General features: G+C 59.8%; 49 protein-coding genes, 3 tRNA genes and 1 pseudogene (1 of these 53 running past the window's edge). 1 reads left to right on the top strand and 52 read right to left on the bottom strand.

Features of this window, described 5'->3' with window-relative positions; translation table 11 throughout:
• The 50 genes and pseudogenes from HMPREF1249_RS06365 to ppsA form a co-directional block, all read right to left on the bottom strand.
• Positions 1 to 36 carry the beginning of a type III pantothenate kinase gene (locus tag HMPREF1249_RS06365; protein ID WP_008521166.1) on the bottom strand. The gene continues 726 nt to the left of window position 1, outside the view, so the window shows 36 of its 762 coding nt (coding positions 1–36); it begins with the start codon at positions 34 to 36; its stop codon lies beyond the left edge, outside the window.
• 30 nt (positions 37 to 66) lie between these two features.
• Positions 67 to 1,383 (bottom strand): ComEC/Rec2 family competence protein, encoded by a 1,317-nt coding sequence (locus HMPREF1249_RS06360; protein ID WP_231366885.1) that lies wholly within the window; start codon positions 1,381 to 1,383, stop codon positions 67 to 69.
• Between the two features lie 88 nt (positions 1,384 to 1,471).
• Positions 1,472 to 2,125: a ComEA family DNA-binding protein gene (locus tag HMPREF1249_RS06355; RefSeq protein WP_231366884.1), complete on the bottom strand. Its 654-nt coding sequence runs from the start codon at positions 2,123 to 2,125 to the stop codon at positions 1,472 to 1,474.
• Entirely contained in the window at positions 2,098 to 3,411 is a 1,314-nt protein-coding gene (miaB, locus tag HMPREF1249_RS06350) for a tRNA (N6-isopentenyl adenosine(37)-C2)-methylthiotransferase MiaB (RefSeq protein WP_008522876.1), read from the bottom strand. The genes HMPREF1249_RS06355 and miaB overlap by 28 nt, the downstream gene beginning before the upstream one ends.
• 145 nt (positions 3,412 to 3,556) lie before the next feature.
• Entirely contained in the window at positions 3,557 to 3,973 is a 417-nt protein-coding gene (locus HMPREF1249_RS06345; protein ID WP_008521170.1) for an OsmC family protein, read from the bottom strand.
• A 31-nt stretch (positions 3,974 to 4,004) separates the two neighbouring features.
• The gene (locus HMPREF1249_RS06340; protein ID WP_008521171.1) at positions 4,005 to 4,709 is read right to left on the bottom strand and encodes an endonuclease III domain-containing protein; all 705 of its coding nucleotides are present in this window, start codon (positions 4,707 to 4,709) and stop codon (positions 4,005 to 4,007) included.
• Entirely contained in the window at positions 4,706 to 6,139 is a 1,434-nt protein-coding gene (locus HMPREF1249_RS08175) for a Lon protease family protein (protein WP_255348313.1), read from the bottom strand. Before HMPREF1249_RS08175 ends, HMPREF1249_RS06340 begins: the two co-directional genes overlap by 4 nt.
• A 712-nt stretch (positions 6,140 to 6,851) precedes the next feature.
• Positions 6,852 to 6,914: pseudogene (locus HMPREF1249_RS08210) on the bottom strand (Lon-like protease helical domain-containing protein); the annotation flags it as partial.
• A gap of 272 nt (positions 6,915 to 7,186) precedes the next feature.
• Complete coding sequence (gene mnmA / locus HMPREF1249_RS06330) at positions 7,187 to 8,221, bottom strand: tRNA 2-thiouridine(34) synthase MnmA (RefSeq protein ID WP_008522879.1); 1,035 nt, start codon at positions 8,219 to 8,221, stop codon at positions 7,187 to 7,189.
• On the bottom strand, positions 8,214 to 9,092 hold the full coding sequence (locus HMPREF1249_RS06325; RefSeq protein ID WP_008521174.1) for a glutamate cyclase domain-containing protein: 879 nt from the start codon (positions 9,090 to 9,092) through the stop codon (positions 8,214 to 8,216). Before HMPREF1249_RS06325 ends, mnmA begins: the two co-directional genes overlap by 8 nt.
• Positions 9,070 to 10,029, bottom strand: coding sequence for a 6-phosphofructokinase (gene pfkA, locus HMPREF1249_RS06320; RefSeq protein WP_008522880.1), 960 nt, complete (start codon positions 10,027 to 10,029; stop codon positions 9,070 to 9,072). Before pfkA ends, HMPREF1249_RS06325 begins: the two co-directional genes overlap by 23 nt.
• Before the next feature lie 131 nt (positions 10,030 to 10,160).
• Positions 10,161 to 10,895: a hypothetical protein gene (locus HMPREF1249_RS06315; protein WP_008522881.1), complete on the bottom strand. Its 735-nt coding sequence runs from the start codon at positions 10,893 to 10,895 to the stop codon at positions 10,161 to 10,163.
• A 67-nt stretch (positions 10,896 to 10,962) separates the two neighbouring features.
• Positions 10,963 to 11,736: a glycosyltransferase family 2 protein gene (locus HMPREF1249_RS06310; protein WP_008522882.1), complete on the bottom strand. Its 774-nt coding sequence runs from the start codon at positions 11,734 to 11,736 to the stop codon at positions 10,963 to 10,965.
• Entirely contained in the window at positions 11,726 to 12,283 is a 558-nt protein-coding gene (locus HMPREF1249_RS06305) for a sugar isomerase (protein ID WP_008521181.1), read from the bottom strand. The genes HMPREF1249_RS06310 and HMPREF1249_RS06305 overlap by 11 nt, the downstream gene beginning before the upstream one ends.
• A gap of 40 nt (positions 12,284 to 12,323) precedes the next feature.
• Positions 12,324 to 13,343: a glycosyltransferase gene (locus HMPREF1249_RS06300; protein WP_008521183.1), complete on the bottom strand. Its 1,020-nt coding sequence runs from the start codon at positions 13,341 to 13,343 to the stop codon at positions 12,324 to 12,326.
• On the bottom strand, positions 13,325 to 14,482 hold the full coding sequence (locus tag HMPREF1249_RS06295; protein WP_008521184.1) for a mitochondrial fission ELM1 family protein: 1,158 nt from the start codon (positions 14,480 to 14,482) through the stop codon (positions 13,325 to 13,327). Before HMPREF1249_RS06295 ends, HMPREF1249_RS06300 begins: the two co-directional genes overlap by 19 nt.
• Positions 14,479 to 15,852, bottom strand: coding sequence for a LarC family nickel insertion protein (locus HMPREF1249_RS06290; protein ID WP_231366886.1), 1,374 nt, complete (start codon positions 15,850 to 15,852; stop codon positions 14,479 to 14,481). Before HMPREF1249_RS06290 ends, HMPREF1249_RS06295 begins: the two co-directional genes overlap by 4 nt.
• A gap of 84 nt (positions 15,853 to 15,936) precedes the next feature.
• Entirely contained in the window at positions 15,937 to 16,662 is a 726-nt protein-coding gene (gene kdsB, locus HMPREF1249_RS06285; protein WP_008521187.1) for a 3-deoxy-manno-octulosonate cytidylyltransferase, read from the bottom strand.
• Complete coding sequence (locus HMPREF1249_RS06280; RefSeq protein WP_008522886.1) at positions 16,659 to 17,858, bottom strand: hypothetical protein; 1,200 nt, start codon at positions 17,856 to 17,858, stop codon at positions 16,659 to 16,661. Before HMPREF1249_RS06280 ends, kdsB begins: the two co-directional genes overlap by 4 nt.
• A 4-nt stretch (positions 17,859 to 17,862) precedes the next feature.
• Complete coding sequence (locus HMPREF1249_RS06275) at positions 17,863 to 19,098, bottom strand: 3-deoxy-D-manno-octulosonic acid transferase (protein WP_008522889.1); 1,236 nt, start codon at positions 19,096 to 19,098, stop codon at positions 17,863 to 17,865.
• 1 nt (position 19,099) lies between these two features.
• Positions 19,100 to 20,113, bottom strand: coding sequence for a KpsF/GutQ family sugar-phosphate isomerase (locus tag HMPREF1249_RS06270; RefSeq protein WP_008521190.1), 1,014 nt, complete (start codon positions 20,111 to 20,113; stop codon positions 19,100 to 19,102).
• Positions 20,110 to 20,961, bottom strand: coding sequence for a 3-deoxy-8-phosphooctulonate synthase (gene kdsA / locus HMPREF1249_RS06265; RefSeq protein ID WP_008522890.1), 852 nt, complete (start codon positions 20,959 to 20,961; stop codon positions 20,110 to 20,112). The genes HMPREF1249_RS06270 and kdsA overlap by 4 nt, the downstream gene beginning before the upstream one ends.
• Complete coding sequence (lpxK, locus tag HMPREF1249_RS06260) at positions 20,942 to 23,212, bottom strand: tetraacyldisaccharide 4'-kinase (protein WP_021775991.1); 2,271 nt, start codon at positions 23,210 to 23,212, stop codon at positions 20,942 to 20,944. Before lpxK ends, kdsA begins: the two co-directional genes overlap by 20 nt.
• The gene (locus HMPREF1249_RS06255) at positions 23,209 to 24,945 is read right to left on the bottom strand and encodes an ABC transporter ATP-binding protein (RefSeq protein WP_021776020.1); all 1,737 of its coding nucleotides are present in this window, start codon (positions 24,943 to 24,945) and stop codon (positions 23,209 to 23,211) included. The genes lpxK and HMPREF1249_RS06255 overlap by 4 nt, the downstream gene beginning before the upstream one ends.
• Complete coding sequence (locus tag HMPREF1249_RS06250) at positions 24,935 to 26,020, bottom strand: hypothetical protein (RefSeq protein ID WP_039873402.1); 1,086 nt, start codon at positions 26,018 to 26,020, stop codon at positions 24,935 to 24,937. The genes HMPREF1249_RS06255 and HMPREF1249_RS06250 overlap by 11 nt, the downstream gene beginning before the upstream one ends.
• Positions 26,017 to 27,123, bottom strand: a complete 1,107-nt coding sequence (locus HMPREF1249_RS06245; protein WP_021776000.1) for a lipid-A-disaccharide synthase — start codon at positions 27,121 to 27,123, stop codon at positions 26,017 to 26,019. Before HMPREF1249_RS06245 ends, HMPREF1249_RS06250 begins: the two co-directional genes overlap by 4 nt.
• Positions 27,108 to 27,926, bottom strand: coding sequence for an LpxI family protein (locus HMPREF1249_RS06240; RefSeq protein WP_008521198.1), 819 nt, complete (start codon positions 27,924 to 27,926; stop codon positions 27,108 to 27,110). Before HMPREF1249_RS06240 ends, HMPREF1249_RS06245 begins: the two co-directional genes overlap by 16 nt.
• A complete protein-coding gene (gene lptG, locus HMPREF1249_RS06235; protein ID WP_021776013.1) occupies positions 27,923 to 29,011 on the bottom strand; it encodes an LPS export ABC transporter permease LptG in 1,089 nt (362 codons plus the stop codon). The genes HMPREF1249_RS06240 and lptG overlap by 4 nt, the downstream gene beginning before the upstream one ends.
• Complete coding sequence (locus HMPREF1249_RS06230) at positions 28,989 to 29,486, bottom strand: KdsC family phosphatase (RefSeq protein ID WP_008521202.1); 498 nt, start codon at positions 29,484 to 29,486, stop codon at positions 28,989 to 28,991. Before HMPREF1249_RS06230 ends, lptG begins: the two co-directional genes overlap by 23 nt.
• 4 nt (positions 29,487 to 29,490) lie before the next feature.
• Positions 29,491 to 30,303: an acyl-ACP--UDP-N-acetylglucosamine O-acyltransferase gene (gene lpxA, locus HMPREF1249_RS06225; RefSeq protein WP_008521204.1), complete on the bottom strand. Its 813-nt coding sequence runs from the start codon at positions 30,301 to 30,303 to the stop codon at positions 29,491 to 29,493.
• On the bottom strand, positions 30,300 to 30,764 hold the full coding sequence (gene fabZ / locus HMPREF1249_RS06220) for a 3-hydroxyacyl-ACP dehydratase FabZ (RefSeq protein ID WP_008521207.1): 465 nt from the start codon (positions 30,762 to 30,764) through the stop codon (positions 30,300 to 30,302). Before fabZ ends, lpxA begins: the two co-directional genes overlap by 4 nt.
• A 24-nt stretch (positions 30,765 to 30,788) precedes the next feature.
• On the bottom strand, positions 30,789 to 31,616 hold the full coding sequence (lpxC, locus tag HMPREF1249_RS06215; RefSeq protein WP_021775999.1) for a UDP-3-O-acyl-N-acetylglucosamine deacetylase: 828 nt from the start codon (positions 31,614 to 31,616) through the stop codon (positions 30,789 to 30,791).
• Complete coding sequence (gene lpxD, locus HMPREF1249_RS06210; RefSeq protein WP_008521209.1) at positions 31,616 to 32,638, bottom strand: UDP-3-O-(3-hydroxymyristoyl)glucosamine N-acyltransferase; 1,023 nt, start codon at positions 32,636 to 32,638, stop codon at positions 31,616 to 31,618. Before lpxD ends, lpxC begins: the two co-directional genes overlap by 1 nt.
• A gap of 31 nt (positions 32,639 to 32,669) precedes the next feature.
• Positions 32,670 to 34,481, bottom strand: coding sequence for a BamA/OMP85 family outer membrane protein (locus tag HMPREF1249_RS06205; RefSeq protein ID WP_021776008.1), 1,812 nt, complete (start codon positions 34,479 to 34,481; stop codon positions 32,670 to 32,672).
• 82 nt (positions 34,482 to 34,563) lie between these two features.
• Positions 34,564 to 35,259, bottom strand: coding sequence for a histidine phosphatase family protein (locus HMPREF1249_RS06200; protein ID WP_008521211.1), 696 nt, complete (start codon positions 35,257 to 35,259; stop codon positions 34,564 to 34,566).
• Between the two features lie 187 nt (positions 35,260 to 35,446).
• Positions 35,447 to 35,522: transfer RNA gene (locus tag HMPREF1249_RS06195), tRNA-Thr, on the bottom strand.
• A 4-nt stretch (positions 35,523 to 35,526) separates the two neighbouring features.
• Positions 35,527 to 35,602 (bottom strand) — tRNA-Glu (locus HMPREF1249_RS06190).
• A 2-nt stretch (positions 35,603 to 35,604) separates the two neighbouring features.
• A tRNA-Lys gene (locus HMPREF1249_RS06185) sits at positions 35,605 to 35,680 on the bottom strand.
• 71 nt (positions 35,681 to 35,751) lie between these two features.
• Positions 35,752 to 36,261 carry a DUF501 domain-containing protein gene (locus HMPREF1249_RS06180; protein WP_008521212.1) on the bottom strand — a complete coding sequence of 170 codons (510 nt, stop codon included), beginning with the start codon at positions 36,259 to 36,261 and terminating at the stop codon, positions 35,752 to 35,754.
• Positions 36,262 to 36,329: 68 nt separating this feature from the next.
• A complete protein-coding gene (locus HMPREF1249_RS06175) occupies positions 36,330 to 36,764 on the bottom strand; it encodes a S1 RNA-binding domain-containing protein (RefSeq protein ID WP_008521213.1) in 435 nt (144 codons plus the stop codon).
• A gap of 59 nt (positions 36,765 to 36,823) precedes the next feature.
• Complete coding sequence (locus HMPREF1249_RS06170; protein ID WP_008521214.1) at positions 36,824 to 37,129, bottom strand: hypothetical protein; 306 nt, start codon at positions 37,127 to 37,129, stop codon at positions 36,824 to 36,826.
• Positions 37,130 to 37,245: 116 nt separating this feature from the next.
• Positions 37,246 to 37,953, bottom strand: a complete 708-nt coding sequence (locus HMPREF1249_RS06165; RefSeq protein ID WP_021776006.1) for a transglycosylase SLT domain-containing protein — start codon at positions 37,951 to 37,953, stop codon at positions 37,246 to 37,248.
• Entirely contained in the window at positions 37,943 to 38,770 is an 828-nt protein-coding gene (gene codY / locus HMPREF1249_RS06160) for a GTP-sensing pleiotropic transcriptional regulator CodY (protein ID WP_021776002.1), read from the bottom strand. Before codY ends, HMPREF1249_RS06165 begins: the two co-directional genes overlap by 11 nt.
• A gap of 18 nt (positions 38,771 to 38,788) precedes the next feature.
• Positions 38,789 to 40,177, bottom strand: a complete 1,389-nt coding sequence (hslU, locus tag HMPREF1249_RS06155) for an ATP-dependent protease ATPase subunit HslU (protein WP_008521218.1) — start codon at positions 40,175 to 40,177, stop codon at positions 38,789 to 38,791.
• Positions 40,177 to 40,743, bottom strand: coding sequence for an ATP-dependent protease subunit HslV (gene hslV, locus HMPREF1249_RS06150; RefSeq protein ID WP_008522901.1), 567 nt, complete (start codon positions 40,741 to 40,743; stop codon positions 40,177 to 40,179). Before hslV ends, hslU begins: the two co-directional genes overlap by 1 nt.
• Positions 40,706 to 41,605 (bottom strand): tyrosine-type recombinase/integrase, encoded by a 900-nt coding sequence (locus tag HMPREF1249_RS06145; protein ID WP_008522903.1) that lies wholly within the window; start codon positions 41,603 to 41,605, stop codon positions 40,706 to 40,708. Before HMPREF1249_RS06145 ends, hslV begins: the two co-directional genes overlap by 38 nt.
• 180 nt (positions 41,606 to 41,785) lie before the next feature.
• Entirely contained in the window at positions 41,786 to 43,120 is a 1,335-nt protein-coding gene (gene trmFO, locus HMPREF1249_RS06140; protein ID WP_008522906.1) for a methylenetetrahydrofolate--tRNA-(uracil(54)-C(5))-methyltransferase (FADH(2)-oxidizing) TrmFO, read from the bottom strand.
• Positions 43,117 to 45,558 carry a type I DNA topoisomerase gene (topA, locus tag HMPREF1249_RS06135; RefSeq protein ID WP_021775997.1) on the bottom strand — a complete coding sequence of 814 codons (2,442 nt, stop codon included), beginning with the start codon at positions 45,556 to 45,558 and terminating at the stop codon, positions 43,117 to 43,119. The genes trmFO and topA overlap by 4 nt, the downstream gene beginning before the upstream one ends.
• 9 nt (positions 45,559 to 45,567) lie before the next feature.
• Positions 45,568 to 45,750 carry a hypothetical protein gene (locus HMPREF1249_RS06130; protein WP_008522910.1) on the bottom strand — a complete coding sequence of 61 codons (183 nt, stop codon included), beginning with the start codon at positions 45,748 to 45,750 and terminating at the stop codon, positions 45,568 to 45,570.
• A gap of 197 nt (positions 45,751 to 45,947) precedes the next feature.
• Positions 45,948 to 48,350, bottom strand: a complete 2,403-nt coding sequence (gene ppsA / locus HMPREF1249_RS06125) for a phosphoenolpyruvate synthase (RefSeq protein WP_008521227.1) — start codon at positions 48,348 to 48,350, stop codon at positions 45,948 to 45,950.
• Positions 48,351 to 48,497: 147 nt separating this feature from the next.
• Here ppsA and HMPREF1249_RS06120 point away from each other — a divergent pair, with 147 nt between their 5' ends.
• Complete coding sequence (locus HMPREF1249_RS06120; protein ID WP_021776017.1) at positions 48,498 to 49,835, top strand: PucR family transcriptional regulator; 1,338 nt, start codon at positions 48,498 to 48,500, stop codon at positions 49,833 to 49,835.
• Between the two features lie 81 nt (positions 49,836 to 49,916).
• On the opposite strand, the gene HMPREF1249_RS06115 is transcribed toward HMPREF1249_RS06120, so the two are convergent.
• Positions 49,917 to 54,161 (bottom strand): autotransporter adhesin, encoded by a 4,245-nt coding sequence (locus HMPREF1249_RS06115; protein WP_021776018.1) that lies wholly within the window; start codon positions 54,159 to 54,161, stop codon positions 49,917 to 49,919.
• Positions 54,162 to 55,585: 1,424 nt separating this feature from the next.
• Positions 55,586 to 56,107: a pyridoxamine 5'-phosphate oxidase family protein gene (locus tag HMPREF1249_RS06110; RefSeq protein ID WP_008521237.1), complete on the bottom strand. Its 522-nt coding sequence runs from the start codon at positions 56,105 to 56,107 to the stop codon at positions 55,586 to 55,588.
• Between the last annotated feature and the right edge of the window lie 1,564 nt (positions 56,108 to 57,671).

The following is a 57,671-nucleotide window of genomic DNA, read 5'->3' as shown; positions in this document are numbered from 1 at the left end:
GGTCGTCGTGTTGCCCACATCAATGGCAAGAAGCATTTCATCACCTCGAAAAATTTTTTGCCTGTCTCAGACCGCGGAAAGCAAACTTCCTAAGGCAAACGAACCGACAGCGAACGTCAAGCTCCGAAAGCGCGTCAGCCCCATGGGACGGCACAAGACCGCCGCCGCAAGAGCCCAGCAGAGCGCCAGAGGAATACCAGTGGACGGAAGGGCCTGCGGAATCAGGTGAACCCACCCGTCAGAAGCAGCTCCCCACAGGCTCAGCACCTGCTCGCTGGCTTGAGCCAAAAACTCCCAGCCGGTTAAAAGCGACGCGAGACTTAAAAGGACGGTCAGCCCGAAAACCGGCAGAAAAAGCGGCAGCATCAAGTTGATCGGCAAACTGGACCAGAATAAGCCGCCGCTCAACGGCGAGGCTATTGGCGACGTCACGAACCAGACGATGGTCGGCAGGACGATCCAAGACGCAAAGGGCGGAAATTTCCACCCGGCAACGCCAGTGACCATCAGCACGGCCAACCCTGACAGCTGCCAAGAAATGGAAGCAAAGCTTCCGGGCTGCCACAGCAGCAGCGCCAGAAGGGACAGAGCCGCCGAGTTCAGCGAAGCTCCCGGTCGACCGGACAGAAACCCAATGAGGGCACCCTGCGCCATGACCGCGGCCCGGACGGCGCTGACAGACCAACCGCTCAGGGCGACATACAGCCACAGGACGGCCGACGTTCCAATCGCTCCCCGAAGGCCCCGCCCCAGAATCAGGGACGCCAGAGCGGCGACGATGCCCACATGCCAGCCGGAAACGGCAAGCATATGAAGCAATCCCCAGCTGCGGAACCTCTCGCTGGTCGAACCCTCCCGATCGCCCAAGAGGACGGCACCGAGCACTCCGCCGGTCAGCGGCGGCAGCGCGCCGATCTGCTTTTGCAGAAAGCGTCTGGCCGCTGCGATCAGCCCGGGCTCTTCGCCGAGGTAGGCAGCTGAGCTGGCTTTAATTCGTCCGACAGCTCCCAACGAGAGCCAGAAAAGCCGCTCCTGTCGGTCGGACGGCTCGTCAGTCAAAGGCCCAAAGTCTCCAATGACGTGATAGGTTCCCCCGTCGGGGCGAAGTTCAATCGGCCCGCTGACGCCCCAGAGTCTGCCCGCGCCGTCCCTCACGAGGGACGAGCTTCTGAACTGGCGACAGACAGTCACGGTCCCGTCAAACCGGCCTGCGGCAACAGGCTGAAAGCTAACCCCGGACAGGCACCACGCGCAGGATATTGCAGCGAGAAATGCCACAAGTGAGCCGATCAGCCGTTCTGGGGCTTCCCATACGGGCTGAAGGATGAGCAAAAATCCGGCGGCAATCAGCAGCGCGGCAATTCCAGCAAAAATTGGCGACATGCCAGCCTGCCACAGCTTGAGAGACAGCCAGACTGGAGCGAGAAGCCACAGCGCCGGGGCTCCTCCCAACGAAGACGAGCGGTCCATATTAAAACGACAAAAACGGCTGAAGTTTTGCCAGTTTTGCCGCTCCGATACCGTTCACCTGCAGAAGGTCCTTGGGCTGGCGGAACGGGCCGCGTTTTTGCCGCCACTCGACGATTCGCCGAGCCAGCACGGGGCCGATGCCGGGTAGTCGGACCAAATCCGATTCGCCCGCTTGGTTGACGTTCACCAGCTTTGACCCCGAATCAGACGTCAGAGCAGAACCGGGAAGCCCTGTGGAGCTCCCGCCGCCCGACTTTGGCACATGAAGGTGTCCGCCGTCGACGGCCTTAGCAGCCAAGTTGACGGCCGTTCGGTCCGCGTCTGGCGTCAAGCCGCCCGCGGCGTCAACTATGTCGCCCCACCGAGCGCCGGCTAAAAAGGGGTAAACGCCCTCTTTTCGCACTTCGCCGGTCAGGTAGGCAAAACCGCCCGCCTCAGGCGCGGGGGTCTCGCTCCCGACCAGAGGCAGCGGATCAAGCAGGACAGGGCCAGCAGTTGCCGTAGGCTGCCCCTTTGGCCAACGGCCGGTGTACCGGGTCACGAGGACTCCAGCCGCTGCCAAACAAAGGGCTGCGACGAAAACGAGCAGGGCGCCTCGACCTCGCTTGTTCGTCTTCCTCACCTCCGTCAGCGCAGCACAGTTCCCTTGAGACACCAGCTCTCGGCCGAATCGATTTTGGCAGTGACAAACTGACCGAAACTCGCGCCTGCGCCTTTTAGCAGTACGACCTTATCGGTCGCCGTGCGGGCTTCCATGTAGTCGCCTTTCGGAGCCGGGCCGTCGACGAGCACCTTATACGTCCGCCCGACCAGTGACTGGTTGATCTGCCGGGCGATGGACGTCTGCAGGTCGTTCACCTCGTTCAGACGCCGTTCCTTCACGGCCGCGGGAATTTGGTTTTTCATCTTGGCCGCCGGCGTACCCTGCCGGGGCGAGTACGCCGCCGTGTGCACCATGTCGAACCGGAAGCGCTCCAACGCAGCCAAGGAACACTGAAATTCCTCTTCGGTCTCGCCGGGGAATCCCACGATCAGGTCAGACGTGAGACCGACTTCGGGCAGGCCGTCCCGTATCAGCTTCATCGTGTCCGCGTACTCCTCCAACGAGTACCGCCGGTTCATGGCGCGCAGAACCCGCTCGCTGCCCGCCTGTATCGGCAGGTTGATGGACGGACAGATGTTAGAATGCCTGACCATCGTCTCAACGACGTCGACGGTAAAGTCGGTCGGGTACGACGTCATAAACCGGAGCCACTCCACGCCGGGCTCGCGGGCGACGAGCTCCAGCAAGTCGGCAAACCTCATGCCGCCCGGACAGTCTAGCCCCCACGTGTCGACGTTCTGCCCCAGCAGGGTAATTTCCTTGGCCCCGCCAGCCACCAGAGAGCGGACTTCTGCAAGGATTTCTTCCGCCGGGCGGGACGCGAATCGGCCGCGGACGTACGGAACGATGCAGTAGGTGCAGAAGTTGTCACAGCCGTGGGAAATCGTCACCGACGCCTTCCACTGGAACGACCGAACTGACGGCGGAACGTCCAGTTCGCGGACCGCTCTCGGGTCGTCGTCAAGCAGCGTGTGCCGATTGCCGTTGTCGAGCGCGTCGCTCAGCGCGGCAGGCAAGTCGCCGATGTGCCGAGGACCCGAGACGACCCGCACCCAAGGGAAACGGCCGGCCATTTCAGTTCCCACGTTCTGAGCGATACAGCTCGTCACCGCCACAGCCGGTTTTCCTTCGGCCTGCCAGCGCTCTGCATATCGGCCCAGCTCACTCCATACCTTGTGTTCCGCTTTGTCCCTGATACTGCAGGCGACAAAGATCACCGCGTCGGCAGTTTCCTCGTCGGTCTCGTGCCACCCGAGAGCCGTCAGGGCAGTCTGTATCTTGCTGGCGTCATATTGATTCATCTGACAGCCGTACACCTTCATTGCAAACCCATACACGCGCACCACTCCATCACAGGGGTTCGACGCAGCCGGAGAACGGACTGCGACAGATTATCTTATCACGTTTACGCTGCTCATGCCCGCCCTGCCGCGATGAAAGCATAAAAAAAGAACTCCCGACCGAGCGGGAGCTCCTTCGATTTTACTTCAAACAGACGCGCGTCTCGAAAGCCGGCGTGCAGCGAACGGTGCTGCAGACCGTGCAGGTCTTCTCGGCTTCGGCGACCAGCTCGTCGATGACCTGTTTGGGCGCGCTCGACGACAGGCTGACAGTCATAATAACTTTCTCAAGAGCTCGGGTCTTCGCGCCGTCGCTCCGCTCGCCGCGGGCCGTCACGGCCAAGTCGGTCATCTCGATTTTCTGAACTCGCGCCAACGTGCGAATCGTCATGGCGACACAACCAGCCATCGCCGCCATGAGCAGATCAACCGGACACATGTCAAACGCCGGGTCATCAGTCACCTTCGAGCCCAAGACAAACTTGCTTCCCTCTGAGCAGTAGGCGACGTTGGTGCCGTCGATGCATGACGCAGTTGCTTCAAACGTTCTCATTCCCATACGAGTCAGTTCCCCTTTCTTTATTTAAGCGTTACGCGCTGCTTGCAGGGCACAGCCCGCGGAGCAGACAATCGCCGCACAGCGGCCCACGGGCTTTGCAGACCCTTCGGCCGTGGGTGATGATGTTCAGGTGAGCGCCCGCCTTGCGGCTATCAGGCACAAGGCCTTCCATCATCTCCTGAATGGCCGCCGGAGACGCCTTCTCCGGCGCCCAGCCCATCCGACGGCAGAACCGCGCCACGTGGGTGTCCACAGGAAAGGCCGGGAAGCCTAAGTCAAAGACCATCACGCAGGCCGCCGTTTTAACGCCAACCCCCTTGATGGACGTCATAAAGTTCCACGCCTCAGCGGGCTTCTTTTTTCGCAGGAGCCCAAGGGAGTATTGGCCGGTCAGGTCCTTGGCTGCCCCCAAGACCCGGATGATCGTAGCCGATTTGGAGTCGCAGAGCCCGGCCGGACGAATCAGTGAGATCAGCTCGGCCTGACTGAGAGCGGCGGCGTCAGCCCATGTCGGACAGGCCGCCTTGAGCCGATCGAACGCCATGTCCCGGTTCCTATCGTTGGTGTTTTGCGACAGCACGATGAGGATCAGACCGTCCAGCGGCTCGTCGAAGCTCGTGACGTCCGGATTGCTTTCCTGTCCCCATTGGGCTTCCAATAGGTCCAGCACAGCCGTCACCGGCGGCACTGGCCGCTTCAGCTCCTTTGGAGACTGAGAGACGGTCATTCGGCTCATTCAGCGCGCCCCCGACGCGCGTTCTTCGTCCCTTTTTTCTTCGCTGCAGGATGCGAGCTTCCGCCGGCCAGCTTCAACGCCTGTTTATGCCACTCTTTGAGCCGAGCAAAGACTCGGCCGTGAACCGACGAGGCTGGATAATTCCCCCGGCTGTCAGGCGAGCCGGCCGGCACTCCTGTCAGGAGCTCAATTCCCTCGTCAATGGTTTGGACAGTCCACACGTGGAAAATCCCCTTTGAAATGGCGTCGGCGACGCGATGGCTTAACATCAAGTGCTGTTCGTTCTGCCACGGAATCATCACGCCTTGACTGCCTGTCAGTCCTTTGGCCTGACAGTAGTCGAAAAACCCTTCGATTTTCTCGTTCACGCCGCCGATGGGCTGAACGTTGCCCAGCTGGTCAACCGAGCCGGTGACAGCCACTTCCTGACGAATCGGCAGGTCAGCCAACGAAGAAAGCAGGCAATACAGCTCGGTGGACGAGGCGCTATCGCCGTCAATGCCGCCGTACTGCTGTTCAAACGCAATTCGGGCTGTGAAGTTGATGGGCATTTTTTGGGCGTAGATGCGGCCGAAGTAGCTGGAAAGGGTGAGCACCCCTTTATTGTGAATTGGCCCTGCCATGTTAGTTTCCCGCTCGATGTTGACCACGCCCCCAGGACCCATGAAGGTGTTGGCGGTGATCCGACTGGGGTGTCCGAACGCGACGTCGGCAAAGCTGACGACCGCAAGGCCGTTGATCTGCCCAACCGCCTCGCCGGTTGTGTCGATTCGGACCAAATTTTCCATGAACCCGCCGCGGATTTTCTCCTCCAACAGGGCGGAACGGCGGCGTTTTTCGTCAAAGGCATGGATAACCTGGCGACGATAAACTTTTTTGCTGCCGGCCTTTTTCGCCCAGGCCGACGACTCGACTACCAGCTCGAACAGTTTGTTGAACTGCAGTGAAAGTTTATTCTGATCGCCAGAAAGACGGGCCGCGTAGTCCACCAGCTCTTCAAGACCGCTGCGGTCGAACGGCAGGAGACCGGACTCGCGTGCTTTAATCACGATCAGCCGCGCCACGTCCGCTTCGCTTTGCTCCGTCCGGTCAATTTCGTAATCAAACTCGGCGACGAGCTTGAACAGCTTTTGGAACTCCGGGTCGTACTCCTGCAAAAGGTAATACAGTTCATGATTGCCGATCAGGACGACGCGAAGCTTTATCGGGATAGCCTCAGGACGGGGCGAAGCTACCGGCGCGGCGCTGTACTGTTCGCCGAGACTTTCGATCGGCAACTTGCCGGAACGAAGCACTCGCTTCAAAAGGTCGTAGGACATGAAGTTGCGCAGTAGCTGTTCGGCTTCGAGAACGAGGAATCCTCCATTGGCCCGGTGAATGGCGCCGGCGACGATATGCGTGAAGTCGGTGTTGTAGTACCCTTGGCGCAGCTCGTATTCCAGCTTGCCCGCCAGGTTTGTAGTACGTGGGATTGGTCTCCCACACCACCGGCGCGCCGTCGTTCTTTTCGTGGCTCACCAACACGTTGATTTTGTAAATGGAAAAGTCCACGTCTGCGCTGTCGTCCCGCGCGGCCGCCACAAACGCGCCAAAATTCGAGACCACGTTGGCCTTCATCGTCTCCAACCACGCGGCCAGACGCGGGCAATGAGGAAATTTTTCGAGAAGCTCATCAAAATACGGCGTGATGGCCCCTCGGCAGATGTCCTCCTCCATGCTGGTGATGGATGACTTGAGCTGACGCTCTTTTTCACGGATACGCCGCAGGGCCTGAAGCGTACGGGACGTGATGGCGTCGGAAATATCCTTCAGCCGTTTTTTCTCGCTTTCAGGAAGTTTTTCGTATTCGTCGCTGGAGATCTCCTCTTTTTTCTCGGCGCCCGTCTCGTCGGTCGTCTTTTTGAGCGGCACGTTGACGAACCCTTGGGGCGTTCGCTTCACGGCGAAGCCTCGCTTTTCCGCCTCGTCGCTGATAGCGCTCATCGTCTTGGCGATATTCTCCTGAAACGCGTTGATCTTCTGGGCCTTCGCTTCCTCGTACGTTGCCCGCTCAAAAGCGTTGGCGATAGCCGTCTTGACCTCTTCGAGCATGGCGGCGCACTCGCTTTCCAGCAGACGCCCCTGCCCGCTGGGCAGGCTGATAGCCACAGGGACGGAAGGATCCTCGAAGTTATAAACGTATACCCAGTCCTGAGGCGTTTCCATCGCGGCAGCACGCTCTTTAAGACTCGACAGGACATAGCTGGTTCGGCCTGTCCCCGGAAGGCCGACGACAAACGCGTTATAGCCTGTAGCCGCCACTCCCATTCCGAATTCCATAGCGTCCACCGCCCGGGATTGACCGATGAAAGGAGCCGACTCTCCTCGGGCAGGCAGAGCCATGTTTGACAGGCTGCAACGCCGCCTCACCTGACTTGATGACAGCTCCTGAACAGCCGCTTTCTTCATTTTCTTCCCCTCTTTCATCGCGTATTGTTTTACTCGGTGGTCCTATCGATAATGCCGCCGCCGACGACCAGCTCGCCATCGTAGACAACGGCCGACTGGCCGGGAGCGGACGCGCCCGATGGAGCGTCCAACAGGACGGTCCAAAGGCCTTCACCCGTTTGACGCAGCCTGCAAGGCTTAGGTTGAGAACGGTAACGAGTCTGCACGAGGTAGCCTTGAGTCTCATCGGGAAGAACGTGCCAGACCGGCTCTTTCAGGATGATGCTCCGCTCGCGCCGCTCAACGTGTGACAAAATCAACAGGCGCTCGTCGAGGCGTTTCTCCGTCACGTACCAAGGCCCGCCGCCCAGCCCAAGCCCCTTTCTCTGACCAACCGTGTAGTGAGCCAGCCCCCGGTGACGCCCGAGCACCTGACCTGAGTCGCTCACCATTTGACCGGACTGAATTGCCTCCCCTGTCACGTGAGACGCGAGAAAGGCGTCCAAGCCAAGCGAGCCCAGAAAGCAGATGTCCTGACTGTCGCCGTCGCCGAATGAACCGCCGAGGGCTTCTCTGGCTAGGTGACGAACCTGCTCTTTCTCGCTGTTTTCCAGCGGGAAAATCAGCCGCTCCAAGTACGCCTGCGGCAGCCGGTACAGCATGTAGCTTTGGTCTTTCGCCGAGGCTCCGCGGGCCAGACGGCACAGGCCGTCCTTTTGAAGGATTTTAGCGTAGTGGCCGGTCGCTACGGCTCCGATTTGCCGCCGGTCCGCTTCCTCGAACAACAGCCGAACCTTCAGGAACTGGTTGCAAATCACGCAGGGATTCGGCGTCCGTCCGGCCGTCAGCTCCTGCAGGAACGGCTCGATGACCCGCTGACGAAATAACTCCCGACAGTCAACCGTTTCTACCGTCAGGCCTGTCACTTCCTCAAATCGGGCAATGCGCTGTACGTCCCGTTCGTCGGCCTGATCTTTCATCTTCAAAAAAACGGGCGCGACTTGGTATCCCAAGTCCCGCAGCTTGAGGCAGGAACAGATGCTGTCGACGCCGCCCGAGACGCCGACCAAAACGGACTCAGACATCCTGAAGGCCCTCTTGGCCTGTGTCACTCTGTGCCGTCAGAGGATGAGCGGAGCACCAGTCGTTCACAGCTTTCAGCTTTTCGGCGCAGTGGGCCAAAGAATACCCGTCAATTGAGAGTGCCCTTTCCCCGGTCGAGCCGTCGACTGCTCCAGCTTTAAGGAGTTTCTCAAGCCCCAGTTGGAGCTCGTCAGGCGACAAGGCTCCGCGGGACTCGACCAGCCCGGCTAAGGCCCAAGCCCCCCACTCTGACACGTCGGCGGCCAAAGGAATATCGGCGACGCCCTCAGCCAAATAGGGCGAAAAATCGGGTTTCAGGGCGGACATCTCCGCCCGCCAGTTCCCCATGCCTGCCTCGTTGCCGCCGTCGCCAACCGCAACTGATTTCACAGGAGAGACGGCATAGGGGCTCAGCAGACCGTCAAACCAGACCGTCCCAGGCGGAAGCGGATAGCCTCTCATCGATCTGGCCGTCCCGTCCGGCGTCCGGCCGGGACGCTCACAGAAGACGATCGCGTCAATATTTTTTTCTAAAACGTCGTCCAAGGAAGAACAGACCTGACAGCGCAGGCCTAAAAAATCGGCCGCGGCCTTCACAACCGGCGCGCAGAGGCCGTCTGTTGTCAAAAACGCGTCAACTCCACGACGTTTCAGAGACCTGACAAGGGCTGCGCTGCCAAGCGGCCCGTCCGTTTCCGCGGCGGCCGCGTCTGGGATAAAGTACCCGGTGACGACGGCAACGCGCCGACAGGAGCGAAGGAACGCCGCTGCCTGAAGATATGCCGCGTCTGTGGCAAACGCCGAAAGCCCTCTTGACCGATTGGAAGCGATCAGGTCTACTAAACGGAGGTCAGATGCTGAGACGCTCCACAAGCTCCATCAGCTCCTCTTTCAGTCCCCGCCGGTCTTCCCACGTCTGAGGAAGGGGAACTTCCCGCGGGACGCCGCACTCTAAAGACGCCATGACGCCGGAGGAACCAGCCAAAAGCCGGTCAACGGCAAACGCGCCTAGGCGGGTCGCCAAGGCCGCGTCGTACGCGCTGGGAGAACCGCCGCGCTGAATGTACCCCAAAACGGTCACTCGGGCGTCGTACCCGCCGCACTCGGCCAAACGAAGTTTGAGGTCATGGCCGCTGATCGCTCCTTCGGCGACCACAACGAGCGAATAGCTTTTCCCACTGGCTCGGCTCCGCCGCAGGCCGTCGCACAGCTTTTGAATATCGAACGGGCGCTCAGGGACAAGAACGCACTCTGCGCCGCCCGACAGGGCGGTGTGCAGCGCAATGTACCCGCAGTTGCGTCCCATGACTTCGATGATGAAAAGCCGGTCATGGCTCGACGCGGTGTCGCGGAGCCGCCGCATAGCTTCAAGCGCGGTGTTGAGGGCCGTGTCGCATCCGATCGTCATGTCGCAGTGAGCCACGTCATTGTCAATTGTTGCCGGAATGCCAACCACCGGCACGCCAAGTTTATGCAGTTCCCACGCGCCTCGGAATGACCCGTCGCCGCCGATGACCACCAACCCATCGACGCCGCAGGCCGTGAGCTGATGAAGTGCTCGTGTACGCCCCTCCTCAGTTTTGAACCGCTCGCTCCGAGCCGTCCGAAGGATCGTGCCGCCTCGGTGAATGATGGCGCCGACGCTTCGCGCGTCCAGCGGAACGCACTTTCCGTCCATCAGGCCTTCGTATCCCTGTTCAAAGCCCATAACATCCAGACCATGCCACACCGCGTTCCTGACGACAGAGCGAATAGCAGCGTTCATTCCCGGGGCATCGCCGCCGGACGTCAACAGGCCGATTCGTTTCATTCTTCGACGATCCTTTCGCGTGAAAGTTTTAGCTCAATTAAGGATAACCTGACCGACGCGGGCTGTCTATCGTTGGATCGCTGACCGACAATAAAAAATCCGCGTCACTAAAGGACGCGGACTTTGCGGCACTACTTGTTGCCCTGCAAGACGTTAATTCGGTCGTTAACCGTTTTCTTTTCTGCCTGAACGTCATTCAGCTCTTTCTGCAGGGTTGATTCTCTCTCGTTCAGGTTCGTCAGTCGCTTGAGCAGCCGGTCGATTTCCAGTTTGGCGCCGGCAGCCCCCTGAAGCATCTTGTCAGGCTGGTCGTCGCTCACGTCCCAAGCAAAGTGAATATTCTTGGAGAACACGACCGGCGAAATTCCGCTGCCGTTCAGAGTCAGGGTGATCTGTTTCGTCTTGTCGGTCAAGAACGGCTTGCCCTTCGCGTTTTCTCTCGGGAAGTAGACGAACCCGTCAATTTGATCTGTGATTTTAAAGTTGAATTTTTTCTCGTAGTCTGCCGGAGAAATGTGATTTTTGCCGACAATCAAGTCCACCAAGGAGCCGAAAGGCGACATCCGAAGCGCCGGCCCCGACGTGATGAACTTGAGATGAATTGGAATGTACTCGTCAAGCTTCAGCTGCCGCAGAAGCGTGTAGCGGAACTGGTCCGCCTCATCTTCTGTCCAGAGGTTTTTCTCCGCGTTCTCCCGAACCTGACGGTCCACCTCGGCGGCTCCGTAATAGGTGGCAATGATTGTTAGCTCGCCGCCAAACTTGTCCCTAAACTTCTGGGTCTGCTGCCACTCAGCAGCCTGAGCGATCGGAGCAGAAACAAGAGAACAGACAACTGCGAAGATCGCGGCGCTTTTTAAATTCACGTGAATCACTCCTCTCAAAAATCCTTGCCTATTGTACCAAAATGACCTCGGAGGGAAAAAGGGATTTTCAGCTGTCAAACCAACCAGCCGAGTGGCCTCTTTCGTACCATTTGGCAAACTTCAAGAAACGCATGTGGCCGATCCGAACGCTGTGGATAAAGCCCCACCAGCCGAGGAGAAAAAACCGATCCAAAAAGTAAACCCGAAGGAAATTGCCGGACAGCGCGCCGACCATACGCCACGGGCTGTAATGAACTCCCTTTCGTTCGCATTCGTTCACCCGGCGGTCGGTCGCCAAATTGTACTTTCCCACCGTGTGGGAAATGGACAGCTGGGAATAGTGAGCCACCAAACCGTGCAGGACTCGGCTCGTCGCGTCGGGAACAAGAGGATCTACGTCGTCGTGCCCAATTCGCCCGGCCATGGTGAATTTCCGCCGGTTGTAGAGACGAATCAGCTTGTAATGCTTAACCCAGCGGTTGGGCCGAGTGCCGGGAAACACGTCGCAGATCCGCAGTTTGTACCCGTCGCAGTCCGGGTGTTCTTTGATCTTCCGGATCTCCTGCTGAAGTTCCGGCGTCAGCACCTCATCGGCATCCAAGCGAAGCAACCAATCGTTAGAACACTGATCTTGGCCGAATTTCACCTGATCTCCAACGTCTTTCCACGGATGATAAATGACCCGAGCGCCGAACTGCTCTGCAATTTCGACGGTCCGATCAGTGCTGCCCGAATCAATCAGAACGATCTCATCGGCAAGAGGCGCTACAGCCTGAAGGGTTCTCGGCAAGCGCCGCTCTTCGTTCTGCGCGAGAATAAAAAGAGAAAGTTTAACGGTCATGTTTCCCAACTCTTTCCTCGTCCTTTGCCTCGTCTGCCAAACAATGGCATACAAATAAGATCATTTCGGATGCCCTATGCGAGTCTCCAGTGGGCACCTGAACGATGGCGTCACACATGCCTCCGAGAAGCCACTGATCCGCACCTGTGACACAAAAAGCTACCATACCCAGTTCCCGTGAAGCGACTGTCAGTTCAGTCAAGCGGGGTGACGGCCGGCTGGCAGCCAAAAGAACGAGCACGTCGCCTTGGGACGCCTCAGCTGCCAGCTCATCTCTTGCAAGAATCTCGTCAGAGGTCGATATCAGGCAAAACGGCGAAACGTTGGGCACGGAAGTACCAAGCAACGATTCCTCCCAGTGGGATTTGACCAATCGGGCCAACGGCTGATCCTTTCGTTCCCCGGCCAGAAATATTCTCCGTCCGGAGGCAAGAGCGTCCGACAGGATACGCGCCGCCTTGGCTATCTGCCCGTCGGCCCCCTGAAGGCTGACTAACAAGTTCACGCTTTCTGTGAGCACTTCGAGGAACTTTGACACCGCCTCCACATCCCTTCCCGCTGGTCTTTTTGCGTCTTAGAATCTAACTTCAAGATACTATTGAGCGGTAAAACGAGCTGACGTCGTCGGTCATCTGCTCCACCGTGCGAAATGACTTTTCGCTGAAAAGCGATATTTTGCCGGCTCCTTTAAAATAGTCCTCAAGAGCTTGGCGCCAAGCCTCGCAGTTTCCGGCCGGCACGAGATACCCTTCCGGCCGGCTCAGCTCGCGAAACGCCGGGATATCCGATGCAAGAATCGGCGTCCCCAGTCGAGCTGCCAAGGCAACTGACAGGCCCATGCCCTCTGAAAGGGATGGCGCGACGAGCAGATCACAGAGGGACAGCAGCCGTTCAGTATCGTTCCGAAACCCTAAAAAAGACACCCGGCCGTCGAGGTTTAGCCGCCGAACGAGGTCTTTCAGGGCGCTTGACTGAGGGCCTTCGCCAGCCACATCAAGCTTCCAGTCGTATTGGCTGAGTCCGGCCAGGCCCTCCAGAAGCGTTTCAAGGCCCTTGAGCTTGGTCAGTCGGCCGAGAAAAAGCAAATTCCTTCGACGATCCCGGTTTTTCCACTCCCAAGAACCGGAGACGTCAATGCCATTGTAAATGACAGCAACTCGTTTCGGGAGACGTCCTTCCATCCAGCTGGCCATAGCCTGAGAAACGCAAATGGCACCGCCAGCTCGCCGGTAAGGCCACAGACCGGCGTTTTTGCTGTACGCCGCGTGAACCGTAGCAACCCACGGGAGGCCGCTCATCTTTGAGGCGAAATAGGCGACCCACGCGGGAACGCGGGAATGGGCGTGAAAGAGCTGCCAGCCAGCCGTCTTGGCCTGCTTGGCAAGAGACGCGGCGCACCGCAGCCCGACGGCGATGTTTTTCCGGTGAATCGGCAGATGAATCGCGCTGATTTCGGGCCGAAGGCGCCGTTCCAACCGGCCGCCGTTGGAGCAAACGGCCACGCTCATTCCGTCCTGAACCTGCCGGTTGGCCAAAGCCACGACGTGGTCTTCAACGCCGCCGGATTCAAGTTCAGGCAGCAGGTGAACTACGCTGAGGGGAGCCATCGGGAAAGCACCCAAGCGGCGGCCTTTTTTGCCTCGTTAAAATCGACGCCCCCAGCCGGCCGAAGCGACTCATCTGCCAGTGTTTGGCCGCAGATTTCCTCCGGGTAAAGGACCCGAAGGAACCCCTGCGCCGCAAAATCGTCGATCATCCGACGAAAGCGGGGCGCACCCCAGAGCTTCTCTGTCGGGTAAAGACCGATACAGCTGAGCATCTCGGCAAACCGTTGGAGAACGCTTCCAGGGCCGTGACGGTGCTCGACCGGCACGACTGCCAACGGGACGCCGGCGGTCACGCATTCCGAAATCATCGACACCGAGTCCTCGGTGCAGAACATCTTGTCGCAGAAGCCGAGCATCCCCGGCACAGGGTTACGCTCGTCGGCTGACGCCAAAAGAAGCATTCTCACCCGCGGTTCTGCTTCGCACTGGTCCTTAATCGCCGACTCTGCCAGCTCGGAAGTGCGGCGCGACGTGGTCACGTAAAGGTCAACGTCGGCGCGGCGGGCTGCATCAAACAGCTGAGGGAAAAACTTTTCAGCCCACCGGGGTGTGACCTGATAATTTCTGTCGTCGCCGCCGACAAGAACTCCCCACGCGCGCTGACGGCTCAATGGAGAGGACAGCAGCAGCGTTTGGGCCTGCTTGACCAAATCTTCCTTATTGATGAGATTTGGCGCGCCAAGGGTGACAAACACGTTATCACCCCGGGCCGAGTCGTGACGCGGGACGATTGCCATGTCAAAAGGTTCGGTTCCCAATGCAGACGGGGTCATGACGACGCAGCTTTTGCCGGCAAGGGCCTTGGAAAGCGCCAAGCAATAGGGCGCGGCGCCGCTGCCGGCGGATAGAAAAAGCGGCGGCGTCTCGCTTTCAGCGGTAACGGTTCGGACTTGCTCCAGCAGCCCGCTTCCTTGGGCCTCCCGAAGCCAGTTCTCTGCTTCTTTCTGTGTTGCCTTCGGGAGAACTCTGCTGGCGACCTTGAGGCAGGAAAAACGCTGTTTCCCGGACAAGGTCGGAACGGGGAGCTCGCGGGCGTCAATCTGCCCATGAAGCGCACCGATCGCCAAGGCAATGCCTCGGGTCTGGGACAAATGCCCGCGGACGCCGTCACTCAGGACAAATAAATTCGGCCCGGTCATTCGTTCTGCCCCGGAATAAACTCCAACGCCAAGCGACGGCGAACTTCCCCGGTTGAAAGGCCTTTTTCGGCAGCGAGGCGTTTCACGTCCTCAAACTCAAAGCTCCACCGCAGCAGCTCGTCGCCCCAGTACGCCCTTTTGACGCCCACCGGCCCGAGAGAACTTTGAAAAGTTTCACACCCCCGACGGAGCGTCATTCGGTTTTCAAGCCGCCAACGAACGCCAAGCGTGTTGATCTCCTGCAGGATGATCTCTCCAAGCCTCTGCCGGTCAGATGGACGGGCCACGCAGGTGAGCCTGATTCCAGGGCGGCCTTTTTTCATCAGGAGCTGAGTCAAGAAGACGTCCAGCGCGCCGGCGGCGAAAAGCTTTTCGACAACCGGCGGCCAGTCCTGAGGGTTCAGGTCGTCCAAGTTCGTCTCTAAGACAGCAACCTGCCCGGTTGTATAGAGTTCGTGAGCCGAATTGCCGGCATCTTCCTCAATAAGCACCGCCCGCAGGTAATTCGGATCGCCGGGTTCGGCGTCGCCGTGACCGATCCCTTCGGCGACGATTTTGCCAGCTGGCAAGGGGCCGTAAGAGTCAACCAGAACGCGCAGAATCAACGCGCCGGTGGGCGTTGTCCGCTCGCAGGGAATTCCGGCGCTGTACACTGGCAGCCCCTGAACGAGCTTCGCCGTGGCCGGAGCGGGGACCGGCATCCGGCCGTGGGCGCAGCAGACCGTCCCGCTTCCAAGATTGACAGGAGCGGAAACAATTTTATCGACGTTCAGCAGCTCAACCGCCAGAAAGGAGCCAACCACGTCGGCGATCGAGTCCCAAGCCCCGACCTCGTGAAAGTGAACTTCCTCCGGCAGCTTGCCGTGAACGGCCCCTTCGGCCTGCGCCAATAGTTCAAACGCCCGAATTGACCGATCTTTGACGCGGGAAGGCAGAGACGCGTCGGAAATCATCCGGCGTATTTCATTTAGCCCCCGATGGACGTGTCCGTGTTCATGCCCATGTCCGTGTTCATGTCCGTGTTCGGGCGAAGTGCAACGAGAAGGAGCCTCCCCGGCACGGGCGGGTTCGACGCCGCCATGGTCATGGTGGTGATCCCCCTCATGGTCATGACTGTGGTCATGGTGGTCATGAGCATGATCATGTTCGTAACCGTGCTCGCTGTCACCTTCGTGGCGATGCTCACACTCGCGGCCTCCAGCTGACTTGCCGTCGTGATGATGGTCCTCATGCCCGCCGCAGGTCACGTGGACGTCGACGCCGCTGATTCCACCCTTGACCGTTTGAGGAGCTTCGACGCGCAAATCGGGGATCCCGAGGCTTGAAATTCCCTCCTGAATGGCCTGTCGGTCAGCGCCCAAATCGATCATGGCGCCGAGGAACATATCACCGGCGATACCGGCAAACGGATCTAAGTAGAGCGTTCTCACCTTTCAGCCCTCCTATGGCAAGGATTACCGGCTGTTCAACAGCTGGCGGGCCCGTTCCAGATCTTCCAAGACGTCGATTCCGATCGTCGGCCCGGCCAGAGTATCCACTGCAACGGCAATTTGGTAGCCGTGCTCCAGAGCGCGAAGCTGCTCAAGGCTTTCGGCCTCAGAAAGAGGCGTCGGCTCAAGCGCGGCGTAGACGGGCAGGAAATCGGTTTTGTAAGCGTAAAGCCCCAAGTGGTGCAGCAGGACGCCTGCTTTTACCCGCTGGTAAGGAATAGGACTGCGGCTAAAGTACAGCGCACAGCTTCTCCGGTCAAGGACGACCTTGACGACGTTCGGGTCCTCCAGCTCGCCGTCTCTGATGGGCACGGCCAACGTTGCCATCGGAGCGTCAGACGTGATGATCGTCTCGGCCAGCAGGTCGATAAGCCTCGGTTCGATGGTCGGCTCGTCCCCTTGAACGTTGAGCACCGCGGCGCAGTCGGTTCCGCGGGCTGCCTCGGCGACCCGGCAGGTCCCGTTCGGGTGGTCCGGTGACGTGATGACCGCCTCACCGCCGAAACTTTTGACCGCCTTCACGATTCGCTCGTCGTCGGTTGCCACAACTACCCGACTGAGTGAGGACGCCTGAAGACACCGCTCATACACGTGCTGAATCACCGGCTTGCCGTTCAGGTCAAGCAGGGGTTTCCCGGGCAGGCGGGTGGACCCCCACCTAGCTGGAATCACGCAGAGGAGCTTTTTCATAGCCGGTATTCGCGAGCTTTTTTGCGCAGCAGAGTGACGTCGATCGGTCGAATTTCGTCCACAATCCACCGTCTCATCGCTTTGCCTTCCGGCGTCTCCTGCTTGTAGCTCATAAAGTCAAGCGTGACGCCGAGCCGGTCTGCCAGCTTAAGCGCCATCACAGGCCACAGCTCGCCGACGTCGCCGATGAGAGGAAGGCTCCCCTCGTGCCGGGCGAACGCCGACATTTCCATGCGGAACGGAATCCCGGAGATCTTCGTCTTCGGGAGCCCCAGAGCAATGGCCTCCTGCATTTGAGCCTGAAAGTCGTGAGCCCGCCGCAGGTTCTCGTCCAAGTCGAGGCGAATCAGCGTTTTGCCGCGCATGTGGTAGGTGTGTAGGCCTTTCCACCACGCCCAAATACCATGGCCGGTGTATTTTTCAAACGGGCCGTCGTGAAGCTCCTGCGAGAGGGCGATGGCCGACTCGATGATGACGTCAGCGTCTTCGAGCATACGGGCCAGCCGCTGAGACCGCTGGGAGATGGAAATGCTGTCGCCGATTTCCATGCCGATGTTGCCGCCGCCGACCATCTGAGGGATAGAAACGATAACAGGCAAACCGTGAAGCGCTCCGGCGCCAATCATCGTGCGGGGGTCAGCGGCCCAGCCGGCCACTTCTTCAAACGGGAGACCGTAGGTCCGAGCAATCGCGCCGATTTCAGCGGCGAGAGTCTCGTTCCAATATCCCATCGGGTAAGCCATGTTGCCGGCAGCTTTGATGACCAGATGTCCTTCTGCTGCCTCTTCTCTGGCAAGAAGGGCCTCGTCCAGGACAACCTCGCGCCGAAGCGCGGCCCGCTGTTCCGCCGTCTGACAGGTAAACTCGAAAACCTCTCCTCGAGGCATGTCCTCAGGGGTAAAGCCCAGCGCGTCCGATGAGCACATCTTCACCTCGTCCAGCGCCCCGGCCATTTCGTGACCGATGACGGCCGAGCTGGTCGTCACGCCGTCGATCAGCCCCTTGTTCATCAGTTCAGCAATGAGGGTCGTAACGCCTTCGTGAATGTTCGGCCCGCTGCCGCATGCCACGACGATTTTACCGCCCTTTTCCTTGACGGCAGCCATCCGGTCGACGGCTTCGTCGAGGCTGGCACGGGTGCGGGGATCCTGATGGTCATAAAAGCTTTTCAGTAACTCACGGTTGATTTTCGCCATTTTTTCATCTCCATTGCCCCTTGAGTTCGGTCATCTGTCGGTCTATTTCCTGCCAGCTTCTTCTGGCAGAGCCTAGTTTCCCATCAAAAAAAACACGAGCGCTTTCTGCAATTTTATCCCGTAAGTTCTCGTTCAGGGCGCCGATAAAAAACTCCGCTATGCTGGACGCGTCGGAGACGAGACGGCAAACGCCGAGCCGAAGCAGCTCTTCCGTTGGCTCCCGGAAATCCGAATAGGAGGGACCAAGGCAAAACGGGCATCCCCAAACAGCAGGCTCGTAAACATTCTGACCGCCGCGGGGAACGAGTGTTCCGCCAACAAACGCCGCCTGCGCCGTCCCGTACAGGCAAAAGAGCTTCCCAATTCTGTCGACGATCATGACGTCCCAGCCTAAAGTGGGAGCTGAGAAGCGACAGACAGCGCCGCAGCCAGAAAACAACTCTGCCACGCTTTCGGCCCGCTCCGGGTGCCGTGGCGCGATTATTAAGCGGGCCCCCGGACAGCGCTTTTTCACTTCCAGCCACGCTTCATGAATGATTTCGTCCTCGCCGGGATGAGTGCTTCCAGCCAAAATGATCGGCCGGTCCGGCTCGTCAAAGACTGGCAGCTTTTCCTGTTGCCGGCGGATCAGCAGGGCGTCAGTCTTGTTCTCCCCTGTCACGATGACCCGTTCCGGATGAGAACAAATGGCTTTGAATCGCTCTGCGTCCTCCGAATCTCGGGCCATAATCACCCGATACCGGTCCAGCACAGATCCCCAAAAAAATTTCAACCGGCGGTAAGAATGAAAACTTCGGTCGGAGATCCGGCCGTTCACGAGAAAGGCAGGAATCCCCGCCCGGTACAGCCGATCCGTCATGACAGGCCAAAGTTCCGTTTCCATGGTGACATAACACCGGGGCCGCAATTCACCCAGAGCGCGGGACACGATAGACGGAGCGTCCCAAGGATAATAGGCGTGAACGACGTTCGGCATGAGCTGGCGAACCATCGCCGCTCCGGTTTGGGTAACCGTCGTTACCAAGACCGGCAACTCAGGAGCCTCTTCAGTGATGCAGGTCACCAGAGGCAAGGCGGACTGAACTTCGCCTACTGAAACCGCGTGAACCCACACAGCGCCGCGGGGCACCCGGGACGAATACCAGCCGTGGCGCTCATCCAGACCTTCGGTGTACTTTCGGTCAATCAGCCGGGCACAGCCAGAGAAAACCAGCTCGGAAAGCGCGCCGTAGAGCCACATGTCACGCGACTCCGCTCTGGAGCAGTTCGTGCAGGTGAATGATCCCCACAGGGAACTCGCCGCGGGTCACGATGAGCACAGAAACTTCCTTCTGCTCCATCAGCCGCACGGCCTGAACCGCCAGCTGGTCGCCGCTGATCGTCAGGGGGGAATGGGTCATGACCTGCGACACGGGCAAGTTTAGCGCTTCAATGCCTGACTTTGTCAGCAGGCGTCGCAGGTCGCCGTCGGTAAAAATTCCAAGCAGGCGGCCTTGGTCATCGACGACGATCGTCGCGCCGTAGCCCTTGCTGGTCATTTCAAAAATCGACGACTGAACGGTAGTTTCTGCCCGCACTAGAGGAAGGCGGTCGCCTGTTCCCATCACGTCACAGACCCGAAGCAGCAGCTGCTTGCCTAGGCTGCCCGCCGGGTGAAAGAGAGCGAAGTCCTCCCGCTTCAGATCTCTCAGCACTGTGACCATGCTGCTCAGCGCGTCGCCGATCGCCAGCTGAAGCGTCGTGCTGCTGGTGGGGGCCAAGTTGAGCGGGTCGGCTTCCCGAAGCACCGACGCGTCTAAAACAAGATCGCTGGCGGCAGCCAAAGGAGACGAAAGATCTCCAGTGATCGCGATCACCGGTGCGCCAAGGCGCTTGAAAAACGGCGCCAGCGAGACGACCTCAGCAGTTTTCCCGCTGTGGCTGATGAGCAGGGCCGCGTCCTCCTGACGCACCATGCCCAAGTCGCCGTGGGCGGCCTCAGCAGCGTGGACGAAAAACGACGGCGTGCCAAGCGACGCCAGAGTAGCTGATATCTTGCGCCCGACGTGACCAGACTTGCCCATGCCGGAAACGACCAGCCTTCCCCGACAGCCGGCAACCAGACGGGCCGCCTTGCACAAGGACTCTCCCATTCGGTCAGCCGCCCGAATCAATTCGCTGGCCTCTTCGCGCAGGACCGACGTCCCAACCTGAAGCAACTTGGCGTCGTCAATCTGAACCGGCGTCCTGTCCGCCGGCAGGGTCACGTGGGTCATTTCTGGCACCAGTCCAACTCCACCGGCCCAAGGTCGGACCGAACGAGCCGATCGATTGTAGCAATATCAGTCAAGAACCTTTCCGCCATGGAAAGTGGGACCATGTTCGGCCCGTCGCTGAACGCCTCTTCCGGCTTCGGGTGAACTTCCATGAACAGGCCGTCGACTCCGATCGCCACGGCGGCCCGAGCGAGCGGCAGAGTAAAACGCCGGTCGCCGCCCGAACTGTCCCCCTGTCCGCTGGGCATCTGGACGCAGTGAGTCGCGTCGAAAACTACTGGACGGCCAAGCGAGCGCATGATTGGAAGCGACCGCATGTCCACGACGAGCTGGTGATACCCCATCGAGGTTCCCCGCTCGCAGACCATCACGTTGTCGTTCCCGGCTTCGTGAAGTTTCGTAATGACTGACTTCATATCGCCTGGCGCGAGAAACTGGGCTTTCTTCACGTTCACAGGCCGACCAGTCTTAGCCGCAGCAACCAAAAGGTCGGTCTGCCGACAGAGAAACGCCGGAATTTGAAGGACGTCGACCACCTGAGCCACAGGCTCTGCCTGCCAGCTCTCGTGAATATCGGTCAAAACGGGGACGTCCAACTCTCCCTTGATGGTCCCGAGCCATTCCAGCCCTTGGTCAATTCCCGGGCCGCGCTTGCTGTGAATAGAAGTTCGGTTCGCCTTGTCGAACGACGCCTTGAATATGTAGTTGAGCCCCAGCCGGGAGCAGATCTCCTTCAGAGCCCCGCCGACTTGTAGCCCCAGTTCCAAGGATTCCAGCGCACAAGGGCCGGCAATAACCGCCAACGGAGAACCGTCACCTATCGAAAAATTACTGATTTTCACCGACATCCTTAGCCGTCTCCTCTCGTTTCTCTTGCAGGCTCCGCCAGACCCGGCACCGGCGCTCCCAGCCTAGGTGCTCAGCCGCCCAGTTCACCAGGTCATCGGCCATTCCGGACGAACCGAGGCGACTCCGTCCGATCTGAGCCATTTTCTCCATAGACTGCGGGTCGTCCAACAGCCCAAGAACCACATCTGACAGAGCGACCGGGCTTTTAGGGACAAGGATTTCAGATCCGGCGAGAAGTTTTTTCTGAACTCGTTTACCCTTTTCGTCCACCGAGACGACGGGAATGCCGAGTCCCGCGCAGATTTGATTGGCCGTTCCAGCCAGTCCCAAAAGGACTTCTGCCCCGCGGGCTGCCTGAGAGACCTCGCCGGAAAAGACCTTCACCGTCAGGCCGTTCTTTCTCAGCGACGGCACCGATCCCGTTTCGTCAAAATGCCACCCTGAGGCAGCGCGCACAAGACGTTGGGTTGAGATAGTCGAGGCGACCACGAGCACAGCTGACACGGGGGCCTTCCGCGCTACGAGTTCCAGCGCGTCAAGCAGCAAGGGAAGATCCCTGTATGCCCTGTCCCGACTGCCTGGAAGCACCAAAATCCTTCGACCATTTTCCCACAAACTGGGCATGCTTGGTACCTGTTCCGCCAAATCCATGATCGGGTTTCCGGCAAACCGCACGGAGCCGCCGTTTTCCGCCAGCTCCTGACGAGTCGCGTCGTCCCTCGTCCAGATCATGCGGGTGTTCCGCCTGTACAGCCACCGCTCAATTTTCATATGTCCGCTGATGTGAACCGTCTTCGCCGTCGCGACGAACAGGGGCGATCGCCCCTGTCCCCACAGGGCGTGCAACAGCATATACGAGTCGCCGACGCAGACAGGCGTCCGCAGAGCATACCGAAGCTTTCGCCAACAGGATATCTGCGCCCTGATGTGCCCGAAAAGTCCGGCTCGAATATCCCCGATCAGATCCCGGAAGCGGTACTTCACCACGCCGCCTGACGGGGTGACTGCCGGCGGCGGAACCACTGAGATCCCAGCCGCCCGGTACGAACTGCCCATCCCAACAACCGGGAAGGCGACGACCTGGGCGTCAGGGAGCCGGGCTTTCAGCTTTTTTGCCACCACCGCCCCGATGGCGTCCTCGCCGTGCCCATTTGAGGCCACGACAAGTTGAGGCTTCAGGCAGTCGGTCAGGTAAGACCAGAACCGATCCTCGTCTTCCAAGGCTGTTTCAACCTGGGGCACCCAAAGGGGAAGGGGCGGTTTCCACCCGGATGGAAGGTTGTACGTGTCTTTTTCCGTGCAGGTCAGACCGCATGCCCCAGCCCGAAGGGCATTGGCGGCAATCCGGTTCAGGTCACTGGGCGTAAAGCGGTGGTGGTCCTTAAACTGAGCGGACGAAATAACCCGAACGCCAGCCTGCTGAAGAGTCATCAAAAAGCTGTGCGGGTTGCCGATCGCAGAAAAAGCTGCCAGCTTCTTGTCTTTCGGATAAAAGTCGCTTGGCGCGAGACGGCCCGATTCAAAATTTCCCCACTGGGCAATGCGAAGTCGGGAGCGAAAAACGCGGCTCAACGGAACGTATTGGGCGAGCTTTCGCTCTATCTCCATGAGCTGGCCGTCCGTCACCTGATCAACCTTAGACAGCACAATCAGATGGGCCCGGCTTATCGCCGAGATCTTTTCCCGCAAAATGCCACCAGGAAGAAGCTGTCCGTTGCCAAACGGACAGGTGGCATCGACGAGGACGATGTCGCAGTCTCGGTCGAGCCGACGGTGCTGAAAACAGTCGTCGGCGACGGCAACGTCACAGCCGCACCGGGCCAGATATTCTGTCCCGACAAAGCGGTCAGGCGAGACGGCCACGACCACTTCTTTCAGCTTATTGGAGAGCAGCAGCGGTTCATCGCCGACTGCCGAACGTTTTGCCCTTCCGTTTCGGAAGACGAGCGGCGTTCTGCTCACCCCACCGTAACCGCGGCTTACCACACCGCAGACGAGCCCCTGACGGACCATGTGCTTGGCCAGATACTCAACGAATGGCGTCTTGTTCGTCCCGCCGGTGGTCAAGTTTCCCACGCTGATAACCGGAAGCGGCGCCTCCATGGACCGTTTGACGCCGTGACGGTACATCCAGTCACGCGCGGATGACAATTCGCCGGTAAGCCAGCTGAGCGGACGGAGGAGGGCCCACGCCGAGCCGGGAACCTCCCCTCGGGCGTACTGAAGGTAAGACTGCAGCAGCCGGCTCATCGGTTGTGGCCGTACTGGAGCGCGAAAAGTTTTTGATAGCCGCCGTTCAGGGCGATCAGCTGGTCGTGGGTTCCTGACTCGATGATGCGCCCATCAGAGAGGAACACGATCCGATCGGCCGAACGAATGGTCGACAGCCGATGGGCGATAATGAAGCTGGTACGCCCTCTCATGGCCGCTTCCATTGCCTCTTGAATGCGAAGCTCCACCGCTGCGTCCAAGGACGATGTGGCTTCGTCGAGTATAAGAATCCGCGGATCCCGAATGACCGCCCGAGCGATGGCGACCCGCTGGCGCTGGCCGCCGCTGAGCGTCACGCCCCGCGGGCCAACCGGCGAGTCATACCCGTCCGGCAGCGACTCGATGAACGCGTCAATACCTGCCATGCGGGCCGCCGTCTTGACTTCCTCGTCGGTTCCATCATAGCCGTAGGTGATGTTGCTTCTGATCGTGCCTTTCATCAAAATCGGGTCCTGCGGGACGACGCCGATCTGACGGCGCAGGCAGTCGAGTTTAAGCGTCCTCACGTCCCGGCCGTCAATCAGCACCTGGCCGCTCTGGGGATCGTAAAAGCGTTGGACAAGGTCAACCAGCGTCGACTTGCCTGCGCCGGTAGAGCCGACAATCGCCAGCTTTTCGCCGGGACGAACGTGAAGGTCCAACCCGCGGAGAACAGGCTGTTCTTCCACGTAGGAGAACCAGACGTTTTCAAAGTCCACTTTGCCGGTCACCCGCCCCGGATCCACAGCGTCAGGCGGCGAGACGATCCGATCGTCGTTGTCCAAAAGCTCGAAAATCCTTTCGGCCGCAGCGACGCCGAACTGGAGCTGACTTACCGCGCGGGTAAACGCGTTAATTGGACTGGCCAAGAATCCCATAGTTCCTAAAAACGCGACCAGCTCGCCGGGCGACATTCGACCCGCAATGACCGCTTTCCCGCCGATCCAAAGGATTACGGACAGCGCCAAGATAAGGAAAACCTCAACGCAGCCAGTCAAGAGGGCGTTCAGCCGAACCCCCTTCATGACGACTTTGAAGTTCTCTTCGTTTGCCTCTTCAAACCTGTCGAGTTCCTGCGGCTCAGTGGCAAAAGCCCGGACAATGCGAATCGCACCGAGAACTTCTTCTGCGACGGCTGTCAGCCCGGCAACGTGCTCTTGGGTCTTGCGGCCAACCCGGCGAAGCCGCTTGGACGTCTTGTCGAGCACAACCACGACAAAAGGCAGAATGACCACCGTGTAGGCCATCAGTCGCCAGTTCAGGTAGAACAGGTACCCGATCATACCGACGCAGCTCAGCCCATGGACGACTAAATCGACCAACACGCCGCTGACGGTCGTTTGCAGGACGTTGGCGTCGTTGGTGACTCGCGAGAGGAGTTCTCCAACGTTGCGGGCGTTGATATACCGAAATGAGAGCGTCTGAAGGTGAGCATATGAGTCCTGCCGCAGGTTGAGAACGACCCGCTGGCCCACCCAGTTCATCAGGTACTTCTGCCAGTAAGCGCAGATGTTTTTTAAAATAAAAAAAGCCACAATCGCGGCGGCAATGTAATTGAGAAGATCTCCCCGACGGCTGATCAGCACGTCGTCGACCGTGTTCTTCATCAGCCAAGGCGGAACGACCGCGCAGAACGCGACGCCAGCCATGCAGAGCACAGCCAGCGCGAGCCGCCGCCAGTACGGTGCGACGAGACGAAGCATTCTTCGAGACGTGGAATTTTTAGCGATCATGGCGAGCGGTCACCTTCTCTTCGAGCAAATCACAGATACGATCCGGAGCGCCGGGCTTCACAGCCTGAGCGAGCCCCTCCAGCTTCTGACGAAGGGACGTCAGTCGGTCCCGGTCAGATAATAGCGACGACAAGGCGTCAGACAAATCGTCGGATGAAAGGTCACCGACCAGCTCGGGGACAATCTCCCGGCCGGTCATTCGATTGGGCCACGCCATTTTTCCCTTCCGAGCCACGGCCGCGCGCTTAACGTAGAATGACCGCAGGAACTGAGGCGCCAAAATACCCAGCAGCCCCGCTACTGGAATTTTAGCGAGGAACGAAAACGGAAGCACCGTTAAAAACGGCACTCTCAGGTACATCAGTTCAAGCGTATTCGTTCCCGGCTGAGTGATCGCAAAGTCAGCGCCGCCGGCGACTGACGCAATCGTTCCCTCGACCGGGTACAAGCCGGCGCGGTGCCAATTGTCCCACTCGTTATCGGAAGCAAACGGCGAAAGCGGCGTTCTTACTTCGAGATCCGGCCTGACCTGACGAAGCTTTTCGCAGGTTTCCTTCAGCAAGCCAAGAGCTTGAGAGCGAATCGACGGCCGACTCCCTGGGACGAGAATCAGCCGAGCTCCCGACGGTCTTTTCCAAAGGCCGTCCCCGGCTTTCAGGCTGTCCAGCACCAAGTCGCCGACAATCTGCGCTGAGGAAACACTTAAAAGCCCTTCGCGGGGAGCTAAGACCAAATCGCAATGGCCGAGGCCTTTTTTCATCCCGTAGGTGTAGCACGCCAAGACGGCTCGGTTGGCCTGGGCCAACCGACGGCCGAACATCAGGTCGCCGCCCAGCTGAAGGACCGCGTCAAAACCGGCGTTTTCCCCAAACGCGAACCAGGCGTGCAGCGCAGAACCGTAGCGGGTCACAGAGACTCCGAGAGACTGCAGGGCCGCTTCCTCCCGGCCGGAAGCGAACGGACAGGGAAGCAGAAAAATGGACGCATTCCACCCCCGAGCCCGCGCGGCACTGAGAACAGGCCGCGCCCACCCCCACACCTCGCCGGGCCCGTTGGAGAGGATCGCCAGCCTCACTGCCGATGCTCCATCAGTTCCAAAACGCGGCGGGCCCACCGGGCGAAGACTCCTGGGGTGCCCATCCTCCGCCGGTTGGCCGCGAGGGTTCGATGAACCTTCGACCGGAAGTCAGAACTGGAAACGTACCGCCGAATCGCCTTCCAAATCAGATCTTCCCGACATTTATCTTGGATCAGTTCGGGGTATACCTGCCAGCCGGCTAGCACGTTAGGAACTGACACAAAGGGCGTGAGCCGAAGCAGGTTAAACACCGACCACTCAAACAGACTTCCCCGGTACAGGACGACCATGAACCGGTCTAAAAGCATCGCTTCGACGGCCACAGTTCCACTGGCCGCGACGACAAACCGAGACCGGGCCATCAGCTCTCGTCCTGGACCTTCAAAAACCGGCAGCCCGGCCTTGTTGGACCGAATCAGCTGGGCCCCTTCGGCGCGCAGCCCTGACGCCAGAGAGAGCACTGGCCGAAACCCGCTCTTTCTCAGCCGAATTCCGACCCGTTCCAAAATCGGCAGCAGGGAGCGAACTTCACGAAGTCGGCTTCCAGGCATTAAGGCGACGGTTTTCTCGTCCTCATTCGGCGCTCCGACGTTCCAACGGCTGACATCGTCAATCAGCGGGTACCCTTCCCACACCGCCGGCACGCCGAGAGTTTTCAGCACCCGAGCTTCAAAGTCGAACAGCGGAAGGCACAGGGTACAGTACTTCTTCAACGCTTTTGCTCGGCCCCGGCGCCAGGCCCACACTGTAGGCGGGCATAGGTCGACGATCGGTCCGTCAAAGCCGGCGCAGCGGAGGCGGCGAGCAAGCGGAACGTGGAAGTCCGGGCTGTCCACCAACACGACAGCGTCCGGCCGACGCCGAATCACCTGTTCGACAATCTGACTGCTCAGCCGAAAAATCCGCGGGATCCCGCGTAAAACACTTGAAAGGCCCATGATCTGCAGGCTCTCGTTGCTCCAATACCGCTCAAGGCCGGCAGCTAACGAACCGCCCATTCCCCAGATCGGCTGGTCGTACCCGGCGCGGCGCAGCTCAGAAATCAATCCGGCGGCGTACAGGTCCCCGGAGACTTCTCCAGTGCTCACGAAAATTGACACGCCGACACCCCCCACACAGCAATCCCCAGCTTATCAGCTTCAGAGACAAACGACTCGTCAAGCAGCAAGACGCTGCCGGCCTGAAGGAATAGGGCGGTCAGCCCGGCGTCGGCCATTTTATGCAGCGTGCGAAGCCCAACAACAGGCAAGTCATACCGTCGGTCCTGATCTCTTCTCATGCCCTTGACGAGGACGCCCCGGCCGGCCAGCGCGCCTGCTCGCTCGATCATGCCGTCGGTGCCCTCCATCGCTTCAACGGCGATGACGCTTTTGTCCGCCACCACGAGGGACTGACCGAACGACAGCGGCAAAATCTTCTCCAAGACGGACCAGCCGTACTGAGCGTCTGCCATCTCGTTTTCGCTGGGGCGCCCGGAAGAGACTTGTCCTTCTGAAACCACCATTTCCGGCACGACGTCCTCATACGGGACGACGCGGATTCCAAACCGTTCAATAGTTCTGACCACAGCCCCAAGCAGGCTGTGGTCATTTCTTTCGCTCGCTTCTGCCAACGTCGACCGCGACGTCTCGTCCATGTTCTTTCGGTCGTACATCAGCTTCTTGGGCACCCGCCCGGCAAGGATCAGCCGCCGAACGCCGGCAAGACGCATGGACGTCAGGATCACCCCAAAGGCCAGCGGATTTTTCACCGACTTAAACGCGCAGCCCAGATCGGTCCAAGGAGCGGAATCGTCGGACAGCAAAAAGACGGCCGGGTCAGTTTCACCCCGCCGACGAAGTCCCTGAAGAATTGCCAAAGGCAGCCGTCCTTCACCGGCCACAAGAGCCAGTTTGCCGCTCATCGATCAGCCCTTCGGATCAGAAAGACGGCAGCGACTAAGAAAATGATATTCGGCAGCCAACCGGCGACCACCGGAGGGAGAGCGTTGGTCTGGCCAAGCGATTTTCCGACCGACATCAGGACGTAGTACAGAAACACGATTAAAATGCTCTGCCCGAAACCAACGCTTCGGTTGCCGTGCCGTTGGTGGCTGACGCCGAGCGACGTCCCGATCAGCGAGAGAATGACACACGCCCATGGGACGGCCAGTTTGAAATGGAACTTGACCCACAGGGCGGAAATATCTTTGCCCTGCATTTTCATCGCCGCAATATACCGATACAGGTCAGAGGCGCTCAGGTCGTCGGGCTTGACCGACGTGTTAGCAATCTGACGCGGGGTTAAAGAAATCGGCAGCTCCTGCTTGGCAAAGTGAAACAAGTGTGCGACGCCGTCGGGTTCCTTCATCTCGTAGACGTCCCCGTCAGTCAGATACCAGATTCCGCTCACCCACTGACCGTTCGGCGCCACCGTGATTCGGGTCAATTTGCCGCTCGCCAGCTCCTGCACGATGACGTTGGACATACTGCCGCTGGACGGATCCAGCTTGCCCACATACACGACCCGGCCGCCGGGAGCCTGAAGGAAGACCTCCTGTTTAATTAAAACAGGCTTCTGCTTGGCCACCTCAAAGGTCATCACGTTTTCAGCTGCCCGCTGACCTAAAGGCACAAGGGTCTCGTTCAGTATCAGAGAGAGGATAGAGATGATAACCGCCCAGAAAATTACCGGCCAGTTCATTCGCCAAAACGATATCCCTGACGCCTTCAAAGCGACGACTTCGCTGTTCGTCGACATCGCGCCGAAGCCCAAAAGGGCCCCCAGCAGGCACGACATCGGCAGAGTGAGCACGACCACGCCGGGCAGCTCGTACACAAAGAGCCGACCTGCCACGGCGAGAGAAACTCCTCGTTCGATGATCAGGTCGGCGAGTTTGAACAACAGACCGCCTGCCACCATGATGAGAGAAAAAGCCATCACGCCGAACAGGAACGGCCCAGCAAGTTCTTTTGAAATATATCGGTCAAGCGTGCGGCAACATTTCATTCTGCAACTCCGCGGCATTACGCCGAAGCAATTCGTCCGTAACTTCTCGGACAGCCCCGAAACCTCCTCCGCTTTGGGTAATCCAGTCGGCAGCCTCTTTCGCAGCTGAGACAGCGTCAGCCACTGCAGCGCCGAACCCAGCCCAGCGAATGCAGGCACAGTCGTTCAGATCGTCGCCGACGTAGGCCGTCTCGCTCTGAGAAACTCCAAGTTCCCGACAGAGCTCCTGAAGAGCGGGCAGTTTTTCGCCCTTACCGTTCATCACGACTTTCATACCCAGCTCTTTCGCGCGAGCCAAAGTAGCGTCGGACTGGCGGGCGCTGATCAGCGCCACCGTGCCGCCGCTTCCTTTAAACATCGCAATGCCTAAGCCGTCGCGAACGTGAAAACGCTTAAACTCGTGACCGGCCCCGTCGATGAACACGCCTCCGTCGGTCAGAGTGCCGTCGACGTCAAGCGCCAGTAACCTGAACACCAGCCTACCGATCCTGTTCGTGACCGCGGCTTTTTGGCCAAGTGCAGACGCCGCGGCCCCGGTTCGAGCTTCGGAAGAACTCGATGATCCGCAGGACGTCCTTGTCAGTAGCATTCTTAGCCAGCTCTTCCACAGCCTGACGAATCGGAAGTCCGCTGTGGTAAATGCGCTGATATGCGTGCCGAAGCAGCAGCCGTTTTTCCTGCGAGAACCCGTTGCGCTTTAATCCGACCACGTTCAGGCCATAGACCCGGGACGGGTGGCCGTCCACCAGCGTAAAGGGAGGGATGTCTTGGACGTTTTTCGACGCACCGCCGACCATGCAGTATTCGCCGATGCGCAGGAACTGATGAAAGCCGGCTAAACCGCCGATGACCGTATGCTCGCCCACCTCAACATATCCGGCCAAGCCAGACTTGCTTGAAATGATCACGTTGTTGCCGATGGAAACGTTGTGTCCTACGTGAACGCTGTCCATCAGCAGACAGTCGCTGCCGACAGTCGTCCGCTGTCCCGCCCCGGTACCGCGGTGAATCGTTACGTGTTCCCGAATAATCGTTCGGTCGCCGATGCAGACGTAGCTTTCCTCGCCCTTAAAACCCATATCCTGCGGTTCGGCGCCGATGATCGCGCTTTCATAGATGACGCATTTTTTCCCAACAGTAACATACTGGCAAAGACGAACCATCGGCCTGATGACCGTGCCGTCGCCGATGGTCACGTGATCTCCAATCATGCAGAAAGGACCAATTTCGACTCCCTCACCCAATATCGCGTTGGGAGAAACGATTGCCGTCGGGTGAATATGAACTGTCATTTTTCTCCCTCCTTCCGGAGGTCATCCTCCGAACTTTTAGGTAAAAGAGCGAAACTGAGGATTGCCTCGGCGACCATTTGATCGTCAACCTTCGCTGTCGCGCTGACCTTGCCCATTCGGCCGAGCGTTCTGATCATCTGAACCTCCATGACCAGTTGATCGCCCGGAACGACCATCTTCCGAAACTTGGCCTTATCAACGCCGGTCAAAAAGGAAACCGCCCCTTCGAGACCGAATCCTTTAGCGAGCATCACGCCCGCAGTCTGAGCCAAAGCCTCCAAAATCAAGACGCCAGGCATCACGGACTTTTGGGGGAAATGCCCTTGAAAAAACGGCTCGTTGAACGTGACGTTTTTGATTGCCTTCGCTGATTTTGCCGGCTCAAGCTCTAAAACTCGATCGACTAGAAGGAACGGGTACCGGTGAGGCAAAATGCTTTTCAGATCTTCCGCGTCGTACATGTCTTCGTCTCCTCATACCGCACATTAGCATTTTTCAGCGCATCGACCGAGCCTGTCAACCAGCTTCAGGTGCATCGCGTGTCCGGCCCGTATACCAATAAAGTGTCCCTTCAAGGGACGCCCAATTAACGTTAAATCCCCCACAAAATCGAACATCTTATGGCGAACGTACTCATCCGAACAGCGGAGCTCGTTGCCGCCCAGAGGCCCTTCACTTCCGACAACCAAGGCCGTGTCAACCGTCCCGCCGAGCCCAAGGCCGGCCGCTCGCATTGCCTCAACTTCCGCCTCAAGGCAGAACGTCCGGCACTGGGCGAGCTCCCCGATGAACGTCTCCGGGGCAACGGTGACCGTTGCCGTCTGTGTCCCGATCGGAGTGCCGGAGTAGTCAATCGTATAAGTAATACGGAAGGCGTCGTCCGGCAGTGCCGCAGTAACCTTTCGACCGTCTGGCGACTGCACGGCAACAGGCGCGGCAACACAGAAAAAGTCTCGATCGCCCGGCTGCTCAGCAAAGCCGTTTTGGGCCAGCCTTTGGCAGTACTCCAGTCCGCTGCCGTCCAACAGGGGCGCCTCAATCCCGTCGGGGCAGATTATGACGTCGTCAACACCCAAGCCGCGCAGCGATGCTAACATGTGCTCCACTGTCATCAGCCTGTGAGAGCCAAATGACAGGACGGTCCCGCGGCCGTCCCCGCTCCGTTGGGCTTGGGAGATTTGGAACGACTCACCGCCAAACCTGACCAGATACCCGGTTCCAGAAGGAGCCGGAAGGAGCTGAACAGAAGTGCGCTCACCCGAGTGAAGTCCCACTCCGTCGAAACGAATCGGGTTTTTCAGCGTCAGCCGCATCAGTCGGCCTGCTTCGAGGACTCTAACCGCTTCAGCCGGTCGAACAGCTCAGGCAGACGCCGAATCAGAGCTAGGGTCTTGAAGTCCTCCCTGTGGTCTCTGGCGGGAAAACCGGACACAACGGCGCCAGCCGGGACGTCCTTCGTCACGCCTGAAAGCGCGGCGACGACCGCACCGCGGCCGACCCGCCGGTGGTCCTGAATCCCGCTCCTGACGGCGAGAATCGCGCCGTCTTCGATTACCACGCTGCCAGACAGGCCGGACTGGCTGGTGATAATGCAGTTGCGGCCGATTTGGGCGTTGTGGCCGATCTGAACTTGGTTGTCGATCTTTGTGTCGTCACCGACCGTCGTGTCGCCAATTGTGCCCCGATCGATCGTCACGCAGGCGCCAATCGACACCCGGTCGCCAACCTTCACCGCGCCGATTTGAGGTATCTTCACAGGGCTCGAATCCGGCCCGCCGGGAATAAACCCAAAACCGTCGCTTCCGATCACAGTACCGGCATCGACATAACAGTCTCTACCAACGGAACATCTCCGGTGAATGGTCACCCCTGGTTCAAGGACTGTTCCCTCGCCGACCTGAACATCCTCACCGACGTAGACCCGAGCCGTCAGCCTGACGTTGGGGCCGATTTTTGCTCCCCGGGAGACGACGCAGAACGGGCCGACGAACGCAGAAGCGTCTACTAACGCGCCGGGGGAAACGCTGGCCGCAGGCGAAACACCGGGGCATACAGGCGTGCGGGGCTCGAAAAGGGCTAGGACTCGGGCCATCGACTGGCGAAACGACTTAACGATAACGCCGTCATAGCCGGCAGGGAACTTACCTTCCTCAGCTAAGACAGGGACTTCTGAGGGGACAGACTTGGCCAATTCTGGCGAGTCCACGAAGCTCAGCCGGTCGGCGTCAAAGACTCCTGCCGGAGAAACGCCGGAGACACTCCGCCGGCCGTTTCCAGAAACCTTTCCGCCTACAGCCTCAGCAAGTTCTGCCAGACTCAGGGTCTGTTTTCCCATCCCGTCCCCTCCAATTTCAGAAAAGGTCCGATTAGAACATCTCGCCGAAACCGAAGTGGTACTCGGTCTCTTTCTTGCCGTTGGGCCGATCGCCCCGAGCCACGTCGACGCGAATCAGGCCAAAGGGCGACTTAAAGCGAATCCCGACACCCGGCGATTTCAGCCACTCGTCAGAATCAACCGTCGAAGGAAGGAAGGGCGCCCTCGTGCCGCCGCGCCAGACCCGACCGATGTCATAGAACCCAACAATCGAAAAGTTCTCGTCAATAGGAACTCGGAACTCCACGTTGGCCAGAGCCATGCGCACATCGCGCATGTACGACGACTCGTAGCCGCGGACAGTCCGCGCGCCGCCGATAGAATACCGCTCAGAGAACGGCAGGCTGTCGCTGCTCGAGTCAGCACCTCTGATTCGGAGCGCCAACACCGCCGGACGGTCTTCCGTCATCCCCAACTTGACGAAGTCCTGAAGCCAAGGCATTGGATAGTAGAAACAAGCTTCGGCCCAATACTTCGTGTAGGACTTGTCGCCGCCAAGGACATCCCACGCCTGCTGAACGCCGATAGTCTCGCGGTCGCCCTTCGCGTAGGGCAGATACGGGTCCGTGTTGTCCCGAGTCAGCTCAAGAGTGGTCGAAAAAATCTTCGTGTTCAACGAGTCGTTGTCGGTGTAGAACTTCTCAATCTCGGCGGCGGAGACGCCATATTTAGCCGCAAGGGCTCTGTTGTCAGCCGCATACGGGCCGGTCGTCACTTCGTTTTTATGCCAGTCCGCGGTGAAGAACCAGCTAAGTTCACCTTTTCGGCCGAACTTTCTGCCAATACCGACCGACGCTCCGTACCGCTTTTCATCGAACTTGAACATATCCAACTGCTCGTCCCGGTAGGTCAGCTCGTCGTCCTCCGAGTAGTACCCGCTGACCTTCCAAGAAAAGTTCTTCTTGTCCATGTACGGATCGGAGAAGTTGATCCAGTAATTGCTGTAGTCGCCCTTGTCAAATCCCACGTCAAGGACGCGGCCCCAGCCGCCGAAGTTGGACTCTCTGAAGCTGGCTCCGCCGCTCAGACCGCTGCTCGAACCGTAACCAATCGAAAGGGTCAGCGCGGCGCTCTTTTTCTCCGTTACGGTCAGGATCAGATCGACAACATTCGGATCGTCAGTCGGTTCAAAACCGACTGAAACGTCGCTCAAATAGCCAAGGGAGCGAAGCTTGCCAACCGACCGGCGCAGCGTGGTCGCGTTGAGCATGTCGCCTGTTTTCATCGGGAAATAGCGGCGAATAACCGCCGACTTGGTCCGCTTGTTGCCCTGAATGACGACCTCGCCGACCCGGGCTTCCCCCAGCTGTACGACGACGACGCCATCGTGCATTTCAACATTTTTGATCCGGGTCATCGAGTATCCGTCCTTCTGGAAACGATCCCGCAGCCGCTGAAGGTCGTTGCGGAAGAACGCTGAGTTGAACGTCATACCCGGCTTCGTAAACAGAAGGCTTTTCAACGTCTTTTCTTTGTACAGCGTATTGCCTTCAAACTGAATATCCTTAACCACAGGATTTTCAGTCACTTGAAACTCCAGCGTCAGGCCGTCGTCGCCGGTTACAAAGTGCGCGTCGACGTTCGAGAAATACCCCAAGTTGAAGATGGCTTTAATATCGTCTGAAACGACTTGCTGATTCGCCTCTTCACCGGGTTTTGTCTTCACGATCGAAAGCACGTAGTCACTGGACACGGTAGTGTTGCCAACTACCTTGATGTGATCCACCGTAGCCGCAAAACAGCTCGAGACCATGGCAGCTGTCAGCAGCAAACCCAACAGGCAAATTTTCAGTTTAATCAACATTAAAAAATTCCCCTTCCGTTTGCGATCTCCAAACAAGAGTTTTGAGAACTGTCCAACAAATTATTGTAACAGAGAGTCTCACTTACGATCGAGAAAACAGGTCAAATCTTTCATTTTCCGAGTCAAGCCCGCCCTCAGCGTCCATAGCGGTCGGCCGCGAGCAGGAACTGAGGTGCCGGCAGTCGTTGGAAAAGCTGAGCCAAAACTGGCCGTTCCAATATTCGAGCCCGGTCAGGCTGCAGTTATTCAGGCAGAACCTCCAAGTGGCGCGGCTCGGCGCCCCAAGCGCCTCAGCAAGCAAAGCCCGAAGCGTCCCGCCGTGGCTCACGATCAATATCCGAGCCTCCTCCGACTGGGCGGCGCGCCGCAGAACGCCCGCCGCACGCTCCCGAACCGACAGGAACGACTCGCCGTCCGGGGGAGTGACTGAATCGGGATCTTCTCCCCAGCTCGCGTAGGCATCCGCCCAAGACGACGCGATTTCATCTCTCGTGCAGGTCTCCCACTTGCCGAACGATATTTCACAGAGCTCCGGGCAGACGGTCATATCGCCCACGGACCTGCCGGAAGCCAAGACGGCAGTTTCGGTCGCTCTGGAGAGCGGACTCGTGAATATCAGCTGGGGATTCCAGCCTTGAACCACGTCGCGGCAAGCAGCCGCCTGCCGCCTGCCGTCTTCGTTCAGCGACACGTCACTGCGCCCCTGATACCGGGACTGACAGTTCCAGTCTGTCACCCCGTGCCGAAGAAGCACAATTTGCTTGACTGGTGAAAACATCCCGTATCCTTTCGCTTTTCCCACGTCCAGTTCCAGCCTCGCTGAACCCTGCGGACGGTAAACTTGGCACAATATCAGAACATATTGTATCAAGTCGGACGAGTTGGCGCAACGACTGCCGCATGGTTCAACGGCAAAGGCCGGAAAGATACAAAAAAGCCCCGCGTTTCCGCGGGGCAAAACTTCGTGGAGCCGACTTCCAGACTTGAACTGGAGACCTGCGCATTACGAGTGCGCTGCTCTACCAACTGAGCTAAGTCGGCATGGTGGCGGTCCCAGCGGGATTCGAACCCGCGCTACCGCCGTGAAAGGGCGGTGTCCTAGGCCACTAGACAATGGGACCAATGGTGAGTCGTGCGAGACTTGAACTCGCGACACCCGGATTAAAAGTCCGGTGCTCTACCGACTGAGCTAACGACTCTCGACGACGCGTCACTGGGGAATGATACACAATTCGAGCTGATTTTTCAAGCCCTCAAAGTGATTTTGCCGTCAGAATACATTTTCTTCAAACCGGGAGCACGCTCGATCAGGACAATCAATCGGGCCAATGGAATCAGAAAGCCAAGACTGGGCCGGATGCTCTCCCATTCCCAGCCAAGCCCCCACCTGCAGGTGAAGGCATTTAACCGACGGGAGCTCGGTAGTTCTGAGACCTCCGACGCCTCGCTTCGCAATGCTGATCCAGAGCGGACGGCAGAACCGCCGCAGAAAAGCCTCCTGATGAGGCAAAAGCAGCGACAGCCGAAAAGCCGCGTACCGCCTCTGATAGTCGCGCCACTGCGCCCCCCGGTCCGCGAGAAAGGCTTCCAACTGACCGACGCCGCCAGCTGACTCAAGGCATCCGCACTGTTTGACGAGCCAAGGGCAGGTTAGCCAAAACGAGGTCGGAAACGGACGGGCGCCAACCAGCGGTCGGCAAACGATAACCTGGGGATATCCCCAGGAACAGTACGATCCGACACCAATCAAAGCCCTCTCATTGAACCGCCGAGACGCCATCTGGCCTTCCACAATCCGGCGGCAGGCTGAGCCTACCGAGCGCCCCCCTAAAAAGGGGCCTCTCATCCTTACGGGCGCGCGCCCTTGCGGCGCGGAGGCCGCCCGTTCTTGGCGTTCTTGGACATCATAGTCGAAATTTTTTCCTCGCTCACCTTGAGGAACGAGGACAGTTTTTTCTCAAAGTCGTCCCCATCGCCGAACTGCGCCGAGGAACTGCGAGACGGACGCGGAGCGGGCATCGGTTCTTCGAGAACCTTCATCGAAAGGTCAATTCGCCCCCGCTCGTCGATCTTGGTGACTTTCGCCTTGACCTCCTGGTTGAGCTGAAGGACGTCCTCGACCTTTTTAATGAACCTGTGAGAAAGCTGGGAAATGTGAATCATCGCCCGCTGACCGTCGGAGAGCCGCACAAACGCTCCGTATGGCATGATTTGTTCGACCGTCCCGGTGACAACATCTCCGGGAAGCAGAGATGACGCGGTTTTCGCTTCCGTCTGTTCCATTGCTCTGGGTGAGACTCCTTTCGGTTTTTTTGTTTCTGGTTCGCTGTGAAGCGAGAGTGCTAAATCTGATTCAGTTTCTGAATACGGGTCACCAACACGTAGTTACGTCCGCTGCCAAGCGATGACCGGAGTTCACCGGCGATCCAAACCGGGACCCCCTCTTCCTGCTGAAGAATCCAGTCCTGCAGCGACTGATCGAAAGCGCGCATTCTCAGAAAGTCAATTCGGTCGCACCCGTCGGTGTCCTTAAATTCACGCTTCAGTGAGAACTCAACGTACTTGCCAAGTCTGCTTTCGCCCCGATCATTGCCCTTCAGAAAGTGGAGAACCCCGGAGAGATATACGTCGTTGACCAGTCTTTCCATGACTTTTCCTCCTCGTTTCATCTCATGTATGCTCTTTCATCCCGGAAAAACTGAGCTTCGAGCTTCGTCAAAAGAATATCATAATTCACTGTGAAAAAGAAAGGGGGGAAACGAACCTAACGGCCCGCGGCAATCTCTTTCCGATATGCCAGAACCTGTTGGACGTACAGGGTATTATTCCGCCCCAGGTACCTCAGGAGAGCAGCTTTTTCGTTCCCCCCGGCGCCTTTCAGGTAGCCGGAGAAAATCCACGTCCCAGCCCAGATGTTGTTCTCCGGCTCAAACAAGTCCTTCCGAGTTTTGATCTGGGAAAAAGCCTTCGGAAGCGTCGACTTGTGCACTTTCCACAGGACCTGCGTCAGCCCGACGGCCCCAGACCGGGACAAGGCCTTCTCTTTTGCGCCAGACTCACGGACGATCAGCGCCCCCATCAGTGCAGGATCCACGCCAAAATGAGCGCTGGCCTCACAGACGTACTGGCTGTACTGGTCCGCGGTCTTCTGGGAGAGTTGGGGGTTAAACCGCCTGAAGAAACTGCTGATGGACTGGGCGACGCCAGCTGTGCGGGGCTGAGAAACCTGAACCGGGCTCGGGCTGAGATTCACCTTTCTGTGGGAAGCCTTTTTAGACTCCTCGTAATTGCCCAGCACCTTGCGCGTCAGCGCGTCCCATTCGGCCTGGCTGACTGAGGAAGCGAAAACGACGCCCTGCGCCGCAAAGAAGGTAGCTGCAGCAAGAAACGCACGAGAGGCCTTTTTTAGCCAGCGAGTCCGAGCCGGCGGGCTGAAGTAGGTCAGTACTCTCACCGATCGATCACCGTCCATCAAACGAGACTCCTAGCTCGCTCACAAAAAGCGGGCTCAAAATGCGCAGATGTGTGCCTTTCATGCCGAGCGAGCGGCTCTCGATGATGCCAGCGCTTTCCAGCTTGCGGAACGCGTTGACGATCACGCTCCGGGTCACCCCAACCCGGTCAGCGACGCGGCTCGCCACGACGACGCCCTCAAAGCCGTCCAGCTCTTCGATGATATGGCGAATCGACTGGACCTCCGAATACGAGAGGGCTCTCATCGCCATTTGGACGATCAGCCGCTCCCGGCCTTCTTCTTCGATCTGCCGCCCCCGATCGTGCAGGATCTCAAGCCCCACGATCGTCGCCAAATACTCGGCCGAAACGAGGTCTTTCGTGCTGAACTCGGCGCCCAGCCGGGAAAGGATCAGCGTTCCGAGCCGCTCTGCGCCGCCGTAAATCGGCACGAACAGGGCGGTCTTCTCCGACGGGTTCTGCGCCGCGTCGTCGAAGAGGTACGCGTCGGCATGGCTGACGACGGTCTCGCGCTGATGGTTGACCCGCTCGACGAGCGATTCGGGCATTATCCCCTGCCTAAAACTCGTCTCGAGGACCTTGCTGCTGTACCCCTCCTGCCACGAGTAGCCAAGCACGCGGCCGTCGCAGCCGATCAGGTAGGCGTTCGCCGTTGAAAACGTCCCTAAAGCCTTGGCGAGTTTGCTGTAGTCCAGGGTCTCGCCCTCCCGGCGGCCCTGCATGGTCCGATTGACCAGACGGGTGGTCGCCAGAAGTTCGTCCATCTCGTCCTTGGCTTTCCCCTGGCACACCCGAATATCTTCGTTCTGACTCATTCGCGCCGTCTCCTTTCGTTAGAGCAGATACCGCCGCAGATCGACGTTTGCGGCAATATCAGCCAGTTTTTTATCCACCGCCGCCCGGTCGATCGTCACGGTCTGACCGGCGTAGTCGCTGGCAGAAAAACTCACGTCCTCCAGCACCCGCTCCAGCATGGTGTGGAGCCTTCGGGCGCCGATGTTCTCGCTTTCCCGGTTCGTCCGCTCGGCCAGTTCAGCCAGCCGGTCGATGCCGTCAGCGGTAAAGCACAGCTCCACGCCTTCAGTGGACAGCAGGGCCTTGTACTGATCGAGAAGGTTGTGCCGCGGCTCGGTGAGAATTTTCGACAGATCCTCTTTCCGCAGAGCCGACAGCTCCACTCGAAGCGGCAGCCGTCCCTGCAGTTCCGGAACAAGGTCGCTCGGCTTGACCGACTGGAACGCCCCGGCGGCGATAAACAACATGTGGTCGGTCTTCACCGGGCCGTACTTGGTGGGAACCGTGCAGCCCTCGACGATGGGCAGCAAGTCCCGCTGAACGCCCTCTCGGCTCACGTCGGCCCCGCCCCGGTTTTCGCTGGCGACAACCTTGTCGATTTCGTCGATAAAGATGATTCCCTCGTCCTGAGCCGACTTGATGGCCTCCTGATGGGCCCGGTCGGTGTCGATGAGCTTTTCAGCCTCTTCTGCCTGCAGAATCCGCAGGCCGTCCTTGACCTTGACCCGGCGGCGCTTCGTCCGCTTGGGCATGAACGAGCCGAGCATTTCGCCGATGTTCACGCCCATAGCCGACTGGTCCATTCCTGTCGCCGGCGGCGTCTCCTGCACCTCAATTTCGACTTCCCGGTCGTCCAGCTTGCCTTCTTCGAGCAGGCGGCGCATCTTGTCCCGCGTGCTGTCTTTCATTTCCGGCCCCTGAGACGGCTCGTCAGCCTCGACGCCTTTCAGGTAGCTCATGAAGGTCGGAATACCGCCGCCCTCGCCGGAGCGCTTCACCGGCACGAGGTAGTCGATCATCCGCTCGCGGGCGGCACTGGCCGCGGAGTCCGTTTTTTCGGCGGCCATACGTTCCTTGACCATCCGGACGGCCGCTTCGACCAAGTCGCGGACCATCGACTCAACGTCCCGGCCCACGTACCCAACTTCGGTGAACTTGGTGGCCTCAACCTTGACGAACGGAGCCTGAACGAGCGACGCCAGCCGTCGGGCGATCTCGGTTTTTCCGACGCCCGTCGGGCCGACCATCAGAATGTTTTTGGGCGTGATTTCAGCTGCCAGCTCCTCCGGAAGCCGCCGTCGCCGCACCCGATTGCGCAGGGCGACCGCGACGGCCCGCTTGGCTTCCGTCTGACCGACGATGTACCGGTCAAGGTAAGCCACAATTGCCGCCGGCTGAAGAGAGTCGGCGTTGTAAATTTCAGCCATCAGAGAACCTCCACGGTAATTTTGTCGTCGGTGTAGATGCAAATTTCAGAGGCGATGCGTATCGCCGTTTCGGCGATCTTCTTGGCGTCGTACGAGCTTCCCATCATCAAGGCCCGGGAAGCCGCCAGCGCAAAACCGCCGCCTGAGCCGATAGCCGCCACGTCGTTTTCCGGCTCTACCACGTCGCCGGCGCCGGATATCAGAACAGTGTGCTCCCGATCGGCGGCCAGCATCATGGCCTCCAAGTGGCGCAGCATTCTGTCGGTCCGCCAGGTCTTTGTCAGCTCAACGGCAGCCCTCAGCAGGTTGCCGCTGTACTCTTCCAGCTTCTTGTCCAGCAGATCCATCAGCGTCATCGCGTCGGCCGTCGTGCCGGCAAAGCCGACTAACACGCTGTCCTTGTACAGCCGGCGGACCTTCACGGTCCCAGCCTTCAAAATTTGACTGCCCATCGTCATCTGGCCGTCGCCGGCCATGGCAACAGATCCGTCTTTTCTAACGCAGACGATGGTCGTGCCGTGAATCGGTTCAAAGGCCGTCCCGTTCGCTAAGGTCGTCATTGACATCGTCGTAACTCCTTCTCAGCCGCTCCGGGCTGATTCTCAAATATCTCTGCGTCGTCAGCAGGCTCTCGTGCCCGAGAAGCTCCTGTACCGCCTTGACCGACGCGCCGCCTTCCAACATATGAGTAGCAAAGCAGTGTCTCAGCGTGTGGGGAGACGCCCCCGGCGTCCCAGCCAATTGGGAAGCCGCCTCGACGAGCCGATGAACGGTCCGCTCGGTCAGGGACTTGCCGCCCTTGCCGGGAAACACCCAGCCCTTTTCGCTGGGCGGACATTGGGCCTTCCACTCCGCCAGAGCGCTGGCCGCCCACTGGCCGTATGGGACCATCCGTTCCTTGCTCCCTTTACCCATCACGGTAATCCACCGCTCCGTCTCGTCTAAATCGGACCACTTGAGGCTTACCAGCTCGGCGACCCGAAGCCCGGCGCTGTAGGCCAGCTCGAGCAAACAGCGGTTTCGCGCCGCCGGCTCGATCGTCCCTGCGGCACTGATGAGCCGGTTCACCGCATCCTGTGTCAGAGCCTGCGGCAGGTGATCCGGCCACTTCGGGCCGCGAATCGGCAGCGTCGGATCAGACGGAATGGCCGACTGATCCGTTAAGTACCCGCAAAAGCCACGCAGGGCCGACAGCTTGCGTGAAACCGACGTGGCGCTCAGCCCCCAGCCCGACAGCCCCCGAATGAAAAGCCGAACCCGCTCAGGCGTCAGAGCCGACAGGTCGGCTTCTCCCTTCTGTCCGGCAAAAGCGGCGAACTGCTCCAAGTCGCTTCGGTAATTCAGCGCCGTCGCCGGAGAACAGTTCTGGGCAAGGCTGATCCAGTCGATATATCGGCCGATCCACGTCTCCAAATCGAACGCCGCCACGCCTCTGCCTCCTGACAAAATGTTCTGAAAGATATGTATAGCTCGATTTATATTGTCCATATGAACAATTGAAAATAGCTTAACATGCTTCAATTCAAAATTGAAGCCCGAAAAGGCGGCATTCTGGCTGGCCTCCTTTCGGGCTTCTTACGTGTTTACGCGTCGTCCCCTGCGCCGAACCTATTCTCGCCCCTCTGGGCTTTTTAGGTCCGGCCTGCTTTGAAGCATTTCGGCCAGCGCGGTGATCCCGCGCCGGTAGACCGCTTGCGCCTTGTCCTCCCTGCTGGCCCGCTTGGGGGCATCGTCAAGAGGCGGGAAAATTCCACGGTTCACGTTGACCGGCTGAAAACGCTTGCCCGTCTGATCGGCCAGCCGGGCGAGAAGCGCCCCTGTGGCCGTCTCCTCCGGCCACGGGACCGACTCTCGCCCGCCCGTCAGCGCGTCAAGCTCCAGCGCGGCGGCAAGCCCCATCGCACAGCTTTCGACGTACCCTTCGACGCCGGACAGCTGCCCGGCGATCCAGACGTCTGGCCTGCCATTCAGCCGCAGCTTATTCAGGCACCGTGGCGCGTCCACGTAGGAATTTCTGTGCATCACGCCGTAGCGAAGGAACTCGGCATGTCCTAACCCGGGAATCATCGAAAAGACCCGGGCCTGCTCTTTCCACTTGAGGTTCGTCTGAAAGCCCACTAGGTTGTATGACCGCTGATCCGCCGTCTCCGCTCTCAGCTGAACCACCGCGTACGGCCGACTCCCGTCAGGCCGTTCAAGTCCCACGGGCCGCATTGGGCCGAACCGAAGCGTCTGCGGCCCCCGGGACGCCAGCACTTCCACCGGCATGCACCCCTCAAAGTACCGGGGCTTTTCAAAGTCGTGCAGTAGCGCCCGCTCGGCCGACGTCAGCGCGGCGACGAACTGGTCGTACTCTTCCCGTTCCATCGGGCAGTTCAGGTAGTCGCCAGTCCCGCTTTCGCCCCACCGGTCGCGCCGGTAAATGACCGCCATATCGAGCGATTCGGCGGCCACGACCGGAGCCACCGCGTCGTAAAAGTAAAGGTCCAAGCCGCCCAAGGCCTCGGACAGCGCGTCGCTCAGCGACGGGGACGTCAGCGGGCCGGTAGCCAAAATGACCGGTCCTTCCGGCAGCGTCACGGCTTCTCGCCGCTCAATCACCACCGACGGCAGGGAGCTCAGCCGCTCGGTGATGAAGGCTGAAAAGGCGGTTCGGTCGACCGCCAGCGCCTTACCGGCCGGAACAGCTGTTTGATCGGCCGCTTCCATAATTAGGCTGCCGAACGTTCGAAGCTCGTCTTTTAAAAGGCCGGCGGGATTCCGCCCGTCGGCCCCAAGAGAGTTACTGCACACCAGCTCGCCCAGCCGGTCGGAGACGTGAATTTCCGTCGACCGAACCGGCCGCATTTCCACCAGCGTCACGTTCCAGCCGCGTCGGGCCAGCTGCCACGCCGCCTCACTACCGGCCAGCCCGCCGCCGAGAACGGTAACGTGCCGCTTCAACTGTCTTCCTCGTCCTTGGCGCCGCAGGCCGGACAAACGGCCTTGCGCGCCCGGGGCATGTAGACCATATCAGTCCCGCAGGACGGGCACTTTTTGCCCGCCGGCCGGTTCCACGAGACGAAATCGCAGTCCGGGTACCGGCTGCAGGAATAAAACGTCCGTCCCTTTTTACTTCGCCGTTTCACCACTTCTCCGCCGCAGGACGCGCCGCACTTTGGGCAGGGCACGCCGATCGTCGGCGGCTTAATGTACTTGCACTCCGGGTACCCGCTGCAGCCGATGAACTCGCCGAACCGGCTCCGCTTTTTGACCAGCGGGCGGCCGCACTCCGGGCAGTTTTCCCCGGTCAGTTCAGGCTCCGGCTTGGGCAGCGGAGCAGCCTCGTCAGCCTTGGCTACCGCCTCTAAAAAGGGCTTCCAGAACTGCCCCAGCACGTCCCGCCAAGGCTTCTGCCCCGACTCCACGCTGTCCAAAGATTCTTCCATATGGGCGGTGAAGTCCGTCTCCATGATTGGCGACTGGCTCGACGAGTCAAAATGATCTTTCAGGAATTTCTCTACCGTGCGGCCCAGCGGGCTGGGCTCGAGCCGCCGGTCGTCGTCCCGGCGGGCGTAGTCCCGGTCGTAAAGCGTCTCCACAATGGCGGCGTAGGTGGAAGGCCGGCCGATCCCCTTATCCTCAAGCACTTTAATCAGTTGGGCTTCTGTGTACCGGGACGGCGGGCGGGTCTGCTTCGCCTCACTGAAGCACTCGTCCAGCCGAAGCGTCTCGCCCTTGACCGCCTCAGCCAACAGAGTGTCCTTTAAGTCCAGCGGCCACACTTCCCCCCAGCCGGGGAAAATCACCCGCGAGCCGGTCCCTTTCAGACCGGCCGCCCCCGCCTCGGCCGTCAAGGTCGATGAGGCGACCTGCGCAGGCGTCATCTGGCTGGCCACCGCGCGGCGCCAGATCAGCCGGTACAGGCCGTACTGCTCGTCAGTCAAGGCAGCGCGAATCGAATCGGGGTCAAGGGCAAAATCGGTAGGCCGAATCGCCTCGTGGGCGTCCTGCGCGTCGGCCCGCGCCTGAAAGGCGTTGGCCTCTTTCGGCAGGAAACGGGCGCCGAACCGCTCGTGAATCAGCGCTCGGACGGCCGCCAAAGCCTCCGGCGCAAAGCGGAGGCTATCAGTTCTCATATAGGTAATCAGCCCGACAGGCCCCCGGCCGGGCAGGGAAACGCCTTCAAAAAGGCTCTGGGCGATCGCCATCGTCCGCCGAGGCGAGTAGCGCAGCCGGCGCGCCGCCTCCTGCTGAAGCGTGCTCGTCTTAAACGGCGCGGGCGCGCGTCGGGCCGACTCCTTCGTCTCAAAGCTGGTCACGACCGGCGAAACGCGTCGCAGCTCGGCGCAGATCTCGTCAGCCTTCTGCTGGGAGTCGATTTTCATCGGCCGCCCGTCTTCCATAACTGACTCGCCGTTCCAGCGCTCAACCGCCAGTTCATACGACCGTTTTCCGTCAAGGCTCGACGCGCGAGCCGTCACGGGCCAGTACGACTGGGGGACGAACGCCTCAATTTCCTTCTCCCGATCGCACAGGATCGAAAGCGCCACCGACTGAACCCGGCCGGCTGAAAGCCCCCTGCGAATCTTCTTCCACAGAAGCGGGCTCAAGGTATACCCCACGAGCCGATCCAGAACGCGCCGCGCCTGCTGGGCGTCCACCAGATCTTGGTCGATCGGGCCGGGAGAAGCCACAGCGTCGGTCACAGCCTGACGGGTAATCTGGTGCATACGAATCCGGCAGTCGCTTTTCGGGTCAACGCCCAACAGCCGGGCCAGGTGCCAAGCGATCGCCTCACCTTCTCGGTCAGGGTCCGACGCCAGCAGAACGTGCTTGGCCGACTGGGCGGCTTTCACCAGCTCGTTTTTCACCGACGTTTTCCCGCGGACGAGGATGTACTCAGGCTCAAACCCGTGGTCCACGTCCACGGCCAGCCGGCTCTTCGGCAAGTCCATAATGTGCCCGACGCTTGCCTTCACCGTGTAGCCTGCGCCGAGCATTTTATCCAGCGACTTGGCCTTCGTCGGCGACTCGACGACAACCAGCGTCCCTTTTCTGACGCCCGGCTCCGCCGCCGCGGCGCTTTTCCTGCCGGCGCCGGCCGCGCTCGAGCCGGTGGCTTTCCGAAGGGACCGCGGCCGAGCAGCCGTTTTCGGCTCGGCTTTCTTCCGAGCCGTCGTCTTTTTCGCCGCTGCCGGCCTAGCGGCCGTCTTCGTTCCAGACGCGGCTTTCTTGGCCGCTGCCTTCGGCCGGGCCGTCTTCGCTAGGGACGGGGTTTCCTCCGCCGAAGGCTTCGCGGCCTTCGCCGTCGTTTTTCTGATCCCGGCGGTCCGGCGCGACGCCGGCGCTTTCCCAGCCACCGAAACGTCGCTCGGCCGATCGCTTTTTCTCTGTGCCATTCGTGCCTCCTAGTTCAAATCAGCAGAAGCCGGATCGTCCAAAATAGGAGCGATCTCCCAGTTCTTTCCGGCGCTTCGGAGCACTACCCGGTCGAGCAGCGCCATAAACTCCCTCACGTCCGTCTGACGGCCCGCGAGCTCCCCGCCCCCGGCGGCCATCGTGACGGCCAGCTCGAGTTCGTTCGGCGTCACACCGCCGTCCTGCTGCAGTCTATAGATAAGACGCTGAACCCGCGGAGAGAGAAACTGCCGCTCGCGATCTTCCAATTGCCTGAACAGTTTCCTCACCTCCTGATCGACAGCCAGAATAAGGGAAGAGGACCGAAATCGGTCCTCTTCGGTTCGGCCCTATTGTATCGGCCTCTGTTCAGTTGTCAATTCCCCGACCGCTACCGATTCCGCAGGCTGTTCAAAATGAGACGCTGCTCCACAGCAGCCACCAGTCGGCGGGTATAGCTCACCGTGTCGGGGTTCACGCTCATGCTGTCAATACCGTTGCGCACCAAAAATTCAGCAAAATCCGGGTACAGCGACGGCCCCTGCCCGCAGATCGAGCAGGTAATGCCCGCGCGGTGGCACGCCTCGATCAACGTCAGGATAGCCTTCTGCACGGCCGGGTCGCGCTCGTCGAAGTATCCCATCGTGTTCAGCACGCCCGAATCGCGGTCCACGCCCATCACCAACTGGGTCAGGTCGTTGCTGCCGATGCTAAACCCGTCGACCATCTTGGCGAACTCGTCAGCTTGGAAGACCACCGCCGGAACCTCGGCCATAATCCAGATCTTGAACGACTTATTCTGAATCAGCCCTTCGGACGCCATCACGCTCTTGACCCGCGCCAGCTCCCAAGTCGTGCGCACAAACGGCAGCATCACCCACACGTTGATCAGCCCGAACTCGTCCCGAACCTTCTTGATCGCCTTGCACTCCAGCCGGAACCCTTCCTCATACGCCGGCGAAATGTAGCGCGACACGCCGCGCCAGCCGATCATCGGGTTGTTTTCCTCCGGCTCCACCTGGTCGCCGCCCTCAAGGCCGCGGAACTCGTTCGTACGGAAATCGCTCATCCGGACAACCAGCGGACGGGGATAAATCGCCTGAGCGACCGTGCTCACAGCGTCTGACATATCGTCGATCAGCATCTGACCCCGCCCGGTGCGCAGCAGGTGCATCGGGTGAACACCCAGATGAGAGAAAATGAACTCGGTCCGCATCAGCCCAATCCCGTCGAACGGCAGGTCCTTGTACTTGCCGACGATCGAAGCGTCGCCCAAGTTCATGTAAATCTTCGTCCCCGTCACCGGCGCGGTCTCCTGAACGACCGTCCGACCCGCCGCCGCAGGCGCCAGCGGAGAGTGCTTGTCCTCGTCGCTCGACAGGTCCACCCGCCCGCGATAGACCACGCCGCGGGTCGCGTCAACCGTCACTTCCATGCCCTCCTGAAGAACAGTCGTCGCCGACTTGGAGCCGACAATGCAGGGAATCCCCAGCTCTCGGCTCACGATCGCCGCGTGACATGTCCGGCCGCCCTCATCGGTCACTACGGCAACGGCCTTCTTCATCGCCGGGACCATATCCGGGTTCGTCATCGCCGTCACCATCACGTCGCCGGTCTTCACCCGGTCAATCTGGCTCAAGTCGTCGATGAACACCACCCGCCCGTGAGCGATACCCGGAGAAGCCGCCAGTCCGCGCACCAGCACCGTCAACTTCGCCTTATCGTGAGGACCTTCCTTCTTCGCCGCCCCCTCGGCCGACTGCCCTTTCAGCGTCGTAATCGGCCGAGCCTGCAGCACGTAGAGCTTCTTCGTCCGGCGGTCCACGCCCCACTCAACGTCCATCGGCGCGCCGTAGTGCTCCTCAATCGACTTGCCCACGCCCGCCAGCTCCTTCACGGCCTGAGCGGACATGCAGCGCTTGTCCACCCACTCTGGGCCCAAATAGTCGGCCACAGCCACGTCAGCCGTCCCGCCGCCGCTCTTCTCGACGACCATCGTCTTCTTGGACGCCACCACCACATCCAGCTCGGTCAGACTGTCCTTGCTCAGAATGTACTCGTCCGGGCTCACCGAACCGCTCACAACGGCCTCGCCAAGCCCCCAGCTGGCGTTAATCATAATCTGCCCGCGCTCGCCCGTCACCGGATTAGCGGTGAACATCACGCCGGCAAGCTCGCTTTGCACCATCGCCTGCACAACAGCGCAGAGCGCCGCGCTGAAATGATCGTAGTTCTGCTTCGCTCTGTAATAAATCGCCCGGGCGTTCCACAGCGACGCCCAGCAGTCCTTCACCTTGCGGATCACCATATCGATACCCTGCACGTGCAGGAACGTATCCTGCTGGCCGGCGAACGAAGCGTCCGGCAGATCCTCGGCCGTCGCCGAACTGCGAACCGCCACCGCCGCGTTCTCCTCGTTCAGCGTCTTGCACAGAGCCCCATACGCCGCCGTGATCTCGCGCGCCATATTCTTCGGGAATTCGGCCCCAACGATCAGCCGACGAATCTCCGCCGACCGGCTCTGCAGCTCCGCCGTATCCTCCGGGTCCAGCCCCGAAAGCAGCTTGACGATCGGCTCCTTCAGCCCCGCGCCGTCGATAAACGCGCTGTAAGCCGGCGCGACGACGCAAAAGCCCGGAGGCACAGCGGCCCCCGCCGACGTCAGCTCGCCAAGGTTAGCACCCTTGCCCCCGACCAGAGGCACATCAGTCACTCGAAGCTCGTCAAACCACCGAATAAATTCCGCCACGGCAACCCCACCTTTCTGAAATGAGAGTTCCCAACTCCCTGTCATCTATCCTAACAGACCATCGGCCGGCGCCATAGACAAAAACAGCCATAAATATCAAAAATAATATAGAATATATACATTCAACCGTTTTTAACTCGTTTAAATAACTTTTTAACACATCTAATCGAATATTTAATGGAGGTTTTTGCCATGCCGACACTTGGCGAGCTGACCGCTCATTTTCAATCGCTCGGCGTAACGCTCCGCGGCGCGCCGCAGGGGAATGCCGTCCGCTGGACGCTGGCCGAACCGCCGTACGCGCCCCAGAGCGCCGGAGCAGTCGCCTTGATCGTCCAGTCCTTCCCGCCCGAACGGTGGGAAGCCTGCGTCAGGGCCGTTCAAGCCGTCGCCGCCGGCGGTGCCGTCCCGATCGTCCGCGGCCCGGCGCCCGACACCGCCCTCTCGGCCGACCAGAACGTCCCGCTCGAGACGCTCGTCACCGGACTGTCGTCGTTTTTTGACCGCAGGGCCGAACGGATCTTAGAGGACCTCACGTCCGGCGCCCCGCTCGAAGCGCTCGTCCAGAGCCTCGCCCGCGGCCTCGGCCACGCCGCGTGGATACCTCGGGGCGGACTTGCCCCAGTTTTGGCCGCCCGTTCCAGCCAGTTCATCTCCCAGATTCGCTCGTTGCCCCTTCACGAGCTCTTAGGAATTTACCCTCACCGGGCCGTCACATCCGGCGGCGAAACCGCCGGCTGGCTCCTCGTCTACCCGACCGGCGGTGAGCCGATAGACCGGCCCCTCGACGAAGCCGCCGCCGCCCTGACGCTGTACTTTGACAGGACCGGACAGAAACTTGCCAGCGCCGAACGGCTCAACGAAGAAATCTGGCGTTCCCTTCTGACCGCCCACCCGGCCGAACTGGAAGCCCTTGTCAGGCGGGCCGAACGGTTTCTCCCCCGGGAAGAGCTGGCCGTCGCCCTCGTCATGCCCCAAACGTCGCCGGCCCAAACCCGCGACCGGCTCCGCGCCGCCTGCAAAGCCCACATCTGCGCCCCCTTTGGCTCCGGCTTCGCCGCTCCAGCGTGTCGCGACGACCTTCCAGCCCTGCGCGGCTTGGGCGCCGCCGTCCCCGACGCCTCTCTCGCCCTCGGCGGGTTCAAGCAGTCCCCCAAGGACGCCGGCGAAAGCCTGAACGAGGCGCTCGCAGCGGCCGACGCGGGCCTCAGACGGCCGGGAACTCTCGCCTGCTGGGACGATCTGGACGACGCCGCGCTCCTAACTCCCGTCGCCCGCTCCGACGCGGGCCGCCGGTACGTGACCCGACGGCTCGCCCCCTTCGCGTCCTACCCCGAACTGATCGAAACGCTCGAAGCCCTCTCGCTGGAAAACTGGAACGGCGCCGCAGCGGCCGACCGCCTTCGGATTCACTACAACACGGTTCGCCAGCGGCTTGGTAAAATCGAACGCCTCTCGCCCGGCGCCGCGTCGGGCCGCAACGGTTTCGCGCTCTCGCTCGCCCTTCGCCTCCGCCGCCTCGCCCTTTAATCTCTCTCTTTAATAAGGAAAGAACTCTAATGAAAAGACGAGACGCACCGAAACCGGTGCGCCTCGTCTTTTTGTTAATGCTTATTTCTTGTTCAACAGAAGCTTCTTGAGCTCTTCGATTTCCTTCTTCTGTTGGGCCATCCCGTCGCTCATCTTTGAAACTTCATCCTTCAGGTCGCTCACCTGCCGCAGAGCAACCATCTCGGTGGTGCTGACTCTCACGGTCCGGCCATTCGTTCTTTCAACCTTCGGCGATGAGCCGAGACGGATCGCCGCTCCCAGATGGAAGCTCTTCTCGTCGCCGGAAATCGACATGCCGCCCTTGATTAAGAGATCCCGGTTGACGTAGTGGGACAGGCCCAGCGCAACCGCGCTCTTGCCGCTGTAAGCGCCGTAACCGAGGCCCAGCGACGTCGGGTGCGCTTCGTCGTAGTCCAGCGAGGGCACGGCCGCAAACGCCGCAGCCATTGCGCCCACGTTGTCCACTCGGCTGTCCAGTTCGTTCACGCGCTTGACGATCTGGCCGTTGTCGGCTCCGCCAACTTCAGCGATAGCCCTCTGCAGCTGGCCGACGTTGACCGCGTCGCTCTTATCAACCCCGTCGGCCACGTTGGTGATTCTCTTGCCACCCGCGTCGATGCCCTTCTTCGTCACGCTCGGACCGTTTTTGACCGTCAGCCCGTCGCCGTTCATCGTCACGTCGCCTGTCGTCACGCTCTTGAACGTCGGATTCTCAGAAACGGCGATCGTCAGTTTGGAGCCGGCCGTTCCGTCGGCGGCCAATTTCAGGTCAACGTTTTTGCCCGCTTCAAAGGTCAGCTGCTGGTCGGCACCGATCTCCTGCGCGCTTCCCGAGGCCGTACCGTTCGTGCCGATCGCTTTCGCGACTAGCGCCTTCCACTTAGCGTCCGTGCCGTCCTTGCCTTTTACTTCCCCTGCGTCGATCTCCTTGCTGTCAGTTCTAGTGATAATCAGGTGGCCGTCGCCGTTAATGACTGCCTTGTCAATGCCGACGCCGTCCTTGCCGTCCTTGCCGTCCCTGCCGTCCTTGCCGTGAAGCGTCGGATCGGCGGCAATCGCGTCCTTGTCCAGTCCGACGGTATAGAGCTTCGCCGAACGATCGTACGCAATCTTCAGGCCGTCAATCGCTTGAATGTTCAGCGCCCCGTCAGTCAGTTTAGTCGTGCCGACATTCGTCACAGTCCCGGCCTTCTTGTTGGAGAAGTTGAACGTGAACTCACTCAAGCCGGCCAAGTTGGCGCCTACCGCTTTCAGCTGACGCAGGTTGACCGCGTCGGTATCCTCGGTGGCATCGCCCACGTTGGTAATCTGGCGTAGCTTGCCCTTCTGCCCGACCGAGACGGCTCCCAAGGTATTCGTGCTGTTCAGTTTGACCTTGCTAAACGGCGCCTCTGTTTCGGTGGCAAAGGCTGCCCGGTCGGCTACGGAATCGCTGCCCAGTGCAACCCCACCGTCGGCGGTGGCGTTGGCCTTGTAGCCGAGGACGACCGAGTTCTCGCTCTTCAGCTCCAGCGGGCTGCTGCTGCCCTTTTCGGCCGAGCCGATGACGATGTTGTGGCTCTTGGCGTTAATCCCGCGATTGTCGCCGAGCAGGATATTGTCTTCACTGTCCTTCACGGTGTTGTTCGAGCCGATGATGGTGACATGGCTCACGTTCGTGCCTGTGTTCCGGTAGCCGTCGATCATGTTGTTCGTGCTGACTGCGGCTTCCTGGCCGGTCAGCGTATTGCCCACGCCGATGATCTGCGAGGCCTGCGTGTAGTCCGCGGTATTGGCGCCGCCGATCGCCAGCGTCGCGCCGCCTTCTTCGCTCGCGACCATGTCCCGGAAGGCCTCCGCCGCCGCGTCCACGGATTTCATCTTGTCCGCGCCCGGATTCTTGCGGAGCGATTTCAGCGAATTGGTGATCTTATTGCCCGCGCCGTAGACGAGCGCGCCATTCGAATTATCCACCGTATTGGCGAAACCGACGATGCTGTTCGCGATGCCGCTGAAAGTGCCATGCCCTTTGGAGCGGCTGCTGTTCAGCGAGCCCACGATGACGGAACCGGTATTCTGCGCACCGTATTGCAGGGTATTCAAACCGCCTGCGCCGGTGAAGTCGCCCGTCATGATGGAATAGGCGCCGAAGATGCTGGCAAAAGGGCCTTTGTTGTAGCTGTTCGTGCCGACCGTGGTCATATTCACGATATTCGCCGGTCTCAGGTTCGCCGCCTTTTCTCCCGCCATGTCGTTGGGGTAGACGCGGGAGCCGATGTCAATGCTGCCGGTGCGCGCGTACGCTTTCGCGCCGATGGCGATGCCGCCCGCAATGCGGCTCACGTCTTTCGGTGCATATGTCCGACGGAAGAGACCTCCGCTCACGGTCCAGTTGTCCTGGTCGAAACTAAGCATGTATTCCTGCCCGCCGGAGCCGTTGAGGACATAGGCCTGCCGGCCGATAGCGATGCTCGTCATGTCGTAGCCGTTCGAAGCGATCATCGCTCCGCCGCCGAGCGCGATGCTGCCCACGCCGCTCGCTCTCGTGCCGCGGCCGATAGCGACGGCTTCGTCGTAATTGATGGAGGCGCCATTACCCAGCGCGATGCCGTTCGCTTTGGATGCGATCGCGCTCTTGCCGATCGCGATGGAATCCACCGATTTCGCGCCGTCGTTGTTGTAGTTACTTCCCCGAGCTCCTCCATCATTGACGGAGAAATAATGAACCGCGTTCGCGTCGACTTTGCCGTTCAGCGCTTTCAGCTGAGCCACGTTCACCGCGTCGGTGTCCGCACTGCCCGCGGCCACGTTGGTAATCTGGCGGGTAATCCGGCGAGTGGAGCCTTCCAACGAGCCCACGCTGACCGCACCGAGTGTCGAGGACCATGTGCCGACGAGGCCGCCTTTTTCTTTGATGAGGTTGTCGCGCTCACTAACGGCTTTCGTGTAGTTCGTTTCTGCCGCCCTGAGGGCTTGCCGTTTCGCATTATTTTGAGGATCGGCCGCTACCGCCTTATTGGCGTCGGTGACAGCGACCGCTGCCTCCTTGATGGCTCTATTGGCCTCCTTAATTTTTCCATTCAGCGCGTTGACTTCCGTGGTCTTGCCGAAAAGCGCCGCGGCTGCCGCGTCGCCCGCATAGGTTTCACCCGTTCCCGGGTTGTAGCCCCCGACTCCCGCCGCGCGGTCCGCAAGCGTATAGGAGCCGAGCGCCACGCCGTCTTCCGCTCTGGTGATAGCATAGGCACCCACTGCCGTGGAGTTTACGCTGAGCGCACGGGCCCGATAGCCCAGTGCACTGCCAAAGGAACTAGTCATGGCCAGCGCGCCTACGGACGTGCCCTTTTCCTGCGCCGTGGAGTAAGTTCCCAGCGCCGTGCCGTCCACATAGAAGGTAACATCCCCGCCGTGGTTATCCATATCGGCACGATAGTAGAAATCGGGCTGTCCGTTACTGCCCTCTGTATGGTATTTATAAAAAGCCTTCTCTTCCGGAGACAATTTTTTGTATTCCGCCGCCGCCAGCTTGGTCGTAGAATCGTACACCGTTGCCATGGGACCGAGGGCAACACTGAGGCTGCCGTTCGCTACGGAGTTAAAGCCCTGCGCGATGGAAAACTTGCCCGCCGCCATGGAATACGATCCCATGCTCATGCCGGAGTTAGCGTAGGATTTCGCGCCGACGCCGATGGCAAGGGTATCCAATTCTTCCGCGTGGGCGCTACTGCCGATGGCGATGGCAGATTGATTGGTGGCATAGGAATCACAGCCGAGGGCAACGCCGCCAGGGGCGTTATCCACGCGGGCATCTCGGCCTATGGCGATACCCTGGTCGCCTTTTCCGCCTGTGCCCGAAACTTCCGCTCCCCCGCCGATGGCGATCGCGTACTGGGCGTGCGCCTTGGTATCGGACCCAATGGCAATGGGGCCGGGGCCGCCGTTGTAATGAGCCGAGGCGTTCGTCCCGATCGCAATGGCATCATTTCCCTTGGGGCCTGTGGCCGCATTCACGCCGATGGCAATGGAATTCACCGATTTCGCGCCGTCATTGCTGTAGTTATTACCCTGCGTGCCGCCGTTGACGGAGAAGTAATGGGTCTGCGCCTTTTTCAGCTGGTCAATCTGTGCCTGCAGCCCGGCAATATCATCCTGCGTGGCAGGGTCTGCCGCGTAGGCCGCCGGCTGCATGAGGGCCACGCCCACCATCAGGGCCAGCACCGCGCCATAGCGCGCCGCCGATCTCCCGGCCGTTCCCTTGCCCGCTTTCGATGCCGCTCCTTGGCGTTTTTTTCCCCGATTCAAAAGTGTTTCCAAAACCTTGCTCATTCCTTCTACCCTCTTTCTCTGAATTCCGTCTCTCGTGGACTTCGCCGCCCCCGCCGCCGCAGGGGGAAATTTATGCTTTCGACTGTCCGCCGTTATTGAAACCTAAAGAACAAATGCTCCGACCGCACTGACCGCTCTCGCAGCGAACTATCGTCAGCTTTGCCGCTCAAAATACAACCGATCTCCTCGCCTTTCCCCTCAAGAAAGGATAAATAACCCTTAAAAATGGATATAACTACATACGACCGCAAGTGATTTTATCTTATTTACCTCCCCCCGTCAAGAAATTGTATAGCGAAAATCGTGCGTTTCTATGAGGGCGTCACGCCCGGCCAGGCCTGAATTGGCCGCATGCTCGGCAAAAGATTTCTCCGGCACCGAGCAAAAAAACACCTGCGACCGGCAAGTCATAGCACCACATTGAGAAACGACCCCGAGCCCATAAACCGACTGCGGCGTCCCAGTTGCCCACAAGTCGGTAGCCACCCCACGAGCCGACAAGCTCTGCATCGCCTCGAGCCCACCCGGCGGGCCGACAAATTGTTTGCGGCCTCGCCAAGGGACAACGAGCTAGAACCCGCCGCCCGAGCCGGCAAGGCCCCAGTCGCCTGACGAGCGAAACCTAAGCCGATATCCGCGCACGGGCCGATAAATCCCATCTAGCGAGGAGTAGTCTCTTTGCCGCCGTCCGATATCCGCGCACGGGCCGATAAATCCCGCGTCGCCTCAAAACCGCTCGTCCGCTAGCAACCGCCCGCCCCGTCGATACATCGTCCGTCGCCCCGCAACTGGCCAGCAAACCGACGGCAGGCCAGCCACCCCAGCGCCCGGTCACGGCCTTAGGAACTGCCGGCGGGCCCATAAACCGTTCGCTGGCCAAAAAACTTCCGCCAAGCGGCGGCCCTTCCCGGCTCAGCGCGGTTCGCTGAGCCTATGCGCTCCCCACGGGCCAAGAGCGCCAGCTCAGACCGCCGAGCTATTCTTCAGCGCAAAAGAAAACAGCGCACAAAAATGCCGCACTGGTTGTCCTAGCAACCAGCGCGGCAGAACTGTATTGTAAATTGTCACGGCCACTGTTAAACCGCCAGCAGGCCGAAAGCTCAGCGGCCCCGCGACAGCGGCTCAACAAACCGACCGTCAACAGCCTGACCGCCGGGAAATAAAGCCTTCCCGTGCAAGCCGCCCAGCGTTGAAGCGAGCGACAGCTCCCCCGTCCCAAAGGACGCGTCACCCGTCAGCGGGCAAAGGTGACAGCTCACAAAAATGCCGCGCTGGGAGACCAAATGCTCGCCCGAAAGCCCGCCGCGCAGGCCGGCGGACAGTAGCGCGGCGCAAGCGACAGCCTTTGCAGAAACGCCCGCGCGGGCGAGCCGAAAAGTTACGACTGATCGCTTCTCCTTAACGCCGCCTCGCGAGCGGCGCCCTTACTTTGACGCTTCTTCAAACAGCGGCGCGGCCGGGTTGCTCGGGTTGGGATAGCCTTTCGTTTTTCCCGTCATCTCTTCCACATCAACGACAAAGACGTTCACCACTTTTTTCATCGCTTCGTCCCGGCTCATATAGTCAACGTTGCCGTCGCTGTAGTGCTCTTTCAAAACGGCAACCGCGCGGCGTTTTTCTTCCAAGTCGGTCAGGAAACGAACCGTTCCAGTACCGCAAACGCTTCGGTAAACGCACCACAGCTTACCCGGCTTGCGCGGGCGGGACACGATTCGAACCCCGCTGAGGACGTTAAAGGCCACGCGCGGATTTTTACGCAGCGCGTCAACCTTCCGTCCGGCCATCGCCCCGTGAACGTAAAAGCGGCCGCCGCTATAGCCGTAGTTCAGCGGAATGACATACGGCTCGCCGTCGTCAGACATCGCAAGCTCCATATAGAGCGCCTCTTGAATGACATCTTCCATCCACTCTTTTGACAGAACTTCCCGGTCCTTTCGCCTCATCATCGTTCCCCCCTCGTTCACGAGCGCCCTGCCGCTTGCTAGCCCGCGTCGCTGGCCGAAAACAGGGCCTCTTCCACCCTGCGCCCTTGGCGGCAAAAAGCGCGTCGTCCCGTTGTTAAGTATAGCCTATTCCTTTTGAAGGCACTCTCTTCGCCCGGATTAGATCGCCAAGCGGCCCCCGGCGGGGCGATAACCACCCGCGCTCCGAAAGCCGCTTGGCAAACGACCAATGAGCTGATAAACCGCACGCGGCGGCAATCGGAGCGCTAAATTGAGCGCCGCCCGCGAACTTGAAACCGTCTTATGAGCCGCGAAAACCACAATGGGCCGCCGAAACTCCCCAGCGAGCCTATATACCGTCTGCTCCCTCATGACCGCCACCGAGCCAATAATCCGTTTGCGCCCTCGCAACCGCACGCTACCGCGATAAACGTTCTGGAAGTTGGGAACAACCGCCGACCTGATAAACCGATTGCGGCCTCACAAGCGGTCGCCAAGCCGATTACCGCCCGTGGCCTCGTAATCAGTCTCTGAGCAGGTGACCGTTTGCGACGTCGCCAATAGCCAGCAAGCCAGCGACAGCCTCATTGCCTCGCCCCCTTTCTGTGGCCTCACCAAAGGACAGCAAACTAGAACCCGCCGCCCTAGCTGAGAAAGCCACAACGGCCCAATAAATCGTCTTGGCCTCAAAAACCGTTCGCGCGCTCAAAAGCAAAAACGCCCTGACGTCCAGCTCGCGCCCCAACAACCAATCGCTGCCCCGATGACCACTCCGTGCACTCGTAAACAGCCAATGAACCGCTGGCGCCCCCGCCAAGGGACAGCAAACCAGCAACAACCACGCCAACCAGAGAACTTACCGTCTGCCGCACAGCTAGGTCGGCACAAAAAAGCCGCGCGAGTTGCCCCAAGCCGCCCTCGAAAGGGAAAATGTTCAACGGCCGATAAGCCCGGCCGCCTCAAAAAACGCTCTCCAACATCGAATCGTCCGACGAGCCGATAAACCTTCTGCGTCCGTCGGCTGACGAACGACCGACGGCCAAACGCCCAACGACCGAACAACTACCCCGCGACCCCGAAAACGCTCCCCGAGCCGGTAACCACCACTCGAGCTGACAAAACTTTCTGCACCCGCCACCCGACCGCCGGGCGAACACGGCCCGAAGACCAAAAAACGCCCTGACAAACGTTCATCGCCAACGAGCCGAAGGCGAACGAACAAATACCACACGAAAAAAGGAGCCGTCAGCGGTACGGTCAGAAGGTCAGGCACAAAAAAGCCGCGCGGGTTGTCAAAGAGGATCCGCGCGGCGGTATTTTCTTCTTTTAGCTCTCATAATCTAAACGAAGAGTTCTTTTTTTATCTCAACAGGTGACTTTTCTACCTTAAATCGCCATAGAACGTTCCTCTCGAAACACGCCACGCGACAGCGAAAGCGCTAGTTCTTCTCTTTTCCGGCGTTCCCCGCACACGGGCAAGGCGACTGTCTTCGCCCCGATTTTCTCTCCGCTTTCTTTCTTCTCTTTCTCGCGACGCTTCGCGTACTGGGCGCTCTTCCCTTTCTAA

The sequence above is a fragment of the Jonquetella sp. BV3C21 genome, assembly GCF_000468895.1.
Lineage (GTDB): Bacteria > Synergistota > Synergistia > Synergistales > Dethiosulfovibrionaceae > Jonquetella > Jonquetella anthropi.
This window is presented reverse-complemented; position numbering and strand designations above follow the sequence as displayed.

What these genes read in the sequence shown, in the direction of transcription:
- HMPREF1249_RS06360 (WP_231366885.1), bottom strand. Translation starts at nt 1,383, where the DNA reads ATGTCGCCAATTTTTGCTGGAATTGCCGCGCTGCTGATTGCCGCCGGA.
- HMPREF1249_RS06345 (WP_008521170.1), bottom strand. Translation starts at nt 3,973, where the DNA reads ATGGGAATGAGAACGTTTGAAGCAACTGCGTCATGCATCGACGGCACC.
- HMPREF1249_RS06340 (WP_008521171.1), bottom strand. Translation starts at nt 4,709, where the DNA reads ATGAGCCGAATGACCGTCTCTCAGTCTCCAAAGGAGCTGAAGCGGCCA.
- mnmA (WP_008522879.1), bottom strand. Translation starts at nt 8,221, where the DNA reads ATGTCTGAGTCCGTTTTGGTCGGCGTCTCGGGCGGCGTCGACAGCATC.
- pfkA (WP_008522880.1), bottom strand. Translation starts at nt 10,029, where the DNA reads ATGAAACGAATCGGCCTGTTGACGTCCGGCGGCGATGCCCCGGGAATG.
- HMPREF1249_RS06310 (WP_008522882.1), bottom strand. Translation starts at nt 11,736, where the DNA reads ATGACCGTTAAACTTTCTCTTTTTATTCTCGCGCAGAACGAAGAGCGG.
- HMPREF1249_RS06300 (WP_008521183.1), bottom strand. Translation starts at nt 13,343, where the DNA reads ATGGCTCCCCTCAGCGTAGTTCACCTGCTGCCTGAACTTGAATCCGGC.
- HMPREF1249_RS06295 (WP_008521184.1), bottom strand. Translation starts at nt 14,482, where the DNA reads ATGACCGGGCCGAATTTATTTGTCCTGAGTGACGGCGTCCGCGGGCAT.
- HMPREF1249_RS06290 (WP_231366886.1), bottom strand. Translation starts at nt 15,852, where the DNA reads ATGATCGATTTGGGCGCTGACCGACAGGCCATTCAGGAGGGAATTTCA.
- kdsB (WP_008521187.1), bottom strand. Translation starts at nt 16,662, where the DNA reads ATGAAAAAGCTCCTCTGCGTGATTCCAGCTAGGTGGGGGTCCACCCGC.
- HMPREF1249_RS06280 (WP_008522886.1), bottom strand. Translation starts at nt 17,858, where the DNA reads ATGGCGAAAATCAACCGTGAGTTACTGAAAAGCTTTTATGACCATCAG.
- HMPREF1249_RS06275 (WP_008522889.1), bottom strand. Translation starts at nt 19,098, where the DNA reads ATGTGGCTCTACGGCGCGCTTTCCGAGCTGGTTTTCTCTGGCTGTGCC.
- HMPREF1249_RS06270 (WP_008521190.1), bottom strand. Translation starts at nt 20,113, where the DNA reads ATGACCCACGTGACCCTGCCGGCGGACAGGACGCCGGTTCAGATTGAC.
- kdsA (WP_008522890.1), bottom strand. Translation starts at nt 20,961, where the DNA reads ATGTCGGTGAAAATCAGTAATTTTTCGATAGGTGACGGTTCTCCGTTG.
- lpxK (WP_021775991.1), bottom strand. Translation starts at nt 23,212, where the DNA reads ATGAGCCGGCTGCTGCAGTCTTACCTTCAGTACGCCCGAGGGGAGGTT.
- HMPREF1249_RS06255 (WP_021776020.1), bottom strand. Translation starts at nt 24,945, where the DNA reads ATGATCGCTAAAAATTCCACGTCTCGAAGAATGCTTCGTCTCGTCGCA.
- HMPREF1249_RS06240 (WP_008521198.1), bottom strand. Translation starts at nt 27,926, where the DNA reads ATGAGCGGCAAACTGGCTCTTGTGGCCGGTGAAGGACGGCTGCCTTTG.
- lptG (WP_021776013.1), bottom strand. Translation starts at nt 29,011, where the DNA reads ATGAAATGTTGCCGCACGCTTGACCGATATATTTCAAAAGAACTTGCT.
- lpxA (WP_008521204.1), bottom strand. Translation starts at nt 30,303, where the DNA reads ATGACAGTTCATATTCACCCGACGGCAATCGTTTCTCCCAACGCGATA.
- fabZ (WP_008521207.1), bottom strand. Translation starts at nt 30,764, where the DNA reads ATGTACGACGCGGAAGATCTGAAAAGCATTTTGCCTCACCGGTACCCG.
- lpxC (WP_021775999.1), bottom strand. Translation starts at nt 31,616, where the DNA reads ATGCGGCTGACGCTGAAAAACCCGATTCGTTTCGACGGAGTGGGACTT.
- lpxD (WP_008521209.1), bottom strand. Translation starts at nt 32,638, where the DNA reads ATGGGAAAACAGACCCTGAGTCTGGCAGAACTTGCTGAGGCTGTAGGC.
- HMPREF1249_RS06205 (WP_021776008.1), bottom strand. Translation starts at nt 34,481, where the DNA reads ATGTTGATTAAACTGAAAATTTGCCTGTTGGGTTTGCTGCTGACAGCT.
- HMPREF1249_RS06200 (WP_008521211.1), bottom strand. Translation starts at nt 35,259, where the DNA reads ATGTTTTCACCAGTCAAGCAAATTGTGCTTCTTCGGCACGGGGTGACA.
- HMPREF1249_RS06180 (WP_008521212.1), bottom strand. Translation starts at nt 36,261, where the DNA reads ATGGCGTCTCGGCGGTTCAATGAGAGGGCTTTGATTGGTGTCGGATCG.
- HMPREF1249_RS06175 (WP_008521213.1), bottom strand. Translation starts at nt 36,764, where the DNA reads ATGGAACAGACGGAAGCGAAAACCGCGTCATCTCTGCTTCCCGGAGAT.
- HMPREF1249_RS06170 (WP_008521214.1), bottom strand. Translation starts at nt 37,129, where the DNA reads ATGGAAAGACTGGTCAACGACGTATATCTCTCCGGGGTTCTCCACTTT.
- HMPREF1249_RS06165 (WP_021776006.1), bottom strand. Translation starts at nt 37,953, where the DNA reads ATGGACGGTGATCGATCGGTGAGAGTACTGACCTACTTCAGCCCGCCG.
- codY (WP_021776002.1), bottom strand. Translation starts at nt 38,770, where the DNA reads ATGAGTCAGAACGAAGATATTCGGGTGTGCCAGGGGAAAGCCAAGGAC.
- hslU (WP_008521218.1), bottom strand. Translation starts at nt 40,177, where the DNA reads ATGGCTGAAATTTACAACGCCGACTCTCTTCAGCCGGCGGCAATTGTG.
- hslV (WP_008522901.1), bottom strand. Translation starts at nt 40,743, where the DNA reads ATGTCAATGACGACCTTAGCGAACGGGACGGCCTTTGAACCGATTCAC.
- topA (WP_021775997.1), bottom strand. Translation starts at nt 45,558, where the DNA reads ATGGCACAGAGAAAAAGCGATCGGCCGAGCGACGTTTCGGTGGCTGGG.
- ppsA (WP_008521227.1), bottom strand. Translation starts at nt 48,350, where the DNA reads ATGACAGGGAGTTGGGAACTCTCATTTCAGAAAGGTGGGGTTGCCGTG.
- HMPREF1249_RS06120 (WP_021776017.1), top strand. Translation starts at nt 48,498, where the DNA reads ATGCCGACACTTGGCGAGCTGACCGCTCATTTTCAATCGCTCGGCGTA.
- HMPREF1249_RS06115 (WP_021776018.1), bottom strand. Translation starts at nt 54,161, where the DNA reads ATGAGCAAGGTTTTGGAAACACTTTTGAATCGGGGAAAAAAACGCCAA.
- HMPREF1249_RS06110 (WP_008521237.1), bottom strand. Translation starts at nt 56,107, where the DNA reads ATGATGAGGCGAAAGGACCGGGAAGTTCTGTCAAAAGAGTGGATGGAA.